The following is a 57671-nucleotide window of genomic DNA, read 5'->3' on the forward strand; positions in this document are numbered from 1 at the left end:
GGTGTACAGGAGCAACGTAATGAGTTTAGCCGTCAGGATTCGGTGTTCGTTGTTCGGTCGAAGCAGCCAGTCCGCTTTTTCAGACGCTGTATCGGCATCGATGTAGCCTATGATGAAGCTCAGGAACGCATCAATATCATCCATCCAGGGCACATTTACGGCGTTGGTTACGACTAGCAGGCTGAAGCAAACGATGGGCAGAGCAACCAGCGCAACCGCCCCCCAACCTGATTTAACCGACATAGACGTTCTATACGTGGGCGTCCTTAATGAATTCATAGGTTCCGGTACTTACGTTGAATTCGGTATAGTTCATACCACATTTTAAATACATAGGTAGAGCTCAGGCGCGAGTCGCTTTGCTCGATCCACTGCTGCAGGGGCCGCTCCGCCACGCGTTCCAGGATCGTAGGCCGGCCGTGCTGCTCAATCAGCCGGGCCAGCAGTTCCACGTCGAATAGCCAGGGGCTGATAAACGGCTCGTTGAACAACGACAGTACGACCCGGCGACGAAACAGTTTTGCCCCGCACTGGCTGTCGTAGACGGGCAGTTTAAGAATGGTACTGATAAACGTAGCGATTACCCGCCCGACGTAGTGCCGAAATGCATTCCGCTGAATGTCAGCGCCCATACGCTTGATCCGCGATCCCATCACCAGATCGAGGCTGACATTAGCGTCAAGAACGTCGGTAAGGTCCGTGATTGCACTGAGGGGGGTAGCCAGGTCGGCATCGAGAAAACCGACGTAATCAACGGATTTCCCGGCAGCATACTGCATACCCGCGCGTACGGCCCCACCTTTACCCTGGTTACGGGCTAGCTTCAGGGCATCGATACGTTCAGGATTTTGGTTCTTCAGTCGCTCCAGAACGGCGTACGTGTTGTCCGTGCTGCCATCGTCTACGAAGCAGAAATTCACATTCGGAACCTCCCGGATGTACGCCAGAAATAGATCAGCGGGCAGCCGGCTGGCTTCGTTATAACACGGAATAATAATACAGACAGAGGACATGTAGCGAATGATAGTTAACGGCGGGCAGTGGACGATTGAGCATCGAGTAACACGACTTTGTGGCCATAATAGCCAGCCTGGCAGCGATTCCACCAATGGTCACTGTTGGTATGGATGTCTTCGATAAACAAACTGCGTGGGTACACACTGATGGGGCTTAGCCGCAACGTATCGGAAGGCTGCAAAAGCTGCTGATGCCGCTCAGTCATCTCCCGGTCATAGGTTGCCGCGTTACCACTTAGGAGATCGCCATAAAGCTGCCGGATTGTCGGACTACCCCAGGCGCTGGCCAGTATCCATGCTCCCGCCAGCAAGAAAACGAAGGCCGGTAGCGGTTTGGGATTCGTCAGGAAGCGGCCGACCGAATTACCCCGACGTAACACCCAACCAATCAGAGTCGTTAACGTATAAAACCAGCCGACAATGAAAACCATGTAGACCAGATTTATCACCCGACTGGGCGGCACACCTAAACCATACGTAGAGGGAAATGTCAGGACGATCAACATACCGGCCAACACCACAAGCAGCAGCAACGTGGGCAGTTGAAATAAGAAACGTACCGAACTGGATCGGCTATTGAGCCGAACGGCAACGGGCAGCCAGAATACGGATAGGGGGATAATAGGTGTCTGCCAGAGCCAGGTGAACATGTATTTTGCCAGCCAGCGCAATGTAGCCACTAGTGATACGAGCACATTCCCCTGAATTTCGTTAGCGTTTAACCGAATTGAGTTACCGGGCGCACTGAACACCAACCAGGCCGACGCCACCGCTACAACCAGTAAATAGGCAAGAAAAAAGTCAACCGTTCGCTGAAAGAACAGCCGGTAAGCCGCCAGCCCTAGCAGCAGCATGGCCAGCAGCAGCAGGTTCGTTTCGCCCGATCCAACGATGGCGAACACCAGTACTCCCGCCCAGACGCTCGTCAACGTTTTGAACCAACCCGCTGGCAGGCGATACCAACGTAACAGCACGGCGACGAAATAAATCGTCAGGATAGTAGGCACGGTATAAGAGGCCACGGCCGCCGTCCAGAAGAAGGCTTCGGCAATACTTTGCAGCGCCAGAATAATGGCGAAAAACAGCAAAGCCGTAGCCGTAAGACGTCGTGTAATGGCCTGGTCGCGGAGAATTTCGCCCACGAAGGCGTACAACGCGGCAACTAATCCAGTTGCGGCTACCGCCGGAATGACCCGAAATCCATTGTACCAATTCCAGACCAACGGATTGCCGTGCACGAGCATATTGGAGAAATAGCGCCCGGTCCAGCCATCGTAGTAGTATTTCTGAGCTTGCCAGAAGCCATAACGCACGGCCGTGTCGGCAAAGCAATAATCATCGGCGGCCGAGGGATGATTGTGAACAGAGAGCACAACTAACGGTACGTACGCCACCAAAAACAAGATTCCGGCGATTACGGTCACCAGCCGGTCATCCAACATTTCTTTCATGCCAAATCACCAGCCCAGGGGCCGGCGTGAATGGTGTTAGTGCTTCAGGGAACAACAGAATCCCCTTTAGCTGTGGTTACGGCCGATTGCAGCCGCATCAGGAATGGGTAAGCCAGCACGGCCGCCAGAATCACGAGTGTTCCGGCGTAAAAGCCCGTTGTCATGCGTTCGGCATCGCCGAAGATCAGTACGGCCAGCAAAATTCCATACACTGGCTCCAAATTTACGGTTAAGATTGCCAGATACGGCGAAAATTTACGTAACAGGCGCACACCGACCGAATACGCATAGACCGTACAGACCAACGAAAGGATCAAAAGCCAGAACCACTGGATCGGTGTATTCGGTACGTATTGCACCACAGAATCAGCCGCTACGGAATCGGTAGCCTGCACCAGCAGCCACATCCCAAAAGCGCCTATCGACGCTCCCGCCATTTCATAAAACGAGATGACCAGGGCATCGTGCCGCTGGGTAAACCGGCTGTTAATAATGGTAAACAAAGATGATAGCATGGCCGAAAAGACCGCCATGGCTAGTCCGGCTACTTTGTCGAACTCAAACCGAAAGATCAGGTATAAGCCGCTCATCACGGCGACTCCCAGGAGTACCTCAATAAGCCGGATGCGCCGACGTAACAGAATGGGCTCCAGCACACTTGCCCAGAGCGAACTGGTCGCCATACCGGCGAGGCAAACCGATACGTTGGCGATACGGGCGGCTAAAAAAAACGTTACCCAATGCAGAGCGATGATCCCGCCGGTGGCGAGGAGTTTCCAGCGATCAACTGCAGGCACCGCAATCGTCTGCCTGCGAACCCTCAGCACAACGCCCATGCCCACAACCGCCAGCAGCGTACGAAACAGCACAACCGCCGAAGAGTCGAGCGGTTCGAGCAGTTTTCCCAGAATGGCCGTAAATCCCCAGATCAAGACGATAAAGTGAAGCTGGAGGTAATCGGTAAAGGCAGGCTTATTCATAAATAAAGAGCGAATCGGGTCGCCCTTTCGCTCATTAATTACCTCGGGATTGTATTGTACAACAAGACCCCGATGGCGGCAAAAATAGCGTTTGGTAACCAAACGGCCACAATTGGATTCAGATTACCGGACTCGGCGATTCCTTTGGCCAGCATAAAGAACAGCAGGTACGTAAACGCCAGAAAAAACCCAAGCGCCACCTGCCAGCCAACACCCCGCCGACTTTTCCGCGCCGACATAATTACGCCGATAATGGCGAGAATGACAATGGCGAAGGGGCGCGTATCCCGGCTGTATTTCTCCAGTAAATAGGTTTCGACACCATCGGCTCCGCGACTACGTAACAAATCGATGTGCTTATTTAGCTCGGGTAAAGTGAGCGTTTCGTACAGGTTAAAATTCGAGCTGAAATCGTCCGGTTTCAGGTTCAGCGTCGTGTCCAACCGGGTGCCGGGCGTCAGTGTTTCCTGTAGGCCGTTGATGTTCCGAATCCTGTAATCGTAAACCGCCCATTTCTTTTTCTTTGTGTCCCACTCGATCCGGTCGGCCGAGAGTTTTTGCTTGAGCTTGTTACCTTCAATACGTTCCAGAGTAAACTTATAGCCGGTGTTGCTCAGGTTGTTGTAGCTTTCCAGGTACGCATACGTATCGGGCGCAATTTTTATGTGTACGTTCCGGCCTGAATAGGTATAAGCCTCGTTGATATACTCCACCTCGAAGGCAATCCGGGTCTTATTGGCTTTGGGAATGATGTAATTGACCATGAAGTAGGTCAGCACGGCCAGCACCGAAGCCCCCATAAAATAGGGCAGCAGCAACCGCACAAAGCTCACTCCGCTGCTCAGAATGGCAATAATCTCGGTACGGGCCGCCAGCCGGGACGTCAGGAATACCGTGGCAATAAATACCATCAGCGGACTGATATAATTGGCCCAATACGGAATAAAATTCAGGTAGTAATCCCACAAGATCTTATTGGCGGGCGCATTGTGCTTATAGAAGTTGTCGACCTTTTCGGTGTAGTCGATCATCACAACAACCAGAACGATCACCAGCACCACAAAGACGTATGTCTGTAGGAACCGCTTCAGTATATACCAATCGAGTAATTTCATGTTAATGGTTTTGCGTACAGGTCACAGATGCAGCATGAGTTGCGCACCAGCTTTAGGGTCGTCGGGATACGCTGCTATCGTTACCGGTGCTTATTCACTCAGTTGACTAACAGATTTTTGGCTACTTCGTGACTAACAAACACCGCTCCGCCGTTTTCAATTTGCACGACTGCCGATTTGTCGAATGCATTAATTTGGGTCACCGTCACCGCACAGCCTAGCGTTAGGTTCGAGTGATCGAGGTGCTGAAGAAACTCCGTTGAGTGTTCCAGAACCGCCATCAGCCGCGCATTCTCGCCTTCCTGCATCTCTGATAACTTTCGATATCCGGTTTCGGGCATCAATCCCGCTGGCGTCGGTATTGGATCACCGTGCGGATCAAACTGCGGGTGGCCTAAAAACGTATCTAAGCGGGTAACCAACTCTTCCGAACGAATGTGTTCAAGTTCTTCCGCGATGGCGTGCACGGCATCCCACCCAAACCCGAGCTTTTCGACCAGAAAAACCTCCCAGAGTCGATGCCGCCGGATAATTTGCAGCGCCACCCGCTCACCTTCTTCCGTCAACCGAACCCCCTGGTACTTTTTGTAATGAATCAACTGTTTATCGGCCAGCTTCCGGAGCATATCCGTTACCGACGCGGCTTTGGTAGCCGTCATCTCGGCCAATGCATTCGTACTTACCTCGCCCGCCTGCCGCGTGGCCAGGTAATAAATGGTCTTTAGATAATTTTCCTCGGTGAACGAATGCATAGCTGGTTGCTGCTTACCGAAAACAGCAAAAAGAAGTCAAACAGTTTGCCAACAAAGGTAGTTTTTATGTTAAACTTTCTAAAAATTTAGACTAGTCTAAATTTTTATTTAAACATTCCTTACCTTTGGTTCGTTAATGGCCTAGTACGTATGGAAACAATGAATACAGCTATAAAAGGGTGGCGCCAGGAGAATCAATCAAAATCGTTGGGAGAGGTTCATGGTTCTGTCCACGTTCCCGCTAATAGTGGGTTTTTCAAAACCTTAATGGCCTATGTCGGGCCGGGCCTGATGGTTGCCGTAGGGTACATGGACCCCGGTAACTGGGCCACCGACATTGCCGGTGGGGCTCAATTTGGCTACCGACTTTTATCAGTCGTGCTAATTTCAAACCTGTTTGCCATTCTTCTTCAGCACTTGGCGTTAAAGCTCGGCATTGCCACCGGTCGCGATTTGGCCCAAGCCTGCCGCGATCATTTTAGCCGACCGGTGTCCATTATTTTTTGGCTGTTAGCCGAGATCGCCATTGCAGCTACCGATCTGGCCGAAGTTATTGGTTCAGCGATTGCCTTGAACCTGTTGTTCGGTTTGCCACTCACCGCGGGGATACTCATTACGGCCTTAGACGTCCTGCTCCTACTATACTTACAGAACAAAGGGTTTCGCGTGCTGGAACGTATCGTTGCCAGCCTGATCTTTCTGATTGTGGGTTGCTTCGGCTATGAACTACTGATTGCCAAACCAGCCCTCAATGACATTATAGATGGGTTACTACCACGTCAGGAAATCGTTACCAACCCAGGCATGCTGTACATCGCGATCGGCATTCTGGGCGCTACGGTGATGCCGCATAACCTATATCTTCATTCGAGCATCGTGCAGACTCGCAATTTCAGCCGCGACGATGCAGGTCGTCAATCAGCCATCAAGTTCGCCACGATCGACTCAACCATCTCTTTATTCCTGGCCTTTTTCATCAATGCCGCTATCCTGATGCTGGCAGCCGCTACGTTTCATACGTCAGGCAACCAAAACGTAGCGGACATTACCGACGCCCACCGCCTGCTCGATCCAATTTTGGGCGTCAAGCTGGCGGGAATTCTCTTTGCGGTAGCGTTGCTGGCCTCAGGACAGAACTCCACGCTCACAGGTACATTGGCCGGTCAGATTGTTATGGAAGGCTTTTTAAACTTACGGCTCAAACCCTGGCTACGTCGGCTCATCACGCGTCTGATCGCCATTGTCCCAGCGCTTGTTGTGGCCATCTTGTACGGCGAGAAAGGCACCAGCGATTTGTTGGTATTTAGTCAGGTGGTTCTTTCGCTACAGCTCAGTTTTGCCGTTGTACCGTTGGTTTCCTTCACCAGCGACAAACTAAAAATGGGGCGATTTGTCAACCCCACTTGGGTAAAGGCCATGGCCTGGACAGTAGCCGTCGTTATTATCGGCTTGAACACGTACCTGCTTTGGGATACCGTTCTTCATTAATACATTTATAAGGCATACAGAACAAAAGCGGGCGAGTCTACAGACTCGCCCGCTTTTGTTCTGTATGCCTTGTGCCAAGATAGTTTACGCAACGCATTATTAGCTTTTTCAAAGTATATCGAGTATATCTACTTTCAGAGTTAATAATTTAGTAATCAGACAGAACCAATTGAAAAACGAATAATAGTTCAATTTTCAATACATTAAATCCTTATTTCAAGATTAGATAAAAAATAGAAATTAGTACTATATCTATAATTTAAAAAGCTGTTTGTATTATTACGCCCGGCCAGTGTGCTCAACGGATTGAGTCCTTTTTTTCCCACACCCCGCACGTTAGTATACACTCCTTGTTCACTAGTAAACCATCTCATTATGCTTGATTTTCTACGCAGTTGGCGTCCGGATGAAGTTCGTCGCTGGGTGCTACTCAGCTTGCTTGTGCTTATAACTCCCCTGAGTTATGCACAGACCGTTATCACTGGTACAGTAACTGATGCCGCTAATGGTGATGCCCTGGCAGGAACAACCATCCAGGTAAAAGGAACCAATACCGGAGCAACGGCCGATGCCAATGGCCGCTATCAACTAACCGCACCAGTCGGCGAAAAAACGCTTGTCTTTTCCTTCATTGGTTACCAACCTCTCGAAGTAGCGGTTGGCAATCGTAGTGTAATTGATGTTCAGCTCACAGCCAACAACAACGCTTTAAGCGAGGTCGTCGTTGTTGGATATGGCGTACAGAACCGGCGCGACATTACTACGGCAATCGGCTCGGTCAAGGCGCGCGATCTGGCGAACCAGCCCGTTGCTAGTTTTGATCAGGCTCTGGCCGCCAAAATTGCCGGGGTGCAGGTGACCCAGACCTCCGGCGCTCCTGGGGCAGGCTTATCCGTCCGCGTTCGGGGAACCGGTTCAATCAGTGCTGGCAACGATCCGTTGTACGTAATTGATGGGATTCCGCTTTCGCGCGACACAAAATACGCGACCGGTAGCACCAACACACAATTTCCGGACAATCCGATCAACGTACTGAGCACAATCAATACAGACGATATTGAAAGTATTGAAGTATTAAAAGATGCGTCGGCGGCTGCCATTTATGGATCCCGAGGTTCCAATGGGGTCGTTCTGCTCACCACTAAACGCGGGAAAGAAGGCAAAACGACCATCAATTACGATTCGTTTGTAGGCGTTCAGAATGTTTCGAAGAAGATTGACATGATCAACGCGTACGAATACGCTCAGCTAAGCTACGAAGCGAAGAACAATGCGTATCTCGACCGAAACCCGACGGGTAAACCGACTGACTCGAATGACATTCGGAACAAAGGCGTTGGTGCACCGAGTACGCTGATTCAACCCGAAATCGTTCCTTACCTTTCAGGGCAGCCCGGCTTAACCAATACCGACTGGCAAGACGCTATTTTCAGGGCTGCTCCCATCCAAAACCATACGCTTTCGATCTCGGGCGGGAAAGATAACGTCAAATTTTACGTGTCAGGTAACTACCTGGATCAACGAGGAGTGGTTATCAATTCGGGCTTCAAACGCTACAGCGCCCGAGCGAATGTCGATGTGAAATCCGGTAGATTGACCGTCGGCGCTAACCTAAATCCTACCTACTCCTACCATGACCTGATTAAGGCTGAAGGACCTTATTTGGGCGAAGGCGTAGTTGGTTTAGCCCTTCAAATACCGCCTATCTTTCCGGTCTATAACGCCGACGGATCGTACAACTGGGGAGGCAATGCCTGGGGATACGGAGCTACCTCTATCCTGAACCCGGTCGCCATTGCCAATCAGGTGAGTGATAAGTTGAGTCAGTTACGTGTACTCGGTAATGCTTACGCGCAGTACGAGATTTTCAAAGGCTTATCGTACCGCCTAAACGTAGGGACCGACATCAATAGCTTTCAACGTGATTACTACCGACCGTCAACGCTCGAAATCAGAGATCGCAAAGGTCCTTCCGTGCCGACAGGCTTTTCGAGAGCGCAGAATTTTATAAACTGGTTGGTTGAAAATACCCTGAATTATAATCAATCGTTCGGCCCACACACGGTCGCGGCATTAGTAGGTTTCACCTCACAAAAAGACCGGCGGGTTGCTAATGAACTTACGGCGACCAACTTTCCCAATGACCTGGTGTACACGCTGAACGCGGGGCAGGTCTCTGCCGGGGCTTCTGATGTTCAGGAATGGTCGTTACTATCTTACCTAGGCCGAGTTCAATACGATTATAACGGAAAATACCTGCTCTCGGCCGCCATTCGGACGGATGGCTCCTCGCGCTTTGGCCGCGATAACCGTTGGGGTTACTTTCCATCGGTATCAGCGGGATGGAACCTGTCGCAGGAATCATTCTTAAAACCCGTTACGTGGTTAAGCGATTTGAAGCTACGCGCCAGCTATGGCTTAACCGGAAATTTCCAGATACCTAACTACGGATCAATCAGCTTATTAAACTATCAGAATTACATTTTAGGCCCCGAAACAGTTGTCAGTGGCCTGGCACCTGGCAATTCAGCCAATGATAGGTTAAGATGGGAGAAAACAGCCATGCTCGATGTCGGTTTCGACGTCAGTTTCTTTAGAAACAAGCTGAATTTCAGCGTCGATTATTATAATGCAAACACCTCTGACCTGCTCCTGAACGTACCGGTTCCGAGAACGTCAGGATTTAGCACGGAACTACAGAACATCGGGAAAGTAAACAACCAGGGTTTCGAGTTTACACTGGGTACCCGTCAGACGTTCGGCCGTTTCCGGTGGGACGCAAGCGCCAATATTGCGACGAACCGAAACAAAGTAATAGCCTTGGGGCCATCCGGTGATCCAATCATTGTAGCGGGTGGGGTCGCCGGTGCGCAGTTTATTACGCAGATTGGCCATCCGATTGGCGAATACTATACGATGATTTACGACGGTGTCTTTAAAAGCCAAGCCGAAATTGATGCTTATCCGCATACGTCGACAACCAAACCCGGCGATTTCCGATTCGTCGACAAGAATGGCGATGGTAAGATTGACTTCAGTAGCGACCGCACCGTAACGGGCAGCTACTTTCCAAAGTACACATTTGGGTTTACCAACAATTTCGCGTTCCGGGGTTTCGATCTGGGCATCGCTATTCAGGGCGTTCAGGGTCACAAAATTCTGAATCTGATCCGCCGGTATATTTATAACATGGAAGGAAACGGTAATCTGTTCCGGGGGGCCCTAGACCGCTGGCAATCGGCCGATAATCCGGGTAACGGATTCGTCAACCGCGCGAATCGACTCTCTACCGGATCGAACGGTGAAATTTCTACCTGGCATATTGAAGATGGCTCTTACGTACGTATTCGTACCCTTACGCTCGGCTATTCGTTGCCCAGCACATTACTACAACGGTTGCGTCTAACTCGCGCCCGCCTGTACGTTTCGGCTCAGAATCCGTTCACGTTCACCAAGTACCTCGGTTTCAATCCGGAAGTAAACAGCCGTCCTGACAGTGCCCTGTCTTCGGGCGAAGATTACGGAACCTATCCACTACCCCGTACCACTTCAGTTGGTATTAATCTTTCTTTTTAACCAGCCATGAAAAAGCTAGCTATAATTTCTGCACTGATCATCAGTCTATCGGCTTGCCAGAAAGGCTTTCTTGATTTGAAGCCCCTATCGCAACCAAACGTGGATAATTTTTATAAGACGGCTAACGATTTCGGGAATGCCGTCAACGGCGCTTATGATGCACTCCAAAGTCCAAATCAATACGGAGGGGATTACAATACGTTAGTGGAAGCCAGGGGCGATAACGTACTGGATAACGATCCGTCGTCCGGTTCGGGCTTGCGGTATAATATTGACCGGTTTATTGAACCGACGACGAATACATTACTACGCGACACCTGGGGGAGTTTGTATACAGGTATCAACCGGTGCAACCTTATTCTGGACAAGATTGACGCCGTATCGATGGATGCAACCTTGAAAGCTCGGTATAAAGGCGAAGCGCAGTTTATACGTGCCCTTTCCTATTTTAATCTAGTTCGGTTATGGGGCAAAGTGCCGCTCGTGCTGAAGGCAGGCACTACGTCAGATGCTCGCTCGTACGTCCGTAATGAAGTAACGGATATTTATGCTGCCATCGAAAACGACCTCATAGCCGCAGCGGCAGGTTTACCAGCCAGCTATACGGGTAACGACGTGGGCAGAGCTACTTCTGGCGCAGCCAAAGGACTATTGGGAAAAGTTTATGTGACGGAGAAGAAGTACGATCTGGCAGCACCTGTCCTGAGAGATCTCGTCAACGGAACTACGTATCAGTTACTTCCCAACATTGCCGATGTATTCGCCGTAACTAATAAAAATAACGCTGAACTTCTCTTCGCCGTCAAGTACAAGAAAGGCGGATCGCTTGGCGAAGGTCATGGCTCATGGTTTGGTACAAGCATTGGTGACATTATTGAACCCTCTCTACGGGCAGCGTATCCAGCAGGCGACAAACGGCTTCCTCTCACGGTGCAAGTACCGGTACCAAGCAGTATCAACGTAGTGCCCAGAAAATTCTATGATGAGCTATCAGGGACCAACGACGTAGGAAACGACTTTCCTGTATTACGCTTTGCAGACGTACTACTCTTATATGCAGAAGCATTAAACGAAGTAAATTACCAAGCTGATGGCGAAGCGTTTAAAAGCCTTAACCGCATACGGACTCGAGCAGGTGTCCCAGCCTACACAGCAGCACAACTTTCAACAAAAGAAGCGTTTCGTACGGCTGTCGTTAACGAACGACGTCTTGAACTAGCCCTGGAGAGCGATCGCTGGTTCGATCTCGTTCGAACAGGAACAGCTGTTGAGGCACTTAAAGTAACTGGCATCACTGTACCTGGTTATCGAGTGCTGTACCCGATTCCGCAGTCGGAGATTGACACGTATAATAACTCAACGAACTTCCCCCAGAATCAAGGGTATTAGCCGAGCCGGTTACACAATGAAGGACTACGTCTTAACAGCATTAAGACGTAGTCCTTTTGCGTTTGAAGCCATTTCACCTCTTTCTCCGTTCGTTCACTTCTTACCAAACCTAATTCTGGATGTGTAACTGCCTGTCAATCATGGATAGCTACATACGTAAGTAAAAGTCCCAAATTGGAAAATGCAGTCAATGGGTATGGCCTACTTAACTAACTTATGTAGATTCCATGCCATTGTTCCACTATGAGCCTTTTACCATTGCTCACTAACGATAATCGACTCAACAAACAAATAATAGTTAAGTCAGCTTTTTGGAAGTCAAAGAGACGCAGAATAGTAAGTAAATCTATACCATTTACCATTAGTCCGACCAGTAACTAAAGATGCAGTATCATAAAATAAAAAGTCATACTTAAGTTATACATATACAGCTTTCCTACATATATTCACACCATTAATTTCTGGATGTGAATTAGTATGGAACAGTCGGGCAGTGAATTCCTGCGGGGGACGTTAAAGACTATCGTTCTCAAGCTTTTAGCTGAGCAGGGACGGATGTATGGGTATGAGATTACACAATCGGTTAAAGAACGTACGCAGGGTGAGGTAACGCTGACCTTTGGTGCGTTGTACCCGGTTCTGCACAAACTTGAACAGGATGGGCTGCTAATAACCGAATCCGTTGAGGTCGACGGCCGCCTGCGTAAATATTATTCGCTCACCCCTACCGGTACCGCCACAGCCATCCGGAAAGTATCAGAATTCGAACGCTTTGTTGAGCATATGCGTAACCTTCTGCAATCCTCACCTGATGTAGCCCTCGGTAAATAACTCAACTCCATACTATCATGGAAAAGCTAAACCCGCAACAAGTAGCCCGGTTGTACGACCACCTGATCCAATTAGGTACCAGTGATTCCCTTATCAGCGAACTGCTCGATCACCTCGCCTGTGAAGTTGAGTATTACATGTGGATTGGTCTCCCGTTTGAGTCGGCTTTCGACAAGGCCTTACTCGAAGCGAACGCTGGAAGCCTGCATCAACTCCGCAAAACGTATCAGAAAGAGCTTACTCTTACCGAAACCCAACTTCGAGAGGCAACCCTGGATGACATTGTCTTTCAGTTTCGGAATAAGGCGTATGGCGCCTATGATCTACGACGTACTTACCGACAGACCTTACGAAACTCCATTATTATGACTCTGGGCATTTGCATGATGCTGATGGCCCTGGTTCACATGATTAGTCGAGGTACCTGGTCGTATTGGAGCAGTTGGGGCGCAATTTGGCTGGTTGGTTTGATCGCCGTTACGTTCGCGGGGTTCAGTTGGTATCTCCAGCATGAGCAGCAAAACGATTTTCCCGCCTATCAGTAAATACGTTTTCTTTTCAGGACTACGTTGGTAGCTATAGAATCACTTAGCTACCCGTACTACATACCAAAATCATATTGAAGTTTAGTACCAGCCAGCCGTTGGCTGAACCGAGGAATTGCGTTTCCCTCGTTCGGCCAACGGCTGTTACCTGCTTATAGGCTACTGGTAATACCGGAACTCCTGTTCCACAGACGGGACTATATGCAGGCCTGCCATACGTATTCAGGCTACTCCGCTACCCAGGTTACCCCCTCCCAAAAAACAGGCTTACTTTTTGCACGCGACGGGTATAAAAAAGAGACGACCCGTTCAAGGAACAAGCCGTCTGCTAACACACCTAATTAAACAAAACTTAGTAGGTGAGCTTGGTGGAATTATATGTACGAGTGTAAGGAGAATTTGGTTTGCTATAGAGGCATATCACGCATGAACATAGTTGTAGTGCTCCAACCACTAACCTATCATCAGGCCAACGTACTACGCCTTTTGGCAGATCATAGCTCCAACCAATTCCAGACAACCTGCTGATGCCTACGAACCAGAGTTGCAACGTCTAAAAAGCGTTCGGAATACGTAGCGTGAGATACAATCAGCACAGACCGGTATATCATTTTACCCCGTCTTTTTAAGACGTATTGTGGGTTTTGTAACTTTCCTGCAGAGCCACATCAAGGAATCTAAACATCGGCTATCTTTGCCCAGTTTTTACCCGCACGTGCAACAGTAAGGCGAAAGCCTATTATATGGAAGATAAGAAGCATTTAGACACCGTCACGGCTGCTGGCCTGCTGGTGGCAATGGGTATCATCTATGGCGATATTGGTACGTCGCCTTTATACGTGCTGAAGGCCGTCATCGGGCCTACCAAGCCTATTCAGGCAGACATGGTGCGGGGAGCGCTCTCCTGTATTTTCTGGACAATCACCCTCCAGACTACCATTAAATACGTCATCCTGGTTCTTCGGGCCGATAACAAGGGGGAAGGAGGTATTTTTTCGTTGTACGCGCTGGTACGTCGCCATGCCCGTTGGTTAACAATTCCGGCCATTATTGGAGGAAGTTCGCTGCTCGCGGATAGTATCATTACCCCACCAATTTCGGTATCTTCAGCGGTAGAAGGTCTACGAATTCTATACCCCAATATCGAGACGATTCCCATCGTTATTGCCATTCTATCGGTCCTGTTCCTGATTCAATCGTTTGGTACGGGCGTTGTCGGTACGGCGTTTGGGCCTATCATGCTCGTATGGTTTACGATGCTCGGCGTGCTGGGTATTGTCAACATTATCGGTGATTTGAGCATTCTGGCTTCCTTTAACCCTTATTATGCGTATAGTTTCCTGACTGATTATCCTGGCTCGTTCTGGTTACTAGGGGCTGTGTTCCTGTCCACAACCGGTGCCGAAGCGTTGTATTCGGATATGGGCCACTGCGGTCGGGGCAACATTCGCGCCAGCTGGGCATACGTCAAAACCTGCCTATTGTTAAACTACCTCGGTCAGGGTGCCTACGTTGAATCGCTGGCAGGTCAGGCGCTGGGTGAACGTAATCCGTTCTACGAACTGATGCCCGAATGGTTCCTGATCATTGGGATTGCCATTGCAACGGCGGCCACCATTATTGCCAGCCAGGCGATGCTGAGCGGAGCGTTTACACTCATCAGCGAAGCGATCCGGCTGAACTTCTGGCCCAAGGTCAGACTCCGCTACCCCAGCGTTCAGAAAGGTCAGCTCTACGTTCCTAGTATCAACTGGTTGCTCTTTTCGGGCTGCGTAGCCGTTGTACTGTATTTCCAGGAATCGTCGCGCATGGAAGCTGCCTATGGATTAGCGATTACGTTAACCATGCTCATGACTACGATTCTGTTCAGTTATTACATGTATTCTCACAAGTACAACGCCTGGTTAGTTTTCACCTTCCTTATTTTTTACTTAACTATAGAAGGCAGCTTCCTCGTTGCCAACCTGGTTAAGTTTCCAGTTGGTGGCTGGGTATCGGTATTGATCGCCGGACTGATGGCTGCCATTATGATTATCTGGCTACAGGCGTTCCAGATCAAACTTCGGCTGACTGAATACGTACGTATCGATCATTACATTCAGGCGATTAAAGAGCTTAGCCGCGACATCAGTATTCCGAAGTACGCTACGCACCTGGTGTTCATGAGCAACGCGGCCCGTCAGTCGGAAATCGAGTCGAAGATTATCTATTCTATCTTCCAGAAACGACCCAAACGCGCTGACATCTACTGGTTCGTCCACGTGGACACGACCGACGACCCGTATACGATGGAGTATAAGGTAAACACCATTGCTCCCGACGACGCCTATAAGGTGACCTTCAAGTTGGGCTTTCGGGTTGAGCAACGTATCAATCTGTTCTTCCGGAAGGTCATCGAAGACATGGTGAAAAATAAGGAAGTAGACATCACCAGCCGGTACGAATCGCTCAGCCGTCAGAATGTGATTGGTGACTTCCGGTTCGTGGTACTCGAAAAATTCCTGTCGTTCGAGAATGAGCTGCCGGTTCGCGAGCGGTTTATCATGAACATCTACTTCACGGTAAAAAGCTTTACGACGCCCGAAGACCGCTGGTTCGGCTTAGATAGCAGCTCGGTCAAGGTCGAAAAAGTACCGCTGGTCATTCGCCCGGTCGAAAACGTCAAACTCAAACGAATTGCCACCTAAAAGTAAGTTATACAGTTGTAGCGTTGTACAGTTATAAAGTTGGCTGCCGCGCGGAACTCTGCAACTTTATGACTATACAACTATATAACTATTATGAAATTACTTATCACCGGCGGTGCCGGATTTGTTGGCTCCTCGCTGGCCATTTCGCTTAAAAAGAACTACCCAAATTATAAGATTTTTGCGCTGGACAACCTCAAACGGCGCGGCTCTGAATTGAGTCTTTCGCGACTTAAAGCCGCGGGAATCGAGTTCCTGCACGGCGATATACGTAATAAAGAAGATTTTGATGCTCTACCCGCCGTTGATACAGTGATTGAAGCCTCCGCTGAACCTTCTGTGCTGGCTGGACTAGATGGTACGCCCGAATACCTGATTAATACAAACCTGTTCGGTACGGTAAATTGCCTGAACTATGCCTTAAAGCACAAGGCAAATTTCATTTTCCTCTCAACGAGTCGCGTTTATCCGATCAAGACGATTGAAACGCTGAACTTTGCCGAAGCTGACACCCGCTTTGTTTTAACCGACGATCAACCTGTACCGGGCGTATCCTCGAAAGGTATCGCCGAAAACTTCCCGCTAGATGGCGCTCGGTCACTTTATGGCACGACTAAACTAGCCTCGGAGCTGCTCATTCAGGAGTACAACGAGTTCTACGGTTTAAAAACGGTCATCAATCGCTGTGGTGTCATCACCGGTCCGTGGCAGATGGGTAAAGTCGATCAGGGGGTGATGGTCCTCTGGATTGCCAAACATTACTTTGAGCAGCAACTGGCATACATCGGCTACGGTGGCACCGGCAAACAAACCCGCGACATGCTCCATATCGATGATTTGTATCGTCTCATCGACTGGGAACTCCACAACCTGGATGCCGTTAACGGCGAGATTCTGAACGCAGGTGGCGGCAACGAAAGCAGTGCCTCCTTGCAGGAACTAACCAAAGTTTGTCAGGAAGTGACGGGCAAAACCATACCCATCAAAGAGGTAACCGAAAACCGTGCGGCCGACATCCGGCTTTACATCACTGACAACACCAAAGTCACTCTGCTTACCGGCTGGAAACCCGAACTCGGCATTCGCGAAATCGTGACCGACATTCACGAATGGCTTAATGAAAACCGAGCCGCCCTGGAGCCGATATTGAAATAGAAACCTCAATATGGCGCGTACTCAGGGATGAGTGCGCGCCGATTAGGTGACTGGAAAGCCAGCACGATGTCACTCTTTAGGACTCCTTCTTCAACCAGGCGTTCAGCAATTTTCAGATCTGTTCCATCATGTTGAATATGTACTTTGGCATCGGGGCGTACATCTAGATGCACAAATGGCACATACTCTCGGCGATTTTGTCCCCAACCAACCGAAAAAAGTAAATAATGCCCTCGCTCCTCGTCGATAATTACCTGAGTTTCCGAATGGGCGCTAGATGGTGTCATATTAGCGATTTCTTCAACTAACCGACGAACAAGCGCTTTATGTTGTGTTAGTCTATCCATTGAACGATGGTTTGCTGCTCTTCATCAAAAATAACCAATCTAACGTTATATCGTTTCAAAATGCCTGTAAAGAACGAATCGTCGAAAAAGTCCTCGTATACGCTAAGAGGCACTGCCAAATAAAGTTGACGATCCGGTTCATCAGCTTCTAATGCCACTTTATAAACCAAAAACTGACCTAACGCATCCTCAAATTCGTCTAAGGTTGAGGCTCCTAGAAATTTTTGATTTCAACAGCGATCTTTTGCATGCCACGCTGAGCTGCAATTAACTTCTCCGCTCCTAAATCAACGTAGCCTTTCCTACGACCTAATACGACTCGAAGCGGATCATGGGTTATCTGCCAGGAATCTTTTTCGAGAGCAGTGCGAACAACTTGATGATAAACGTCTTTGGCGGGCATACCAGATTCAGAAATTTTCCTCTAAAGTAGCTGATTTCTAATCGGCTCAATAGCTTAACTACTTTTCCTAATCATCCGCGAAATCGTCAGCAACATTCACGCGTGGCTCAATGAGAACCGAGTCGCCCTGGAGCCGATATTGAAGTAGAAACCAGACGCCGATTGCAAAGATGTAGTCGGCGTCTGGTTTCTACTTCTCTTACCAACATACTCTTTTTTACGGCCTACATTTGGTCTAAAGCAGCAAGAAGAGCTACTTATTAAAAAATTTGCAAAAACCGGGTAAAAAGATTTGGCTGAGTTCTTTTGTAAGATAAACTAGTTTGATCCTTGATACATGAATCAGTCAGATAACTCAATGTCAAATCCGAAACCGGGCGACGGCGCAACTACTTCTCGTCGGCAGTTTCTGCAAACCGGCGCTTTGGCAGCAACCAGTTTCCTTATCGTACCACGTCACGTATTGGGTGGTAAAGGGTTTATTGCCCCAAGTGATAAGCTCAACATCGCGGGCGTAGGCGTAGCCGGTAAAGGTTTTTCGGATACCAATAACGCCTTCAATAAAGGCGCCAATAACATGGTAGCCCTGTGCGATGTGGATTGGGGACGCGATCAGGTGAAGAAAAACTTTGAGCAGCATCCGAACGCGAAGCGCTACAAAGACTTCCGCGAGATGCTCGATAAGGAAGGCAAAAACATTGATGCTGTCACCGTATCGACCGCCGATCATACGCACGCGGTTGTTGCGATGGCTGCCATGCAGCGGGGCAAACACGTGTACGTGCAGAAGCCGTTGACCCATAACATCTACGAAGCCCGGATGCTGACCGAAGCAGCCCGTAAATACAAAGTGGTAACCCAGATGGGTAACCAGGGTTCGTCGAACCCGCAGCAGAAGCAAATGGTCGAATGGTTCGACAAAGGACTGGTCGGCAATGTGCATACCGTTTATCTGTGGACCAACCGTCCTGTATGGCCACAAGGTATTCCGGTACCTCAGCCAGTAGCCGAAGTACCGGCTGATCTGGATTGGGATCTGTGGCTTGGGCCCGCTCAAAAGGTAGGCTACACCCCTCAATATCACCCGTTCAAATGGCGAGGCTGGTGGAACTTTGGTGCCGGTGCGCTGGGTGATATCGGTTGCCACATCATGGACGTACCGTTCCGCGTATTAGGTCTGGGCTACCCAACCGAAGTCGAAACGAGCATCGGTCAGGTGTTCCTGAAGGACTGGACACCCGAATACATTCCGGAAGGCTGCCCACCGTCGTCACATGTGGAACTGAAATTCCCTGCGTCAGCGAAGAACAAGTCAGAGCTTAAGATGGTGTGGATGGACGGCGGTCTTCGCCCCTTCCGGCCCGATATGCTGCCTGCCAACGAACCATTCCCCGAAAACGGCGAGAACGGCGTATTCCTGGTTGGTGACAAAGGGTTGATTGCCTGTGGTATGTACGGTGATGACCCAAAACTGTACACGAAAAGCGGACAGAAAATGGAAGCCGCGCCAAAGCCGAAGAGTGACGTGCCCGAGAATGGCCACCAGGTTCTCTGGACAGAAGCCTGCAAAGCCGGATTTAACAGCAAAGAACATAAGGCACTTACGTCGTCGTTTGACTTTGCGGGTCCGCTCACCGAGTCTGTGCTGATGGGTAACCTTGCCATTCGCAGTTATACGCTACGTACGCCTAAAGCCGATGGACGTGGCTTCAACTACCCCGGTCGTAAGAAGCTGACTTGGGATGGTAAAAACATGAAAATCACGAACTTCGACGAAGCTAACCAATTCGTGTCACGTAAGTACCGCGAAGGCTGGTCGTTAACGGCGTAGTTTGCTAACTCTAATCTGTAGCTCCGACACCGCAACGGCAGACCGTTCCTGTCGGAGCTACGCAAGAAACCGCTCGAAAGGGCGGTTTCTTGTTTTCTGCCTACTTGATAACTAGAATAAACAACGGTAACGCCACCTGGTTCTGTCTGCATACTTAACAAATTGGCAGGATGAAGCGGATAATGAGTTGGCTGGGGCTGGCTGGAATTGTGTTAGCCTGCGGGGGTGAAAATACGTCGTCGAATGTACAAGCACCCGGTAGCGAAAAGTCGGGCAAAACGAAAGTGCTGGAGGCTGGCGCAGCGGCCATTCAGGATAAAACACCCATTGGTAAACTAAATATCTACCTCAACGGCTTTCACTTTTACAACGGCCAACTGAACGGCCAAATGGAAGCCCATCATTATTGCGCCAAACTCAATGAGGACGTAACGCAGTGCGTGATTTATGACGGCAACGGCGACAGCGCCAAAATCATGGGCGTTGAGTACATCATCTCCGAAAAGCTATTTAAGACCTTACCCGCCGATGAGAAAAAGCTATGGCACAGCCATCGGTACGAAGTAAAAAGCGGTGAGTTGATTGCGCCCGGCCTGCCCAAAGTGGCCGAACATGAATTGATGGAGCAGGTTGTCTCGACCTATGGTAAAACCTGGCACACCTGGCATACTGACCAGGATATTGAACTACCGTTTGGTAACCCTGCGCTGATGATGGGATTTACCAAAGACGGTCAGCTCAACCCCAAGCTCGTCCAGGATCGTGACAAGCGGTTTAACGTATCAACCGAAGAAAACCGAAAAAATAGAGCTGACATACCCGATCCGGTCCACCAGCTAGGTGCCGACTCCTGGGAAACGGGCGAAATTATTCAGCTTCCTGCGCTAACCGGCCATAAGCACAAGCACGTCAAACAAAGCAGCTTTAAAGACGAAAAGCCTCTGAAGTAGATGGCAATTGTAGTAAATAAAACAAGTGGAGTCTGTTACGTTCATCATGTAACAGACTCCACTTGTTTTATTTACTACTCCTATACTGCTGAATACATGAACTAGGCCCTTCTCACAAATAAGGAGCGAGCGATAGTGCGTAGCCGTTCGTGGGCAACATAGGCCCAGATCAGCAGCATGTACATCGAAAAGTCCTGATACGACACGGGCAGGGCCATGTTGTTGATGTAGTACTGAGTAGCGGTGAAGTCGAGCGTTGGGGTGAAGCCAACCAGATTTTCGTAGCCAAGCATGAGCGTCAAACCCAGGGCGTAGAATAAGTACTTCGGCTTCCGAAATGCCCACAGAATACCGGCTAGGGCCGTAGCGCCGAAACCAGCGTAGTGCTGCCAGGTTAATGTCAAGTTGGTGGTAGACGCCATGTAAATCGAATAGGTTTGAACGGCGGCTAGAACGCCGAGAATGAGTCCATACCCGTAAAACTCTTTTAACTGAGCACGCTGCATAAACGAATTGATTGAGTGAAGAGGATATTACGAATTATAAAAATACGTTTAAAACGCCTAGAAAGATCGGCTATGTAGGATTATTTTTTCGTCGTGCCTTCATTAAAAAATACCACCAGACCATCTTTGCCAGCCACCACCAGGTCTTTACGGCCGGTTTTGTGCAAATCAGCCACGGCGAAGTAAATCCCGGTTCCCTTACCCACACCCGCAGGTCCGTACGTAATATCGTGCTTTGTAAACTGCTTACGCGTGCTGTCCCAGGTGAAATAATACAGTCCAACTGGGTCGGCGGCACCGGGATCGTTCCCATTGTGCGCCCGAAAACGCTTGCCTGTAATCAACTCAGGACGGCCATCGCCGGTAATATCTACCCACTCCAGGCAATGGTATTGCGAGTTCTTGTCGTCGATCAGGTGCTTTGTCCAGCCACGCTGCCCGCTGGCGGCTCGGGTTTGCTCGTACCAGTGCAGGCCATAGCCGTGCCCCTGTCCAACAATAAGATCGTTTAGCCGATCGCCATTGACATCCGCGACAATAATAGGAACGCTGGCCGTTCCCAGCGCAAACTCTTTGTGTAATGTCCATGGACCGGCCGCACGATCGGCGGGGGCTTCGAGCCAGCCGTCACTGACGATAAAATCGCCACGCCCATCCGCGTTGATATCGCCAAAGCCTAAACCATGCCCCTGCGTCGGCGCTACGTTGACAGTCTGAAATTGGTTAGGGCCCGTTAGTTTTAGGTACTTCAACGGATGATTCGGGTTGTTCGGCACGATCTCTACGACACCGTCACCGTCGACATCCCAGGCGCGCGTGGTTTCGACATTGCCCACTTTTGCGATATCGTGCGAGGGCCAAATGCCTTTCTTACCCGGATTTTCGACCCAGCGTAACGTAGCGTTAAACCAGCCACCCGTTACGAAATCCATCCGGCCGTCGGCGTTTACATCGAGGGGAATTGTCGAAAAATCGTCGTAGTACTGATCCTGCCGAGCCTGATCGCCAATCAACTGCCGGTCCCAGAAACGAGGGCCTTTGTACCAGAAATCGCCCGAAACAATATCCAACGTATCGTCTTTATCTATGTCCATCACCCCGACCGACTCAAAGCTCTCAGCGGCAACAAACTGACGGGTAAACCGAACGGCTGGCTCCGGAGCAGGCGGAGTGAACATGGTAAATGAGTACAGAATGGTCAGGCAACCGATTCGCTGGGCTACGTTCATGGGTTAAGGGGTTAAACGTCGGTCTTATTCAGACTAGACGTTGTCGTGGGTTTCGTTCTACCAAAAATGATAAATCAACAATCAGCTACTTTCCTACTCTTTCATGGCGACTAACCAAGTGCAGACTTGGTTAACTTCTCAAAATAACACCCATGCCTATAATTCAAAAAGCTACTTCACTTCGATCTGGTCAAAGCCAGGAAATTTTACATCAACTGTTGGGCTTTCGCTGCCACAATCAAACCTCGAAAAACGATCCGTCGACGTGGTTTAACCGCCTAACGCCTTGCGGTACGCGCTCGGCGTTTGTCCGGTAACCGCCCGGAAGGTTTTATTGAAATGCGACAAGTTGTTGAACCCAACCGTAAACCCAACGTCGGCGACCGTGCGTGACGATTGCAGCAGCCGCCGGGCCTGATTGACGCGGTATTCGTTGACAAAATCCGTAAATGTGAAGTGCGTCATGCGTTTGAAGTACCGACAGAAGGCCGGAAGGGTCATACTGGCCAGATCAGCCACCGCCTGAACGTTCACCGGTTCGGCGTAGTGCTGCTCAACGTATTGACAAACTCGGTTGATACGTTCCTGCTCTTTCGGATTTAGATCAAACCAAACCCCGTCGGCATGTAATGGTTCAGCATCCGGTGCATTAGCTAGCTGCTGTAAAATTTGGAGCAACGTTAAAAACCGCTCAAAAGGTGGCTGATTGGGCAATTGCGTTAGCCAGGCACCAACCCGTTGTTTGGTTTCCGGCCCGAAGACGAGTCCTCGATGCGCCCGCTCGAACAGCCGCTGAACCGCTGCTAATTCCGGTTTTTGCAGAAATCCATCGCCCATAAAGTCCTCCCGCATCTGCACGACAATTTCTTCATATTGCCCTTCTTTACCGTAGCTAAAATTCAAGTGCGGCAAATTTGGTCCGATGAAAGCCAGTTCGCCCAATTCATAGCGCGATACGTTAGTACCCACCCGGCGCCGACCGTCTCCGACGGGTATGTAAACAATCTCGTATTCAGGATGATAGTGCCAGTACACCCCACAGGTTTCTACCTCCGTGTGATGGATAACCCGAAACGAGCTGCCAGCTTCCGGTTCTATTTTTTCGAATTGCAACTTCATAGGCGTAATCCGGACGTAATCATCCGGTTATGAATACCATTTTAGGCAATCTGAACTTGTCTATTCGGCTTGTAGTCTTGAAACCGATCTTTGTTTTTAAACGTTTATATGATATCAACTTGCTTCACATTCTGGCATGAAACGAATTCATTTATATGTACTTAGCCTGCTCCTGCTGGCTGGTTGCGTTCAGGGTCAGTCGAACGACTACGCGTTTGCCAAACTTCCGGCGTTGAAACCCGGTGAGGCCGTGGCCACTTTTGCGGGCGGCTGCTTCTGGGCGCTGGAAGAAGGCATGAACCAGCTTAAAGGCGTCCGCGAGGTTGTTTCCGGTTATGCCGGCGGCAATGTCAAAAACCCAACCTACGAGCAGGTGGGCACTGACCAGACCGGCCACGCTGAATCGGTTCAGGTTTACTACGATCCGAAAGTCATTACGTATGCGCAACTGCTCGATGCTTTTTTTGCGGGCCATGATCCCACGACCTTAAACCGCCAGGGTCCTGACGTTGGCCGTGATTACCGCTCGGTTGCCTTTTACCGGACCCCGGCCGAGAAAGCCGAGATCCTGGCCGCTATTAAGCGTACAAATGAATCAAAGCACTACGCGAATCCGGTTGTAACGGAGGTTTTGCCGTTAACTGCTTTCTACCCTGCCGAGAATTACCACCAGAATTACTTCGCCCTGCACCCCGACCAGCCTTACATCCAGCGTGTGTCGCTACCCAAGGTAGAAAAGCTGCGTAAAGCTATGGCAGGACATTTGAAAAATAATACGTCGTTAACAATGAAATAATAGTTCTAATACCATAACAGGTAATAGAGCATCAGAAAAGGCTAATAGATTAGAAAAATAGCCGGTACGTACCGGCTATTTTTGTGCCATGAATACAACCGTTTTATTTAACCGACCACGCCGAAGTTTATTCATACGTAACCTGCTGACCATCTTCCTGAACCCACAGGCGCTGGCAGTCGGCCTGGTGTTTGCCTCAGATAGTATTTTGCTGGGTAGCTGGGTCGCCCACATTCCATACGTAAAAGACAAGCTGCACCTCTCCGACGCGCAACTGGGTTTGCTACTGTTTGCAATGCCGGTAGGTCTGCTGATTATGAATCCGTTTACGGGCTGGATCATTGCCCGCCTTGGCGAAGCGCGTTCCTGTTTCTGGTCGGCAATCGCGTTAACGTTTGCGGTTTGTATTCCCTTGAATGCACCAAATGCGATAATAATGGCCGTTGGGTTATTCCTGATGGGTGTAAGCGCGGCCCTGATTAACGTAGCCATGAACACCAGCGCGACCAATCTGGAGCGGGCTCAGGGGATTGCTATTATGTCGTCCTGTCACGGCATGTGGAGTCTGGGCGGACTGATCGGTTCGGGTATTGCCGGTGCCGTGATTGCGCTGCACGTGTCTCCACAGATACATATTATGGTGATGGCGGCCCTGATTTTAGGTTTAACATTCTTGTTGCAGCCGCAACTAGCCAAGATTCCGTCGAGCAGTCGATCAGAATCGGGCGAGAAAACAGGGTCATCCTTTGTGAAACCAAATCTTGATCTCCTACTGATGATCCTGATTGGATTAGCCATTGCGATGGGCGAAGGCGTCGCGTTAGACTGGAGTGCTGTTTATTTACGTCAGACGCTCGGAGCCAGCAGTCAAATTGCCGCTTTGGGCTTCGCCAGCTTTTCGTTGACAATGACCAGTTTTCGCCTGTTTGGCGATGCGATTATCCCTAAAATTGGAGGCAAACGCTGGCTGTTTTTCGGTGGCCTATTAGGTGCAGTCGGTTTGGTGGTAGCGATTGCGTTCCCTTACCCTGCAACCGCCTTACTTGGGTTTGCCTTGTTGGGGGCAGGTTGTTCGCTTGGCGCACCCATTCTGTACGGAGCGTCTATGCGGATTCCGGGTATTCCGCCAGCCGCTGGATTGGCTACGTTCGCTACGTTTAGCTTTATTGGCTTTTTGGCTGGACCTCCGGTCATTGGTTTCGTCGCTGAAGCGTTTGGCCTGTATTACGGACTGGCGTTTGTCGCACTCATCCTCCTTATCTCCGCAGGACTCGCTCGACTTGTCAGCTTGTTTTAATGTGACTCGCAGTTAGAAAGCTGCCGCGTAGTCCTACCACGGTAGCTTAGATGAGTGTAAGTCAACTGACCTATGCCAATTTAGCATTCAGATTAGTTTAAAACTTGATTATTCGTTATTAACTGCCAAGGCCATTAAGTACCACGCTGCGTGTGGTAGCCATTGTTCAGCCCACCGCCAGTCAGCGTCCTTTCCCGTCATTTTATACGACAGGTTGAAATCAATGTCATCTTCGTCGTTTATTCCCGACGTAACGCCGTTGACAATACCGCCTGGCGCATTCGTGTACTCAAACGTACCAAAGAATCCATAAGACGGGTTGTTATGACCGCTACCCTGCAGCATACAGGCATCGTACGGATTTAATCCCAGAATCCAGTTTAATTGATTAAGGGCGAAGTCTTCGAGTTTTGCCTGAAACGCCTTATCGTCACTGAACAGCGGAGCGCTCAAACGGGCGGCTGTGGCCATAGACGCAATACGGGCATTTTCACCCTGCCACCAGGGCGAGGCTTCGCTGCCGTGCGGAAAGAAAAACGTAGTACGTCGGTTGCCAAGTGTATCCTGCACCAACTGCCGACTGTAGCCAAACGGGTTTTTAACTTCCTGCGTCACTGCCAGTTCATACGTCATGGATTGCCGGATGGCTTGTTTAATCGCCTTTTGTCTATCGGCGGATGCCAGTGGGTAATACTCCATTAAACTGGTCACAGGCAAACCAGCGTCGGACGGATGAAAGAAGGGCCGATCCTGATCATCAGCCCGCCAATAGTTTCGATACGTTTTCCAAGACGCCAGCCGATTCAATACATTCTGAGCACGTTTGTCAGCCGCTTTCCGGTACGTATCCTGCTGGGTAGCCCTGTATAGTTCCGTGGCAGCGGTCAGTGCGCAGTAATCATCCACGATGTTTTCCTTACCATCGTTAGTCATTGCGAGGTTTTCCTTCTCTAAGAACGCAAACGCCCGCTCGGCGGCTCGACGGTAATCAGCGGGCCCGAAATCCCCGGTCTGATCCGGCGCATACGTAGCGGCCATCGCCAGAGCCGCAATTGCCATGCCCCCACCCGACCGGTAGCTCACCTGATACCGACGCCAGTTCGTTTCATCCGCTGTAGTAGCTAATGTCTGGTCTTTCGACTGCTTAATCCGGTACGCCTTGTCTTCCGCCTGAATGACCCGATCTTTTGCTAGTTTACCCGGCCCCGGCGCTTTCACGGAGCGGTAAAAGGAGCCGTCTTTGGCATGCACCCGTACCAGATAATCAGCGCCATACATTGCCTCGTCCAGTAGTCGGCGGTTAAACTGCCGAAAGTCAGCGCCTTTGCGCTTTGTCAGTTGCGCGTAGCTTTTCAGTAAACTGTAAGCCGTCAGCGTAATTTGCTGCGGATTGAAGTAAGACGAAAACGTGAGGTGCGAAAGATGCTTCCCATAATCGCCCGTGGCATCATACCAGCCGCCGTGTACGTCGAGCGTATCGGATGCTTTGCCCGCCAGCACCAATTTCTGGTCCGCTTTATCCAACAGTCCGGAGCTTCGCTGGCCTTTAAAGTAATAGATTACGTCCGACAGTGTGTATTGCTCCAGTACGTTCCTGCCAATCACGAACGGATAAGACGATACGTTTTTACCCGACGTTGTAATTTGTACCTGATACGTCCCCTCAGTAGTGTATGCGCTGAAATCGACCGTCCAGAACAGCCAGTTTTTCCACTTACTGACCGGTCCGTTAAAGACCGGTTTGCCTGAGTAAACGACTTTGCCCGTTCCCGTATTGATGAGCTGAAACGTTGGAATCGAAACCTGGCGATCCGCCATAACCATCGCCCGTTTGGCTTTTGCCGGTTCATACCCCACCTGGTTCGTCAGCACGTTAACGTCCTGAGCCCGAAGCAGGAACGAAGCCAGAATAAACCCGATCAGGCTAACTACTTTGAGCAGTTTTTTAAGCATCGAACAATATGGATAACGCCTGAATCGGAATGACATTGGCGTTCCGGTTTAATCAGTAAATCAGTTGCCAGCGCCCCAAAATATGGCATTCCGGAAGATTTTCACGAACGCGTCGTTCCTGAACAGATTGGGGTCATGGCCCATAAAAATATATACGTTACGAGCTTTCATGCGCTCGTTGGACCAGATCACCGGATGATCACCCCCCATTTTTATGGTTGACTCGGGTACATACGTAGTCTCATCTACGGTAGCCAGTACGTTTACATTGGCGCGAGGGCTCTTATCGTAGGTATACCACTCTTCTTTCTCAACTACAAACGTAGCTGGTAGGCCCTTCATCACGGGATGGCTTTTCGCTTCGACCTGTACCGTTGCTTTGGCGAACGTAGCGATGTAGTTTTTGTACCGGATACCGCCCATAAATTCCGAAAACCAGGGCCACATCGCGTAGCCATCGAATTCACCCAGCAACGTAGCGTGATGAAAACCAACCCAACCGCCCCCTTTTCCGTCTGCAATGTATTTTCGGAAGGCTTCTTTAGCCGTATCTGTCCACATATACGGTGGATAATTCAATTGGATAAATAGCTGATACCTCGCCAGAAACGCATCGTTGATCGGTTCCGTATTCTCGATATACTCAACAGTAAAATTATTCTCCGACGCTACCTGTGCCAGCCATTTTTTAGCCTCTGCAACGAAAGGAGCATGAACACCCCCACCCTTTTCGGCAAGGGCCACCACCTTAAATTGAGGCTTTTGCCCAACTACTGCGGACGTAAAGCCAACTAGAAATAAGAAGAGTAAGTAGTAGATCCGGCGCGGAACGGCCGCTCGATTTTGTGTGGTGTTTTCCAATGTGCAGCGTACCTGTTTAGAGCGGTAAAAGTAAACAAGGAATAGCAGTTCGGTAAACTTGAAAATAACGAATTGAACGCTGATGTACTCTCTTCAGAGAAGGTTATGATTAATACGTAAAATTCCAGCTGACGGAAGGGATGATCGAGCCAAACACCGAGAGTTGGTAGCTCCGGGTAGTGGTATTGACACGCTGAAAGTAAACCGAGTACGGATTTTTGCGAGCGTACACGTTATAAAATGATACCGACCAGTTGCTATACCGACGCTGGCCGGGCGTTCGTCGACCGTCTTTCGTAAACGCCACATCCAACCGGTGATAGTCGGCGATACGGTCAGCGTTACGTTGTGAATAGTCGAGCACCTTAGTTCCATTAAGCCGGTAACTGCCATCGGGGTACGTAGTCGGCCGACCGGAAGTATAGACGAAGTTAGTACCGAACGTCCAGCCGCGTCGCCACTTCCACTGCGTAGCGATGGTCAGGTTATGGGGGCGATCGAACGTAGAGGGATACCAATCGCCCTTATTGATCAGATCACGGACAAACGAAGTTGGTACCCGAGCCAGCGTTCGGGAATATGTATACGCCAAAAGGCCCGTTAGCAGGCCGCGCGTTTTCTGAATACTCACTTCTACCCCATAGGCGCGTCCCTGAGCCCGTAACAAATCGGCATCCAATGTCGGATTCAACAGCAAGGTAGCTCCGTTCCGGTATTCGATCAGATTCGTCATGTCTTTGTGATAGACCTCCACGGACGTTTCATACTGATTGTCCCGAAAATTCTGAAAGTAGCCTACCGCCCACTGATTTGCTACCTGCGGGGGCACCAGCGCATCGCTTACTTTCCAGAAATCAACCGGTGAAATAGCGGTCGTATTTGAGATCAGGTGCAGATATTGCCGGGTCCGGTTATAGCTGATCTTCAATGAGCTGACTGGCGTTATATTTACCCGAATCGTCAGGCGGGGTTCCCAGCCGCCATACTGTGCCAGCGGCTGACCAGCGCCAAACGGCAACGTATCCGTAATGGTTTCGCGGCTACGGGCCTGTCCTTCGGCATACTGGTACGTAACACCCGGCCCTACATTCGTAAACTGCGCATAACGAATACCAGCCTGCACTGACAGCCACCGAATCGGAGAAAATTCTTCCGATACGTACCCCGCCCACTCGCGAGCCTGCTCAGCAGGTAACGTTTGTGCATTAACGTTCGTACGCTCGCCCGTGGGCGCAATAGCTCCCGGCAGCAGACTATAGCCCGTCAGCGAACCGCCGAACTCCAGCCGATATTTTGAGCGATTTTTTCCGGAAGGCGGAGTCCAGAGCATATCCAGCCGGGCTTCGCGCTGGCGCAGGGTTGAGCGGTATCGATACGTGTTTGTCGTGTTCTGACCATCCAGGAATAACCGATAATCGCTTTGTGTGGCGGTCGCATTCAGTGAAAGATTTGGATTCAGACGCTGGCTGTAGCGGGCCGTGATCAGTGTCGATTGGGTAGTATAAAGGGTATCCTGCGGAAATTTGAACGTATCGAACGATCGATACACCGTGGCAGTCAACTGGCTACCGGCACTAAATCGATACGTCAGTCGTCCGTTCAGGTCATAAAACGAAGCCCGGTTCCGGTTGGTTGGCGCTGGAAACAGACCGAGCAGCAGAGACGGGTACGCGATGCGGCCACCCGCCAGAAACGTTAATTTCCTGTTCCTGGTCAACGGTCCCTGCACCAGCAGCCGACTCGTGATTAGGCCAATGCCACCATTTACACTGATCCGCTCGGTTTCGCCCGATTTAGTGTTCATCAGCAACAGGCTGGACAGCCGCCCACCATAAGCCGCTGGAATGCCGCCCTTATAGAGCGTAACATCCTGTATAGCATCAGCATTGAGATTACTCAGCAAGCCCAGCAGGTGACTTGTGTTGAACAAGGGGGCGCCATCTAACAACACCAGGTTCTGGTCGGTGCGGCCACCCCGGACGTTAAAACCGCCTGCTCCTTCGCCAACCGTGCTGACACCGGGTTGCAGGGTAAGGGCTTTCAGTACGTCCACTTCACCGAAAACGACCGGAATATTGCGCAGGTTTTTCATATCGAGCTTGACAATGCTCATCTGAGCTGCTGATACGTTAGCATCGGGTGCCCGACCGGTTACGTTCACCTCCTCTAATTGCCGAACGTCGGGGTTCATCTGGACATCGACCACCTCATCGGCCCGACTAAGGTCTGCGTATCGGTTGCGGCTATAATACCCCACTGCCGAAAAGGTCAAATTGTAAAGACCGGGTAACACCGTTAGTCGGTAGGCACCCGTGCTATCAGTGGTCGTGCCAGCGCCCTGCTTTTTGTCGGTAATAGATACGCCCGCCAACCCACGCCCCGACGTACCGTCGGTTACCCGCCCCCGGATGACGTAACGTGTCTGAGCCAGCAACGGCAACGACAGGATAGACCCCAAGAAAACGACAAGCAGACGTTGATACATACAAACACAAGGTAAAGGCTATTTCCCGTACGTAAGCCAGTTGGTGGGACCGGCTGGTTGACTTTGATCTTGCGCCAGGCCCGGAACCACGGGTGGCGTGTTGCTAAACAGAATCGGCCCGTATCGGGTCACGAACTTGGCGTAATTCAACGTGTCAGTGTACATAACGATGCGCTGGCGACTAACAGCCGACGCGCCAAAGTAACCCAATGCCAGCTTATTCGTATCCGCCACCGACCTGACGTTACCTTCAATGCTGGCGGGCTGCGGGTCGAAAATCGTTCCGCTACGGGAGAGTTGTTCCTGGTACAGGAGCCAGTACTGATAAGCCTCCCGCGAGAGCGAATACTGCCTGACTTCGGCGTATTGCGTGCCCAGTGCCACCAGCGGTGGCACCAGGACCAGCTGCCCCTCAATTCGGTTGCCATTGATGAGTTGATCACTCAAGACGTTGGTGAGCGTACCATAGAATGGAGCGTACCTTCCCGGAGCGGATACATTATTATAAAAACCTAACGGGTCGCTGCCCCCCCAGATGGGCATATAACACATGGCCTGCCAGCGGTAGAAGTTGCCGGAAGTGGCTGGATCACGGGTGTCAATTTTTACTTGAAACGTATTGAATTGTATCGTGTTCGGGTCCGACTCCTGGTACTCGGCATACAGTCGTTCGATGGGAGGCACGGGAGCCATTAATTCAGGTCGGGAGACGTATTGACTTCCGTCGGGCAACGTAACGCGTAGGGTGTATAAACGACCCGGTACGCCCCGCAGCCGTTCATCGCGTAGCCAGTAAAAGGCAGGGGTCAGCGGATCCTGCAGCAGTTGGGCCTGGTTGCCGAGGTTATCCTCTACCGTAACGGAAGCGCCGTTAATAACCAGTTCGTCTGGAATCAGCAGCGACCGGCTTAAATTTCCCGAATACGTCAGCTTTATGGGATAAGGCGGAGCTTCGTCGGTAATCAGCCCATCAACTACCAGGCGTCGTTCAGTTTGGCGAATGGGTAAGTCCACCTGATCAACGCAGCTCCACAAGACATACGCCAGCAGGCATCCGGCCGCTCCTTGTTGAAGCAGATAGCGAAAGATGTGTCTATATATCATCATACTATCAAAACGCATATAGCTAAGATCAACTCTGTAGGCTCAGAGGCCAGATTCATGGTGTTAACTCCCACCAGTCGGTGCAGCCTACGGTGCGGTTAAGCCCCGTACTAATCCGTTGCGCTTCGTAACCCCATCCCAGGTAGGCCCGTTCGGGCTTGGCTCCATCGGGAGTACTAAAAACGGCCAGCAACTGGTTACCCTGCCCCGGATAGTCGGTTACGTATTGCCAACGGTCTGCTACAGGGTCGTACTGCCAGATATCACGCAAACCCCGGCCATCCAGGGTCAGTCCTAGTCCGAAATAACCCTGGCGAGCCAGCGCAAAGCCGGTTCCCCGCTGTCGGGCGGGGCCAGGGAAGTCGGCGCGTCGGGTCCACGTATCGGTTGTTGGATCATAGGCCCAGAGTCGAATTGGCTCGCCCGGCCGCTGGTTCACCACATAGCCAATGTTGCGAATGGAAAAGGTAGCGAGCTTGCCGGGTGGCTCGGGCAAGGGGGCACGTACCGTCTGGGTGAATATGGCGTGGATGCTGCGCATAGCCGGTGAACCATTCTGAGTTAGAAAATAAGCTTCGTCCGTGGTGGTGAAAAAAGCTAGTTCACCATCTTCACCGCCATACAGCGGTAAAACAGGGCTACCCCCTACCGGAAAAACGGCCGACATATCGCGGTAATAGAAGTACTTGCTGGGAGCTCGCTCCTCGGTAACAAAGCCCAATCCGCTGAATAGGTACCGGTCTACACCCTGGAAAAACAGGTTGTATTGTATCATACCGTGGCGAGGTATTCGGTTGTCAACCGGATAGTAAGGCCAGCTATCGGTAGCTCGATCGTAGAATTTCACATCTGAGTAGTTAGTCTCCTGCGGACCAGGGTAACGTAACAACTTCACCTGCTTGCCCACATAGGCGCCGATACTCGGGTTACCACAGCCGTTGTCGGGATTAGGACCGCAGATGCCATCCATTGCCACCGGGTAACCGGTATAGTCGCCCCCACTGAACGATGGGTGAGCCAGTCGGGTCCAATGAAGAGCGGTGTTCAGCTTGTGCGTATACGTCCGCACCGCCGTGATCGAGTCCTGATCAGCAAAGCGAAAGGCCAGCCGGAGTTGATAAGTTTGCCCGCTGCTGAGGCCACTCATTTTCAAGGTTGTCAGACTGAAGTCCTTCAGAGCTTTGGTTTCACCAGGCGTTATGGTGACGTTACTACCCTTCTCGCCTGGATCGACCGTGATGCGCCAGTCGGACGCTTCAAGCCGTATGTCTTTCACAATGATCTCGGCCGAGTTGGCATCTATAGGCTGAATACTTACCAGAGATGCCTGAGAGGCCGTAACTGGATCGAGTGGGCTAATGGGCGCTACTACGTCGGTGGTACGACAACTCAGCATTCCGAACAGCATACCGAAACCAGCACACCATCGAAAGACCCAGACTAACCAGCAGTAGCGATTTCCCATAAACGCTTCACAACAGGTAACAACTTAGTAAATACTGCATTTAACTTAGTGAAAATAATCCAATTAAAGGATTTACGGGCTATTGACCTCTCGCCAATGTATACTGGTATGTTAACTTCTGGTCGTTACGTTCATCAACTATTTACTTTCAACTGATTCAGGTACGCCTATTACAGACAGCGGCATTTATCAGGGGTTAGATGATCTTCGTTTGAGTCAGGCAGCACTACTTCTAACTGCTGATTAAACTTACTTGGCTGTTCAGCGAGGTAGAACTACCCCAGTCAGGCGTTTTCAATAAAAATCCTTGTTCAACACAAAACCAGACCGTTAATTAGTCTGGTTTTGTGTTGAACAAGGATCAATTAGCGGATCAGCCCAGGTAGCTAAGGCTTGATTACTTTCAGGTTCTGCCGCTGAGCCTGAACTCCATTGCCAGCTTCACTCACCACCTGCAAGAGATAAACGCCCGAATTTTGCGACTGCATATCCCATTCTACGAGCTGTACAGCCTCTGCCTGATTCCAGTGCTGGCGACGAATCGGCTTACCGCTTAGATCAACCAGTTCAACTTGTAACGAGCGTCCCTCAGCACCGCGAACAACGGCCCGTAGTTTATCCTGCTGGATGGGGTTAGGCGCTAATTCCACTTGCAACGGTATCTCGAATTCGGCCGCTTCCCGAGCCCGGCAGTTAGCGTCAACCGCTAACCGATACGGACCATAGACCTTCACCGTGCCTGAGCGGTCGGAGACTTTGAGATAGAAGTTGCCCTGGGTGTTGCTCTGCGCGTTGATTAAGGTCAGGCTCGAGGTAGCCGTACCCCGGAAAAGCTGGGGCGTCTCCATCAGCTTAGGGCTCGTCAGGCTGTTCTTGTACCATTCATACTTCACTGGATCTCCATCGACTACTACGTTAATTACGGTTGTCGCTCCCCGGCAGGCGGTGGGGTTATTGCCCCCCAGCACCGTCGTGGAAGCCGTAGCCGTACAACCATTGTCTAAGCGGATAACGGTTACGGAATAGACGCCCGTAGTGGTTACTTTAGCCGTGTTGCCACCCTCCTGCTGAGCAGCGCCAGTACTGAAGACATAACTGTAGTTGGGGCTGGACGTTGCCATTAACGTAACGAAAGTGTTGGTAAAGGATAAGGGACCACTGTTGGTCAGATCGACCGTAGCTGCATTTACATTAATACCAACTGTGGTAACGGCCGATGCTGAGCAGCCATTATCTCCCGTGACCGTCACAGTATAAGTACCCGGCTCGGTTGTCGTAGCCTTAGCGGAACCCGTTTGAGAGATTGGCGTAGACCCGGCAAAACTGTAACTCAGTGAGCCCGTAGTACTGCTGGCAGCGATAAGCTGAGCAGAACGCTTCGCGCAGGTAATCGCTCCATCATTACTTAAGGTTACCTCTTGAGGAGCCGTCGTGTTACGTTCTACCGTCGCTGTTGTCGCAGCGGAGCAGCCATTAGCGCCCGTGACTGTAACCGTGTACGTACCACCTTCGGTGACGGAAGTTATGGCATTGGTACCGCTCTGGTTGAGGCCCGGCCCGAAGAAGGTGTAGTTGCTCTGATCCAATGGCTGCGCGGCCAGTGTGACCGTAGGATTCGCACAAGTGATTGTGCCAGAACTAACCAGGCTGGCGTTGGGGGCAATCGTATTACTCTCAACCGTCGTAATTGCGGTGCTTAGACAACTATTGGCACCCATAACGGTCACGGTGTAAGTACCCGGCTGGCTTATCTGCACAATAGGCCCGGTGGCGCTAATGGCCTCTGGTCCGGAATAACTGTACGTAACATTTTCTGTGCTGCTACCAGCCGTCAGGCTGACGCTGGTTTGGGCACAAGTCAGCGTACCACTATTACCAAGAGTCACGTTTTGGGGAACCACTGTGTTGCTCAGAACCTCCGTAGTTGCGGTAGCCGTGCAACCAGTAGCGTTGGTCACTGTAACCGAATACGTACCGCTTGCCGTGACCGAAACGGCTGGACTAGTCCCGCTCTGGCTAAATCCTGGTCCGGAGAAAGCATAGCTACTCTGCCCTGATGGACGGGCCGTTAACGTAACGGTAGGATTAGCGCAGGTGATGGTGCCCGAGCTGGCCAAACTGGTAGTCAACGCTTCCGGCTCACTGATGGTGAACTGGCGGTTCATCTGGCAACCGTTAGCATCTTCCACCGTGACAGTGTACGTACCGGCTGACAGCCCGGAGACTGTGTTCCCTTTCTCCCCCGAAGATGACCAGTTGTAGGTATAGCTAGGTGTACCACCCATAGCCGTTACCGTAGCGGAGCCATTGGTGCCCCCAAAGCAAGTGACATCCTGTTGAGAGCCGCCAATTTGCAGCAAAGGTGGTTGGCTGACCGTAACCTGTTGGGTGAGTGTACAGCTGTTAGCATCGGTCACCGTCACGCTATAAACACCAGCGGTTAGGCCCGTAGCAGTAGGCTGGTTACTCTCCGAAGATGACCAGCGGTAAGCGTACGGTGCTGTCCCCCCGCTGACATTGACCGTAGCACTACCATTACTTCCTCCAAAGCAGGATACATCCACACCAGATGCGGTAGCCTCTAAGGGTTCGGGCCGTGACACAGTCGTAGTTGCCGTTGAAGAGCAGCCGTTGGCTCCTGTCACTGCTACGGAGTAAGTGCCGCTTGCCGTGACTGATACGGTTGGGCTGCTCCCGCTCTGATTGAGTCCCGATCCGGAGAAGGCATAGTTGCTCTGACCGAATGGGCTGGCCGACAACGTAACGCTGGTCTTGTTGCACGTTAACGGCCCGTTGTTCGTTAACGTCACGTTTTGGGGAGCTGTCGTGTTCTGTTCAACAAGTATGGTTGCGGTTGCCGTGCAGCCCGTAGCGTTGGTCAGCGTGACCGAATACGTACCGCTTGCCGTGACCGAAACGGTGGGACTGGCTCCGCTTTGGCTGAAGCCTGGTCCGGAGAAAGCGTAATTGTCTTGGCCTGATGGGCTGGCCGTCAACGTAACGGTAGGATTAGCGCAGGTGATGGTGCCCGAGCTGGCCAAACTGGTAGTCAACGCTTCAGGTTCACTAATGGTAAACTGGCGGGTGGCCTGGCAATTATTGGCATCCGTAACGGTGACTGTATACGTATCGGCACGCAGGTTGGCAACGCTGGGCTGGCTACCTCCCGTCGGTGACCAACTATATCTATAGCCGGATGTGCCACCAGAAACACTGACGGTTGCCGAACCATTGCTGCCGCCGTTGCAACTCACGTCAGTCACGGAGCCGGTAAGAGCTAAGGTGGTTACCGTTAAAGGCGTAACAGCAGTACTGATCTGGTTGTTGGCAGCCACGGTTAGCGTATAGATCTGACTTTCTGAACCGCTCGCTACGAGGGTCTGGCTGAAGGGACTGCCGTTGGCGGTGCCATCGATCGAGCTGGTGCCATTCGTGAGCGTATAGGCGTAGTTGCCCGTTACGTTACCCACCGTGGCGGTGAAGCTAACCACATTGCCCGAACAGACGGTACCCGAACTGGCGGCAAAGCCACTAATAGCAGGCAAAGCAGCCGTGACCGTCACCGGTACAGTGGCTGGCTGGCTACAGGTCCCTCCATGGCTTACTACCACGGTGAAGGTCTTGACGCCCGTCGTAGTCAGCGTAGCCGATACCACAGCGCCGGTAGTGCTGCTCAGTTGGGCACCTATTGGAGTCATCCATTGGTAGCTGCTACCTCCGGCTGTACTCAAACTAACAACACTACCTACGGCAGCCGTCGATAAACTGGTGGTTGCGGTGGCAACAAAAGCATCCCCCCCCTGCCCTGTAGAACAGAAAAGGCTAAACGCAGCGGCACTACCCTCACCGGGCAAGCCCGCATTATTACTAAAATCTTTGTTCACAACCCTACAGAAAGTCGTCAGGCTGGGTGGGTAACAACCACTCAACTGATTTTGGTAGAGGTATAGAAATTGAATATTGATCAGACTGCCCAGACTCGAAGGAAGGCTACCACTCAACTGGTTGTTGTGGAGGGCTAAATTTCTCAGATTGGTCAGGTTGCCCAGGCTCACAGGAATACTTCCACTCAACTGGTTGTTCTGGAGGGCTAGGATTCGCAGGTTAGTCAGATTACCTAGACTTGCAGGAATACTTCCACTTAACTGATTATCGCCCAGAGTTAGATTTTGCAGGTTGGTTAGACTACCCAGGCTCACAGGAATACTTCCACTCAACTGATTGGTGGAGAGAAGTAGAGTTTGCAGATTAGCCAGACTACCCAGGCTCGCAGGAATACTCCCACTCAACTGATTGTTGCCGAGGGCTAAAGTTTGCAAGTTGGTCAGACTACCCAGGCTCGAAGGGAGGCTACCATTCAACTGGTTGTATGGCAAATCTAAACGAGTCACTCGTCCGCCTGAGCAGGTTACCCCATACCACCCACAAGGGTTACAGTTAGTGAGCCAGCCCGTCTTGTTAGCCCAGCCTGCGCCATTGGTGCTGTTATACAAATCCACCAGGGGCTGGTAGTCAGGGTGGCTGTCCACCGTCAGGTTGGTGCTGGCCTGAGCCACCTGCCCGTTGTTACTTACCGTCAGCGAGAAGCTTTGACTACCTGCCCCACTGGCTAGCAGCGTCTGACTAAAGGGATTGCTGCTGGCGGTGCCATTGACCGAGTTAGTGCCGTTCGTGAGTGTATAGGTATAGCTGCCTGTTACGTTGCTCAAGGTAGCTGTAAATTGTGCCGTCTGACCGGCGCAAACAGAGTTGGCACTAGCCGCGAATTCAGTAATAGTAGGTGTAGAGACGCCCAATTTGACGATCCAATAGTCAATTGTACCCTGATTTTCGGTCACATCACCATCATTGGAGGCTGTATAGCCTGCGGCTACATACTCTCCATTTGAGGTTGGCACAATGCCGGCTGCCAGCTCCGCCTGTGAGCCACCAAGCGACTTTTGCCAGACTAGATTGCCCGATTCGTTTAACTTCAACACCCATAGGTCAAAGTAGCCACGCGGATTAGTTATATCGCCATTGGAAGAATTAGTCGTACCGATTACAACGAAGCCGCCATCTGGGGTAACTTTTATATCTTTAGCACTATCGCTGTCGTCTCCACCGTACGTTTTCTGCCAGACCAAGTTGCCCGCACTGTTCAGTTTCACAATCCAATAATCAGCTCCCCACCTCTTACCTAGTAAATCACCGTCCTCAGATGCCGAATAGCCAGCAATGACAATGCCGCCATCTGAGGTAACCACCAGGCTATTTCCTTCTTCGAAGTGGGTGCCTCCTAACGACTTCTGCCAGACCAGATTACCCGACGCGTTCAGTTTGGCAACCCATAAATCATCGAGCCCATGATTGCCGGTTACCTGACCGTCGTCGGAGTCAGAGCTACCAGTCACGACAAGACCTCCATCAGCGGTAGCCGTTATGGCATAAGCTCGATCATAACCACTTCCCCCCAGTGCTTTCTGCCAGATCAGATTACCCGCGCTGTTCAGCTTGAGTACCCAAAAGTCAATGTATCCGTGATTATCCGTTACATCCCCATCAAAGGACATAGACGACCCAACAACTGCGAAGCCGCCATCTGGCGTGGAAACTATATCCTGGGCTACGTCATTTAAGGAACCACCAAAGGTTTTTTGCCAGACCAGACCACCGGTGCTATTTAACTTAACTATCCAATAATCGGTTGTCGAATGATCGCCCGTTACGTCGCCGTCGCTGGAGGAAGTTCCACCTGCAATCACAAAACCACCGTCCGACGTAGTAGTCACCGCATACGCGTCGTCACCGTTGCTGCCCCCCAACGCTTTTTGCCAGACCAGATCACCCGCGCTATTCACTTTAACGACCCAGACATCAGCCCGCCCATGATTACCGGTGACATTGCCATCTGTAGATTGTGCCCGTCCTACCGCTACATAGCCTCCATCCGGTGTAGCAACAATATCATTTGGAATATCAAGAGCTGATCCTCCCAACGCCTTCTGCCATATTATCGAAGGAGCTTGAGCAATCCCCAATAATGGTAAGCTGAGAAAAAGTATAGTCAACAAAAGGCCAAGTGCGTATCGGACTGACAATGTCAGAGAAATACGGATGGGTTTAAGTCGCTGATTCATTAACAGGAAAGTTGAGAAGTAACGCTGATCGGAAAGAGAGTAAAAACAAATCATCTATGCGTTGAATTGGATTTTAAAATGTTAGGTATTATAGCGGCCATTAGGGTATAGATGCGTTTGAGGAAGCGCTCATATACCAAGTCAGGGATCTAAACACGTAGTAGGACGATTCATAGTAGGCAAAAATGAGCTAAAGCCGCTCGTGGGAACGGTCAAAGAAGAGTTAGAAGTTACTACCATTGGGAACGAACTGCCGTGTTGAAAAAGAGGATGAAAACGGCGCTGTAAGTTTATTGGACAAAAAATCAACCGGGGTGGACTTCCCTTCGAAAAAGGTGGACTATTGTTCAGATGGGGCGGAGAAGCGGAAAACGAGCGGCTAAAACGGTGAATCAGACTAAAAATCGACGCTATAGAGCAATAACGAGTTGTCACCAATCGGCCGACCATTCAATTATAGAAGTAACGACTGAGCGGTCGGCCGATTGATTACGCCTGCTGGGGTAGCAGGATGGTCATGCCATGTTCGGCAAAGATCTGGATGATTCTGACCATGTCGGGTTCACCGGGTGGCAGGGCCGCCAGCTTTTCGAAAAACTCTTCGAAGCTGCCCCCTGGCACTACCGTGAAGATAGCCTTAACGGCTTTGCTGCCCGCGTTCTGGAAGCCGTGGGGTACAAACCGGGGAAAGAAGATACGGTCCCCCGCCTGAGCTACAAACTGCTGATCTCCTATCATAACTTCCAGCTCACCCTCCAGTACATAGATCAGTTCGTCTTCCCGTTCGTGAACGTGGGGCGGTAAGCTCAGACCGGGTGGGGTGATAAGCTCAAAGACGTAGTAGTTTCCGTCGGTAGTGTGTTGAGTAAAGAGAGCGGTGATGGCATGACCCAGCACGTTAAATTGTTTGCCTTCGCCCTGGCGGACGACCCCGCCGGTAGTAGTTAATGACTGCATAATTTTGGTTGAAAAGAGGAAGCGGTGTTTGCTTTCAGGACAAAACTACCTGGGGTTCTAGCCGCAAAACGTTCACCTATGTTAAGAAATCAGGGCAGGCCCCATGATTTTCTTGCGGATTCGGCTCAACGATTGGGGCTTGATGCCAAAATAAGAAGCGATGTAGTGCTGAGGAATGCGCTGTACGATATCGGGGGCGTCTTCATGCAATCTGAGGTACTTTTCTTCGGCCGATAGCGTTTGCCACTCAATGAGCTTGCGCTGGGCTGCTTCGAGTGTTCGGCGGGAGTGAAGCCGGTACCAGGCCTCAAGCGCCGGAATGAGTTCCATGGCTTCTTCCCAGCCATCTTTTTCGAAATACACGATTTCTGAATCTTCCAGCGCATGAATACTATAACTGGAAGGTCGATTGGAGTACAGGCTGGTTTTATCACCTGCCCACATACCGGGAAAGGCAAAAAACACGGTGAATTCGTCCCCCACATCGTTGGTATGAAAGGCCCGCAAACAGCCTTGATTGACGTAAGCAACAAAACGGGCGTGCTCGTTTTGCAGATTAAAAAACTCTTTTTTTCTTAACTTTTTTACTTCTAGATAACCCGCCAGTTGCTCAAACTCGGCGTCGGTAAAAATATGATTACCCGTCGTGTCCAGCGTACGACGCAGAGAAAGAAATTTATTAAGCTTTGTCATATGTATAGACAGTTGAAGAGAGAAAACGTTGGGTTACGTAAGGCCAGTTACTGAGCCTTAACTCTCTTCACAAGTCTACTAGGATGCCGCCACAAACAGGTGGATTCTTCTTCGGAAAAGGTGGACTATTGTTCAGATCAGCCAGAAAACCAGGCTTTGGTGGGCGAAATACCTATTCTTCTGAAAACATCTGGTAGAATGCCTCCAGTGATGAGCAATAAAAAAGCCCCCCTGGGTATATAGTTGGTCATCAACATCCCAGGGGGGCTATGCTATGGCTACGTAGCGATACGCTAGTTTGTTGCCTGTAATTTTGTAATCAAACCCGGGCCGTAATACAATACGTAATACGTATCCCGATTCGCATTGCTCAACAGAATATCGACGGGGGTGATGGCAGGAGTGAACAAACTCATTGTGGCATCATCGCCACTGGCAACACGTCCGGGTGTCGAAAAGCCGAACTCCGTCACCAGAATTTTGCCGCTAGGAGCCAATAAAATATCGGTTAAACCTGAGAAGCCATCTTTGTGGACGGTTACCGTGCCGGTTGCACTCACTTTATAAATTTTTGAAAGTCCCGTTGGAAATGGGAAGCCGGTCAGCGTGCTGACTAAAAAGTTGGTTCCATCGTACACAATACCCGTAGGCACAGCATCGATCGTCGGCGGTCCCACCGTTGGAAAACTAGGATTGGGAACATCGGGGAACGTAGCGAAAATACTCAGACTTCCGTCGGTTTTCTTCCGACGCACAATCGCATTCCCGCCCGCGTCGACAATGAATAAGTCACCATCGGGACCAAATGTCAGATTGTATGGATTTGAGTCGGGGGTGTCGGGCGCATTCGGGTGCTTAGCTTTCACAAAGCTGCCAATGTCTTCACTTTTCAGGGTGCTGAAGTCTACGGCTGGCGTTACACCGGGCACAAACCCCGCTACGTTGGCTATGTATAATTTATCTTCCGTGGCGTGCAGGATGTATAATGTCCCATTGTCATATAACAAATGGTTCAGCCCTTCGGGAGAGTTCTCGGGGCTCAGGGCCGACGGGAAACCGGTGATAACTGGATAGGTCGAACCCGATGGCGTGATTACAGTAACCTGCCCGTTGTTTACGGTTCCACTACCGGCTTCGGTTACCCACACATTGCCTTTCGGATCTTCAGCTAATCCAAGCGGAGACTTGAGTCCGGTTGCCAGTGGGGGCCCTTGTACGGCTACTAACCGGGTAGGTGCTGGAAACTGATGGTCAAGGATAGCACAACCGGCCAAACCAAACAGGAAAAGACTGGTCAGCGCAAACGGCTGAAATAAACGAGAAACGTAACGGTTTTTGATCATAATTGTACGAGTTGAAACTTAGTGTAGGAAAGATTCAAAAATAAGGTGTGGCCATATCTGTTTCATAGTCAATACAGAACTATTATCGTTTTTTTTATTATACAACAAATGACGTACTACTCACTTACAATGGCAGTGTAAATTTTTATCGCAAATTTGGTAACATATATGTTTGCTTGACGGTCTTACTCTTGAGGTTACAAATTGCACCGCAAGATTACGAGAGCCTCAGCAGAATCAGGTGGAGAATTATTCGAAAAAGGTGGACTATTGTTCAGATTGAACCGAAAGGCGGAACTTGGCGGGCGAAACGCCAAATTCTTCTGAAAACACCCGGCTGAAATACTTAGGATCCTCAAAGCCCACTGTATAGGCAACCTGAGAAATGTTCAGATCCGAAGTGACAAGTAGTTCCCTGGCCTTAGTCAGCCGCAGTGCTCGCACATAGCGCGTGATGGACATCCCCGTCAGGGCGACCAGCTTCGAATGGAGTGTAGTGCGGCTCATCCCCATCTGCTGGCAAAGCTCGTCAATCGACAAATCGGTATTGGTCAGTTGTTCATCCAGCGCTGACCGCAGCTTCAGCAAAAATTCAGCTTCGGATGAAGCCGTTTCCTCCGGAAGCGGCAGTTCAGGCGGGACGCTGTCCAGGGCCAATTGGCTGTAGTGCTGCTGAAGCAAACGCCGGGAGTGAAGCAAGTTACTGAGCACCACCTGCAACTCCTCCTGGTGGAAGGGCTTGGTCAGGTAAGCATCGGCTCCGCGTCGGAGCCCGACAATGCGGTCGCTGGCTGCGGCTTTGGCTGTCAGCAGCACAATGGGGATATGACTGGTACGTGGGTCGTTTTTTAGTTCGTCGCACAATTGAAACCCGTCTTTGAGCGGCATCATTACGTCGCTCAGAATCAGGTCCGGTATATTGTTGACAGCCAGCTCAACGCCAACCTGTCCGTCTTCGGCGCGGATAACCTGGTACTCGGCTTGAATGCAGGCGAGAATATAAGCAGCTACGTCTTCATTATCTTCTACTAGCAACAGTACCGGTTTTTCGCCCGCAGCATCAACTGTAGGTTCAGCCTCTTTTAACGTATTCACATACGGTCTAACAGACTCGGCAACGGGTACTACTGCCACCGGGGCCTGCTGGGTATGTCGTAACAAGATAACGAACTCAGCCCCCTCGCCCGGCCTGCTCCAAACAGCAAGGCCGCCCTGCATCAGAGAAACGAGTTCGCGCACTAGCGAGAGTCCAATACCCGTTCCGCCAGTTTCAGAGACTGGATGTGTACTGGCAGCATCGGCAGACCGCTGATAAAATCGATCGAAAATTCGCGGCAGGTCGTGAGCGTCGATACCAGCTCCGGTATTACGTACCCCTATAGAAATCCATGGCTCGTTGCGGTGTTGTGTCGGGGTGATCGCTTTATGATAGCCTTCGGGCAATGGAAGCCATTTCTCGTGGGTGCTTACTTGTAAGGAAACGCGGCCGTCGGCGGGGGTGAACTTGATGGCGTTGGTGAGCAGGTTGGACAGAATATCCTGTAGCTTATCCTTATCGAAATCAGCATCGAGAGTTTCCCTATCCGCTTGGAAATGCAGATGAACTCCTTTTGCAGCCGCTATCGTATGGAACGACTCGGCAACGTACCGGGTGAACCCGATCAGGTCGGCCCGAATGGGCTGCAAATACATCTCTCCCGCTTCGAGTTTGGAGAGATCCAAAATCTGGTTGATGAGCCGCAAGAGGTTGCGCCCGTTACGTTCGATCAGTTCTGATGACCGCTGAATCCGTTGCGTCAGTTCCACCGGATTATAGCGTTTCAACTCTGAAGTCATGCCTAAGATAACCGTCAGCGGAGTGCGAAACTCATGCGAAATGTTGGCAAAAAATCGCGATTTCGTTTCGTTGAGTTGATGAAGCAGTTGAGCTTGTTGCTCGATGAGTGCTTTGTCTTCCTCAATTTGAGCGGTAGCCTGACGAATTTCCGTTTGGAGCCGCACTTCTACCCGCTGATGCGACCAGATGCGCCACTGCATCCAGGCCCAGATGCCACCCATCAATGCCAGAGCTGCCAACAGCAAGAACCAAATTTGCAGGTAAAAAGGCCGTTGAACCTCAACCTGAATGGTCAGTGTGTTGGCCGACCATTGGCCGTTGGCAGCCTGCCCTCTAATCAGGAGTTGATGTGTACCATAAGGCAGATTACTCAGCCGCAGCGATGATTCGGTCTGTTGCGTCCACGACTCGTCCAGGTCTTTGAACTTATAGGCATAAACGTTTTTTTCAGCGTCGGTATAGTTCAACAGTACAAAATCCAGCACCGCTGTCTGGTCGTCAGGCCGAATCGTGATCGATTGTGTTTTGGCTACGTCCCCAGTTTTGTCAACAAGCTGCCGAAGCCCCTGATCGAACTGCCGAAACGAAACCAGACGCATCAGCAGCGGAGCGGGTGTTTTTTCCGTCTCAAAATTGCGGGGATCGAAGGCCGTAATGCCGTTCAGTCCGCCGAAGTAAAGCTTGCCGTCCTTGTCCTGAGCATGCGAAATTCGATTGAACTCGTTATGCGTAATGCCATCCTGCACAAAATAAGTCTGAGTCGTTTGCCGGACCGGATTGAACCGCATAATTCCGTAGTCGCTGCTCATCCAGAGGTTGCCGCGCCGGTCGGGGTAAACGGCGTAAATGTTGTCGTTCGACAACCCCTCGCTACGTCGGAACTGACGATATAGATTTTGCTGGCGATCCCAGCGGATCAGACCGGCATTAGCCGTCGCCAGCCAGTAGATGCCCTTTGAGTCCTGATAAAAATGCTGATAACTGTCGGCGGGCAGGTGAAACCCACCCAGGCCGCCCGTCCAGTAGCGAGCCGTAATGCCTTTTTGCGGATCGAGCGTATACAAACCGGTGTCTGAGCAGATCCAGATGGTTCCTGTACGGTCGGCCCCGATATGCAGGACGTGCGACTGAGCCAGCTCCGTAAACTGATTGTACTGGGTGAACAGAGTAATCTGTCCCGTTGCAGACCGAACGTACCATAGCCCCATACGACCTCCAGCGATCAGCTGGGTTTGGCTATATGGAGCCATCGTCCAGACCGTTTCGTTGGTCACTGGATTTTTAGGTAGGGAATCTATCAGCCTATTGGGCGCAGTGCGGCTTGGTAAAATAGATTGGTTGTACTTTCCTGTTTTAAGATCATACAGGAGCAACTCACCTTTAAGACTAACATACAGTTTTCCTGCACCATCCGCCCGCAAGCCGGCCATCCCGGCAAACGCCGACTTTCCGTACAACTTTTTTGGTGCCCCCCCTACTTGGTTGCTAGTGTAAAGCCCAAATTTCTCCAGATTAGCGAAAACCTGGTTGTTAGTTACCGCGATACCACGGATGGCAGCTACCGTTTCACCCGAATTTGATTCCGTATAAAAAAGCCGTCGAAAATGGTTTCTGGCCACTTTTACCTGATAAACTCCAAAACTGGTGCCTAGCCACATCCAGCCATTTCGGTCACTGAGGAAGCTTCGGTTGGTGATTGCCTCACCTGACAACTGATCGGTAACGTCCAGCACGACCGCTCCGGCTGAATTCCGCAGTTGTGTCCCCTCCCATATCAGACCCGTTGTGTCAACTAAGTAGCGAACCGGGAACAGGAGTTGTTGATTTGATTGCGACTCCGGAAACGCCATTCGATGCTGATTGCCGAACTCATCTATTCGAAAGAATATCCTATCATTTGTAACCAGATTAGTTGTAAAAAAGAAAAGCTCAGTACCAGCATTTCGCTGACCGAAACACGATTCAACAGTAGCCCCCTGATGTTGATACTCTTTAAGAATACGCCCTTCTATACTTATTTCAACTAGATGCTTCGTATCAGCGATGGCCCAAACCGTATTGCGGGCAGTAACCTGAATGACTGACAGTCTCTTAAATTGAGGTAATGAAGCATACCGCAGCCCGGTTTTTGGGTGGTAAGTAATAAGGCAAGCGGGTTGACAACTCGCCAAGAAAATAGTGCCGTCTTCGCTATTCAGAACGCGCAGGGGTGGGTTTATGCAATTAGCTACCAGTTTCTGGTTGAATTTTTTCTCAAATGAAACAGCAGTATTCGTCAGCGGATTGAAGAGTGTAATTTGTGATTTCCCGTGCGGCCCCATCAGCCATAAGTTTCCGTCGGCATCCTGAGCAATGGATTGAATGTCATCAAAATCAAGCCCGTTACGCTCTTTGGTGAAGGCGGTAAATGTCTTACCGTCGAAGCGGTTCAGGCCGAACTTGGTACCGAACCACATGAACCCCTGCCGATCCTGAAAAATGGCGTTGATCTCCCGGTGCGACAAGCCGTTTTCGGTTCCATAATGTTTTACCCAGGCTACACACGGCTGCGCCATGACTTGCGGCAGGAAACACAACCAAAGGAATGTAGCTACTAGAACACGTACAGATTTCACAACGATTGAGTCAGATCGGCGAAGCGAAAAACAGACTTTCATTACATTTAAACGAACCCAGCTACTAATCAGACTGCTCTCTGAATGGATACGTTACGTTTGTAAATATACCCCATAAATGAATCAATGCGGGTACTTCATTAAGTTCATGTTTATTCGTATTAGCTAAGCCACCTAACAGATTGCGTTCATTCAAAGCTGTCTGCGCAAATCTTATAAAAAAGCCGGATGCGTTACCGATGCAATGAATATGAAGGAAAGGAGAATGGGATTAGCTGTCGAAACTTTATCGCCCTGAATGCTTCGCTAGACTCACCTGACTAACAATAGATTATCCTACCAGGAATTCATTACCTCCCAGTCCAGTCAAATAGAGAAACTTAACTTTTATATAAACTACCGGGCAGGATCGAACCGGGCGGCATCGATAATTGACCACAGGTGGATAATCCATCCCATTAGGATAAACCACAGGACGCCCGCCAGGACAAACTGAACAATGGCCATGAGCAGCCGTCCTTGTAAGAGCTGACCTAACCCCGGAATGAAGAAACTGCAAAGAGCTGCTAGTACGTTACCACCTGATCCCTGACCCGCCATTGTGCTGTTTGTTTTTCAATAAAATTGGCTTTCCCTGATCAGTTTACCAATCAATTTTTGATATATGCCGGTCTGAGCGTACTAACGGTCAAAATAATTGATAGCAGTCGATAACATGATTCATTTCCTATAAATCTGACGTACTGAACCGCTATTTAGAGGCCTGGCGTTTACAAACACACGTAATTGAAAAAGCTCCGGCACTTATTTAGTAGACCGGAGCTTTTTATCAGTTGGCGGTGCTGTCGATTACAAGCCTAATACTTTCTTGTTGAAGCTTTCATCGGCACCGGTTCCGGCGAAGTCGTCGAACGCGCGTTCGGTAACACGAATGATGTGCTGTTCGATGAATGGTGCTCCTTCAGCAGCTCCCTGCTCCGGGTGCTTCATGGCGCATTCCCACTCCAACACGGCCCAGCGGTCGTAGTCGTACTGAGCCAGTTTGGAGAAAATACCCGAGAAGTCAACCTGACCATCACCCAGCGAACGGAAGCGGCCCGCGCGCTCAACCCAGCCCTGATAACCACCGTACACACCTTGTTTACCGGTTGGATTAAACTCAGCGTCTTTCACGTGGTAGGCGTAGATCCGCTCGTGGTAGAAGTCAATGAATTGCAGATAATCCAGTTGCTGCAATACGAAGTGACTCGGATCGTAGTTAATACCCGCCCGTGGGTGGTTGTTCGTGTGCTCCAGGAACATCTCGAACGTAATACCGTCGTGTAGATCCTCACCGGGATGCAACTCATACGCCAGATCAATGCCCGCTTCGTCGTAAGCATTCAGAATAGGTAACCAGCGGTCGGCTAGTTCTTTGAATCCCGTTTCGACCAGACCCGCCGGACGTTGCGGCCAGGGATAAATGAACGGCCACAGCAAGGCGCCCGAAAACGTAGGGCTAGCCTGTAAGCCAAGGTTTTTGCTGGCTTTGGCGGTCATGATCAATTGGTCGGTAGCCCACGCCTGCTGCTCTTTTGGCTTACCCGCCAGTTCTGCCGGGCCGAAGCCATCGAACATCGAACCGTAAGCCGGGTGAACGGCCACTAGCTGCCCTTGCAGGTGTGTAGCTAGCTCGGTAATTTCCACGCCGATGTCGGCCAGTTTGCCTTTGAACTCATCGCAGTACGTCTGACTCTCCGAAGCTTGCTTCAGGTCAATCATACGCGGGTCCCAGGTTGGAATCTGGATGCCTTTATAGCCGAGGTCGGCCATGTACTTGGCAATTGTATCAAGCGAATTGAAAGGGGCTTGGTCACCCAAAAACTGCGCCAAAAATATGGCCGGGCCTTTCATTGTTTTCATAGTTCTGTAGTTGGGTCTGAAGGAGCGAAGCCGGAATAGACCAGCAGACACCCTTTTTTATCATTTGCAACAAAAGCGATGATATCATTAGCGTGATCGACAAAGAGAGATACAACCGCTTGGTTGCTCAAATTGCCCGTACGTAGCCAAATGATCTTGGGCGGGAATCCTTTTACAGAACCAATGGCTGGAATGTCTTTGTCGAAGGTAACAACCGTATACTTGTTCTGTAAAGCGTATTCCCAAATCTGGTAGTCGTCGGCGTTGTAAAGTCCGCATTCTCGAACACCTATAACTTCCGGGAACATGGACTTCAACTGTTTTACCACACGAAAGGAGATATTTTGATCAAGCAACAGTCGCATCACGCAGCCATCAGCAGTGTGCCGTTATCACGATCGGCAGCAAAGAGTAGCGCAGCTTGAATATCCTCACGGGTAAGCTCAGGAAAATCATCAATAATTTCTTCTACTGTTCTCCCTGCTCCTAACCATCCTAAGACATCGCCAACGGTAATCCGCATTCCCCGAATACAGGGCTTACCACCGCGCTTGCCAGGTTCAATTGTAATAATGTTGTTGTACTTGGCTTGATACTGCATGACTTACAATAGATTAACCGTCCTTATCAAATAACACGTTTACACTTCTACCCACGCCTGCTTGCGGTTGCTTTCGAGAATTTTCTCGCAGATAAGCAGCTCGCGGTAGCCATCAGCGAAGGTTGGGAAGGTTGGATTTTCGGGCTGTTTGCCGGCCGCGATGGCGTCGTACACTTCCTTGAACAGCTGCTTCGACGTATCCGGAAAACCTTCGTTGTGACCACCAGGAAACGAAATGACCGAACGAGCTTCGGGATGAACCAGGGCTGGGTCGCGCATGAACGATTCGTTGGCACCGTCGCGGTTACCGATCCACATTTCGTTGGGTGCTTCCGAATTCCAGGCAAACGTTTTCTTCGAACCGGCAATTTCCAGTTTCATCTGGTTCTTTCGTCCGGCCGACACCTGCGATACCGTAATCACACCCCGGTTGCCATTATCGAACTTGAGTAGTACGTTGGCGTGGTCTTCGGTATTGATAGGCACATCGGCATAGTCTTCTGGCTGCAACATCTTGCCCGAATAGGTTTCAACGGGCTTCAATGGCTTCTTCCGCACTTTGTGAATCGTGTTGAAGTCGGCCATAACGGCTACTGTCTTCAAGCCTGTGATGTATTCCAGGCTATCCATCAGGTGCGAACCAATGTCGGCAATAGCCCTTGAATCACCTGACTTGTCGGGCTCCAGACGCCAGTTGTAATCGGTGTCGTAGAACAACCAATCCTGCAGATACGAACCAATTACGGAATATACCTCGCCCAGATCGTCTTTCTCCCGCATAGCTTTCATCTGACGAACCAGCGGATAGTAACGCAGGTTGAAATGCACCGCGTTGACCAGGCCGGTCTGAGCCGCTAGTTCAACCAACTCTTTGGCTTCGTGGAGGTCTTTGGCCAGCGGTTTTTCGCAGACGACGTGCTTACCCGCCAGTAAAGCCGCTTTGGACTGTTCGTAATGCAGGAAGTTAGGCGTACAAATGTGGACAACCTGAATGTCGTCCTGCTTAAGCAGCTCATCAAACGTATACGACCGTTCAATACCAAGCTGATCGGCTTTCTGACGGGCCAGTTCTGCCGTCACTTCGCAGAGCGCGACTACGTTCGTATTGGGCAAGCGACGGAGGGCTTCAATATGCGCAGGTCCGATGAATCCGGTGCCAACAACACCGACATTGATTTTTTGCATTGGGTTTGCGTTAGTAGCTCAGACGGCCACGTCCGGGCAAGAGGATAGGATTACTAGTAGACCCGGACGTGGCCGTCCGGATAATCACTATTCAACAAATTTAGTCCACTTGGTTGAGTCGTTCTGGCTTGAGGCAATCACGGTCTCGATGAACGCTAAGCCACGAACGCCGTCCTTTGCCGTCGGGAAGTCATAGACAGGATCGGGTTCCTGACCATTTGCCCGGGCACGTATCGCAAAGGCGAAATTGCGATAGATGTTCGCGAAGGCTTCAAAGAATCCCTCGGGGTGGCCAGATGGAAGGCGAATGTGGGCCTTGGCCGCAGCAGAATTTTCGCCAACGTTCGGCCGGATAATCCGTTGACCCTCCTGGGTTTTATACTTCAGCGTATTTGGCTCCATCTGATGCCACTCCAGACCACCGAGTTCGCCGTAGACAAATATTTTCAGGGCGTTTTCTTCACCGTTGCTGATCTGGCTGGCGTGCAGTACGCCTTTAGCTCCGCCTTCGAACCGAAGTAATACGTTCCCATCGTCGTCGAGCTGGCGACCCGGCACGAACGTACTTAAATCGGCACAAAGTTCTTCAATCTTAAGACCCGTAACGTACTCAGCCAGGTTTTCGGCGTGGGTACCAATATCGCCCATGCAGCCAGCAGCGCCCGATTTCGCCGGATCAGTCCGCCAGATAGCCTGTTTGTAGTTGTTATCCTCTTCTTTTTTGGAAAGCCAGCCCTGCGGGTATTCAACGACCACTTTCCGAATGGTTCCCAGCTTGCCGTTACGTACCATGTCGCGCGCTTCTTTTACCATTGGGTAGCCCGTATAGTTGTGGGTCAGCGCAAACACCAGTCCCGATTTTTCGACGATTTCAGCCAGCTCTTTTGCCTCCTGCAGATTCAGCGTCATTGGCTTGTCGCAGATGACGTGAAAGCCGTTTTCGAGTGCCATTTTGGCCGGTGGAAAGTGCAGGTGATTAGGCGTAACAATCGATACAAAATCCATACGCTCGCCTTCAGGCAGGGCCTTCTCCCGCTCAATCATCTCTTCAAACGACGTGTACACGCGGTCTTCCGGCAGATAAAGGCTATGGCCGGTAGCTTTCGATTTTTCGGGCGACGAGCTAAAAACACCACAGATCAGTTCGATTTCACCATCAAAATTTGCGGCCCGGCGGTGAACTGCCCCAATAAACGCTTCGAGGCTTCCCCCTACCTGGCCCATTCGCAATTTTCTATGCATTGTGCTTTGAGTTGAGTGTTTGTTAACGATACTTACAATTGATTATGAACGACTTGGTACTACAGAAACTGAACCAGCGCTGCCTCAAGGCAAATTTGATGTAGCAACTCCAGAAAAGCTGACCGGCTAGACGCCCTAATGTCAAGAACAATGCTGGCGGAACCTACTCTAAATTTTGCGGCCGGAAATTAGCGGTTTTACTTTTTTTTCGGAAATTTCGCACAAATACGACGTATAAACGGGGAGTTTTAGACCGCCTGTTGTCTTTTGTTCGTTGAACTAACTATAACCACTAAATCCCTTTTGCAGACATGAATCAAACCCTTAACCAGCCGATAAGCTCAGCGGTCAATCCTTCTCGACTGTTCTTGGCTAGCTGTCTTGCCCTTATCACAACGGCCTTTTCATTTAGCATCCGGGCCGGCATCCTGCCTCAGTTAGGCACGGAACTCAATCTTTCTGCCGAACAGTTAGGTTTTATTAATTCAATGTGGTTTTTGGGCTTTCCTATTTCAATGATTGTTGGCGGGCTGGTGTATAACTCCATTGGGCCGAAGGTAATTATGCAAGTGGCCTTTTTCTGCCACATGGCCGGTATTTTATTAACGATTTATGCAGGTGGGTATGGTACGCTTCTTATCTCTACGTTGCTGATTGGAATTGCCAATGGCTGTACAGAAGCAGCCTGTAATCCAATGATTGCCGATATGTATACAGGCAGTCAGATGAATAAAATGCTTAACCGATTCCACATGTGGTTCCCCGGTGGCATTGTAGTCGGTAGCCTGATTTCGCTGGTTATGGGACCAGCAAATTTAAATTTATCGTGGCAGGCCCAAGTTTGGGTCATCATCATTCCAGCAATCACCTACGCCTTCCTGTTCTTCGGTCAGGCGTTCCCAAAATCTAGCAATGAAGCGTCCACTCAAGGACTAAGAACATCACCAATTGCCCGTGGTGCTCTGATTCTTGCAGCCGTGTGCTTTATGCTCAAACTGGCAATTGATTTTGATTGGCTTGCGGTTTCTGACAGCATTCGTGTCACGATCAATGTTATTGCCTTACTGTCGGCTATGATTGGCATTTACTTGTTTTTCGGTGGTTTGTTCTTATTTATGTTCTGCTGTATGGCCTTGACGGCTATCTCGGAATTTGGACCCCAGCAGTGGGTCGGCATTATTATGAGCAAATCAGGTGCCCAACCATTGATCATTCTGGCATTGACAACTGGGATTATGGCCGTTGGTCGGTATTTCGGCGGCCCTATTATTCACCGGATTGACCATACAGGTGTGTTGTTGGGTGGCTCTATTTTCGCCACTATCGGCATCTACCTATTCAGTACGCAAACGGGCGCAATGGCATATGTAGCGGCTATTTTCTTCGCCGTTGGCGTTTGTTATTTCTGGCCAACTATGATTGGCTTCATTGCTGAGCGCATTCCTCAAAGTGGCGCGTTAGGCATGTCGATTGTGGGTGGCGTTGGTATGTTTTCGACCTCGATTTTCCAGCCCATCATTGGCCGCTGGATTGACGCAGAGCGGGCAGTGCAAGCTACCACTGGTAAAGTTGGCAACGAGTTGGAGTTGGCGGCTGGGCAGGCTACGTTGACTAAAATGACTACATTCCCGATTATTCTAATCGTTGCGTTCATCATTCTGTTCTTCTGGATGCGAAACCGCAAGGCTGGTCACGTTGATGAAAGTGTTGTGCTGGAACAGCCTCAACTCTAGCTCCTTACGACCAATATCTTTGAAAACGAAATGCCCTGAACTCGGCCGAGTTCAGGGCATTTCGTTTTAGAGCTTCTCTAACTGAGACTATCCGCCTTTTCAGGTTGACTTGCAACTGTAAGAGCAGGAATGGAATCCGTTCCAGTAAAAATCGCAGTGTCTTTGACAGCGTTACCAGCGGGGTCTATCTGGTATGGCGATTAATGAAGATACCGCTAGCGTATACGCCACCCTACAAACTCTTCAGGCAGGTAAAGGCGTAATGTATCTGAATGTCGTTAATAACGTATTTGCGGATCTTATTGAACGAGCAACTGCCTTTGTACCACACCATTCTGGGAATCAGAATCCAGGGACCGACACCGGTGTGCAGAATTTCCAAAGTGAGAACCTACTTTTCTCAGAATGGTCGCCGGTCGATGGACGGCCGTGGCAATTCCAGATTCGGCTCAAAAACTGTTTGGATGTAAACAGCTCGTCCAATACGCGACAATTAAGGTCAACTCTTTTTGCAAGGCGTCAAAGCTCTTTCCTTTTCGGTGATAGCCCTGAATAGTCCGCTGATAAGCTTGCTTAATCAGGGCTTTGTTGGCCCAGGTCGAGAAGTAAACAAAAGGGACTGCTTTTGCTTTAAGCTCCTCGTCAGCTTCAATCTGATCCCGAATCTCAAAGCCGTCCATACCAGGCATTCTGACATCACACAGGATAACTAAGGGCTGCTCGGCAGTCGTTCGTAGATAAGCCAGCAATTGCGGGCCATCCGTAAAGAAACGCACGGGATTAGCAATCGACGCAGCCTGTAAAGCCCGATGCACTAAGTGCTGATCATCAGGATCGTCTTCAATATAGATGATGGGCATTTGCGTGATCATAGCGTAGTGGTATGGGTTAGTAGCGGGAGACGTATATACTACCAAACGCGCTTACTCCCAATAGGTTTATCTGAACCTGCGAAATGCGCAGACGATACTAGTTGCCGGGAAAGCGTTGATTTCTTTGTCAGACCCATTCTATACCACCAGGATCACTAGCTCAAGCCGGTAAATACACCCTGAACGTAGCGCCCTGACCCGGCTGACTGCTGGCGGTAATCGCTCCGCCGTGGTTCGTCACGACCTTTTCACAAATGGCCAATCCAATGCCCGTGCCCTCATACGCACTTCGGCCGTGTAACCGCTGAAACACCTCAAACATGCGGTCGAGGTACTTCTCATGGAAACCGATGCCGTTATCGGCCACTTCAATTAAATGATACCGACTTGCTTTCCGGAAGGGTTTAATGCCCACAGGCAGGTCTTCAGCCGTCAGTTGTTTAGCACTTACCTCAATCAGAGGAGGCACTCCCTCCCGCCGGAACTTCAAGGCATTACTCAGCAAATTCTGAAATAGCTGCCCCAGTTGCAGGCTGTCCCCCATCACCGTCGGCAGGGACTCAACGACGACCTGGGCTCCGGTTTCTTCGATGATCAAATCCAGATCGCCCAGAACCATTCGCACGATTTGCTCCAGCGAGACCAGTTCACGGCTCTCCTGCTGCGTCGAGATGCGGGAGTAGTTAAGCAAATCTTTGATCAACGTCGACATGCGACTGGCCGCCGACTGCATCCGCTCCAGATAGTCGATGTTCTCGTCAACTACGTCGCTATGCCGTTTCTTCAGCAGATCACCAAAGGATTGAATTTTACGTAACGGCTCTTGTAGATCATGCGACGCTACGTAAGCAAAGCGCTGCAGGTTTTCGTTCGAGCGCTGCAAGAGTTCGTTGGATTCGGAAAGCTCTTCTAACGTAGCGGCCAGTTCTTCATTAATAGCGGCATACTCCTCATTAGCCGACATAAGTTCCTCGTTTATGACCGCCAGCTCCTGCGTACGCTCCTGAACCTGACGTTCAAGCTCCCGCTGCAACTGCCGTTGGTGGGTAACGTCCTGAGCCGTTCCTACCAGCTTATAGACCTCCTCCTCCTCGTTAATGAGAACTTTTCCACGGGCGTGAACCACTCGCTCCTCGCCCGTAACATACGCAACGAGTCTGTATTCTGCGTCATAGATCCCTTCCGAGCCGGGCCGCAGCGCTTCCTGAATGGCCGCTATTACCGTTTGCTGATCATCGGGGTGAATGGGAGTAAGCAATTGGGAATAGTCAACCGACAACTGATCATAGCCCAGCCAGGCTTTGATGGTATCCGAGTAATGAAACTGGCCCGTCGCTACGTCCAGTTCCCAGGTACCCAGCTGAGCCAACTCGATGGCCCCCTGCAGGTTAGCCTGCGCTTCTTCCAGCTGCTGGCGAGCTACCACCTGCGCGGTCACTTCGCTCGCCGTTACAATAACCCCGTACCGTTCACCGGCGGGATTGCTTAGAGCTTTGTATATGTATTGAAAATAACCTGTGTAGGGCTCGCCAAACCGGACCAGGTTGAATTTTTCTTCAGGCTGCGTAAACGTCTCTCCGGTACTAAGCACATGGCGCAGGCGATCCATGAGTGGGGTGTCGAGCAGTTCAGGTATCGCTTCCATAAATGGTTTACCCATGATAGACGCATCACGACCCAGTATGTGCAGCATGTTCAGATTGATCCGCTCAATGACCATGTCCTCACCCACAAACACCACTTTTGCGATGGGTGAATGGTCAATGATGCTGCGGGAAAACCACTCACTTTCTTCCAGTTGCTGGTGCGCCTTGACCTGACCGGTAACATCGACAGCCATATCGAGAATGGCGTACACTTCCCCGTCTTCGTTACGTAACGGCTTATAGGTAAAGTCAAAGTAATACGTATCCAGCACGCCGTCCACGACCAGATCAGCGCGCATACCCTGCGCGCTATAGGCTTCACCAGTGGTAAACACCTGATCCAGAATATCAAAAAAAGGCTGGTCGGCGAGTTCGGGTAAGGCCTCAGCCAGGGGCTTGCCAACGACCGATGGTCCTTTACCCCACAGGTCGATCATCACCTCATTCGCCAGTTCGATGCGCAGCTCACGACCCACAAATAAGCCCGTAGCCACGGGAGCTTCCTCAACTAGCGAACGGAACCGGGCCTCACTCTGGCGCACAGTCTTTTCGGCTAGACTGCGCTGGGTAATATCCTGCAAGGTGCCATTGAAGCGGTACGCCCGCTGCTCCTCCGTAAACCAGGCCCGGCCTTTAGCCCGAACTCGTCGTGGCTGGCGCGTGTGAGGGTGAATAATGGTGTACTCGGTATCATAACGTCCGCCCGATGCGTAGTCAAGCGCCTGCTCAATTAAGGCGGCCACCCGTTGCTGATCTTCGGCGGCTATTACGTTCATAGCCTGGGAAAGCAATACCTCGTCGTCAGGTTTTAAGCCAAACCACTCTTTCAGGCGAGCGTTAGCCCTGAATTTACCCGAACTGGGATTCAAATCCCAGGTACCCAGTTCAGTAGCTTCAATGGCAAAGGCGAGCTCCTCGTTGCTTTCAGCTAATTGTTTCTGGCTTTCAACCGCCTGGGTAGTCTCGGTACAGGTTACTAAAACACCTTGTATTGCCCCCTTATCGTCGGTGAGCGAACTAAAGCTATACGTCCAATAGGCATATCCCATCTGACCATCCCGGTAGATGGGTAACTTCTGATCTTCAAACCAGACAGCTTCTCCGCCCGCCAGAATGCTATTAATCATTGGTCCGATGACTGGCCAGGATTCGGCCCAGCTTTGGTGCCCAGGCTGCCCTAAAGAAGAGGGGTGTTTACCGTTACTGCCCAGACTGGGCCGAAAGGCATCATTGTAGAAGGTAATCAGATCCGCTCCCCAGAAAACGACCATGGGAAAGCGGGACCTGAGCATCATACTGATCACCGTACGCAGACTCTGAGACCATTCCTCAAAGCCGCCAAGAGCGGTTGCAGACCAGTCGTAATGGCGGGTTAGCTCGCCCATCTCTCCTCCTCCGTTCAGGAAGGACATGTTAGTGGTATCAGTAGGTTTCAAGCAATTGGTTACGTAAGATGAGTGCAAGTTATAGATAAACAAAACAAGGAGCTTTTCGGATGCACGGGGACTTCTTTTATACGTACTGCTACCGAACCTTACCCGCTCATAGACCTGCTATCCTACACTCGTTCATAAGATCTAGGTTCGATTAACAGC

The 57671-nt window shown here is 50.5% G+C and carries 40 protein-coding genes and 1 pseudogene (1 of these 41 only partly in view); 12 read left to right on the forward strand and 29 right to left on the reverse strand.

All coding sequences use genetic code 11. The features are described from left to right. From ACYVIY_RS09125 to ACYVIY_RS09150, 6 genes are all read right to left on the reverse strand, one after another. A protein-coding gene (locus ACYVIY_RS09125; RefSeq protein WP_460976017.1) for a hypothetical protein crosses the window boundary here: on the reverse strand, positions 1-279 show its beginning. Its footprint begins 1464 nt before the window's first position; the window shows 279 of its 1743 coding nt (coding positions 1-279); the start codon lies at positions 277-279; its stop codon lies off the left edge, out of view. Further along, positions 276-1013 carry a dolichyl-phosphate beta-glucosyltransferase gene (locus ACYVIY_RS09130; RefSeq protein ID WP_460976018.1) on the reverse strand — a complete coding sequence of 246 codons (738 nt, stop codon included), beginning with the start codon at positions 1011-1013 and terminating at the stop codon, positions 276-278. Before ACYVIY_RS09130 ends, ACYVIY_RS09125 begins: the two co-directional genes overlap by 4 nt. Before the next feature lie 14 nt (positions 1014-1027). Continuing rightward, the gene (locus ACYVIY_RS09135; protein WP_460976019.1) at positions 1028-2467 is read right to left on the reverse strand and encodes a DUF6056 family protein; all 1440 of its coding nucleotides are present in this window, start codon (positions 2465-2467) and stop codon (positions 1028-1030) included. Positions 2468-2511: 44 nt separating this feature from the next. Beyond that, the gene (locus tag ACYVIY_RS09140; protein ID WP_460976020.1) at positions 2512-3447 is read right to left on the reverse strand and encodes a DMT family transporter; all 936 of its coding nucleotides are present in this window, start codon (positions 3445-3447) and stop codon (positions 2512-2514) included. A gap of 38 nt (positions 3448-3485) precedes the next feature. Next, a complete protein-coding gene (locus ACYVIY_RS09145; RefSeq protein ID WP_460976021.1) occupies positions 3486-4562 on the reverse strand; it encodes an LptF/LptG family permease in 1077 nt (358 codons plus the stop codon). A 98-nt stretch (positions 4563-4660) separates the two neighbouring features. Next, complete coding sequence (locus ACYVIY_RS09150) at positions 4661-5314, reverse strand: metal-dependent transcriptional regulator (RefSeq protein ID WP_460976022.1); 654 nt, start codon at positions 5312-5314, stop codon at positions 4661-4663. Between the two features lie 150 nt (positions 5315-5464). On the opposite strand from ACYVIY_RS09150, the gene ACYVIY_RS09155 reads away from it, so the two are divergent. The 7 genes from ACYVIY_RS09155 (at position 5465) to ACYVIY_RS09185 (ending at position 16985) form a co-directional block, all read left to right on the forward strand. Then, entirely contained in the window at positions 5465-6802 is a 1338-nt protein-coding gene (locus ACYVIY_RS09155; RefSeq protein WP_460976023.1) for an Nramp family divalent metal transporter, read from the forward strand. A gap of 375 nt (positions 6803-7177) precedes the next feature. Next, positions 7178-10378, forward strand: coding sequence for a SusC/RagA family TonB-linked outer membrane protein (locus tag ACYVIY_RS09160; protein WP_460976024.1), 3201 nt, complete (start codon positions 7178-7180; stop codon positions 10376-10378). 6 nt (positions 10379-10384) lie between these two features. Next, positions 10385-11767, forward strand: a complete 1383-nt coding sequence (locus ACYVIY_RS09165; protein WP_460976025.1) for a RagB/SusD family nutrient uptake outer membrane protein — start codon at positions 10385-10387, stop codon at positions 11765-11767. Between the two features lie 477 nt (positions 11768-12244). Further along, the gene (locus tag ACYVIY_RS09170) at positions 12245-12598 is read left to right on the forward strand and encodes a PadR family transcriptional regulator (RefSeq protein ID WP_460976026.1); all 354 of its coding nucleotides are present in this window, start codon (positions 12245-12247) and stop codon (positions 12596-12598) included. Positions 12599-12615: 17 nt separating this feature from the next. Beyond that, positions 12616-13143, forward strand: a complete 528-nt coding sequence (locus ACYVIY_RS09175; RefSeq protein WP_460976027.1) for a hypothetical protein — start codon at positions 12616-12618, stop codon at positions 13141-13143. A gap of 743 nt (positions 13144-13886) precedes the next feature. Then, positions 13887-15830, forward strand: coding sequence for a KUP/HAK/KT family potassium transporter (locus ACYVIY_RS09180; RefSeq protein WP_460976028.1), 1944 nt, complete (start codon positions 13887-13889; stop codon positions 15828-15830). A 93-nt stretch (positions 15831-15923) separates the two neighbouring features. Continuing rightward, positions 15924-16985, forward strand: a complete 1062-nt coding sequence (locus tag ACYVIY_RS09185) for an NAD-dependent epimerase/dehydratase family protein (RefSeq protein WP_460976029.1) — start codon at positions 15924-15926, stop codon at positions 16983-16985. 5 nt (positions 16986-16990) lie between these two features. Here ACYVIY_RS09185 and ACYVIY_RS09190 read toward each other — a convergent pair whose 3' ends face one another. Continuing rightward, entirely contained in the window at positions 16991-17332 is a 342-nt protein-coding gene (locus ACYVIY_RS09190; RefSeq protein WP_460976030.1) for a XisI protein, read from the reverse strand. Next, positions 17320-17735 (reverse strand): annotated as a pseudogene (locus tag ACYVIY_RS09195) (element excision factor XisH family protein). The gene ACYVIY_RS09190 and the pseudogene ACYVIY_RS09195 overlap by 13 nt, the downstream one beginning before the upstream one ends. A gap of 337 nt (positions 17736-18072) precedes the next feature. On the opposite strand from ACYVIY_RS09195, the gene ACYVIY_RS09200 reads away from it, so the two are divergent. Together ACYVIY_RS09200 and ACYVIY_RS09205 are read left to right on the forward strand one after the other, a co-directional pair. After that, on the forward strand, positions 18073-19566 hold the full coding sequence (locus ACYVIY_RS09200) for a Gfo/Idh/MocA family protein (protein WP_460976031.1): 1494 nt from the start codon (positions 18073-18075) through the stop codon (positions 19564-19566). 170 nt (positions 19567-19736) lie between these two features. Then, a complete protein-coding gene (locus tag ACYVIY_RS09205; RefSeq protein WP_460976032.1) occupies positions 19737-20516 on the forward strand; it encodes an OBAP family protein in 780 nt (259 codons plus the stop codon). A 101-nt stretch (positions 20517-20617) separates the two neighbouring features. Here ACYVIY_RS09205 and ACYVIY_RS09210 read toward each other — a convergent pair whose 3' ends face one another. From ACYVIY_RS09210 to ACYVIY_RS09220, 3 genes are all read right to left on the reverse strand, one after another. Continuing rightward, on the reverse strand, positions 20618-21022 hold the full coding sequence (locus ACYVIY_RS09210; RefSeq protein ID WP_460976033.1) for a hypothetical protein: 405 nt from the start codon (positions 21020-21022) through the stop codon (positions 20618-20620). Between the two features lie 80 nt (positions 21023-21102). After that, positions 21103-22200 (reverse strand): FG-GAP repeat domain-containing protein, encoded by a 1098-nt coding sequence (locus ACYVIY_RS09215; protein ID WP_460976313.1) that lies wholly within the window; start codon positions 22198-22200, stop codon positions 21103-21105. A gap of 321 nt (positions 22201-22521) precedes the next feature. Next, positions 22522-23370 carry a helix-turn-helix domain-containing protein gene (locus ACYVIY_RS09220; RefSeq protein ID WP_460976034.1) on the reverse strand — a complete coding sequence of 283 codons (849 nt, stop codon included), beginning with the start codon at positions 23368-23370 and terminating at the stop codon, positions 22522-22524. 136 nt (positions 23371-23506) lie between these two features. On the opposite strand from ACYVIY_RS09220, the gene msrA reads away from it, so the two are divergent. Together msrA and ACYVIY_RS09230 are read left to right on the forward strand one after the other, a co-directional pair. Then, positions 23507-24166 (forward strand): peptide-methionine (S)-S-oxide reductase MsrA, encoded by a 660-nt coding sequence (gene msrA, locus ACYVIY_RS09225; RefSeq protein ID WP_460976035.1) that lies wholly within the window; start codon positions 23507-23509, stop codon positions 24164-24166. 88 nt (positions 24167-24254) lie between these two features. Then, positions 24255-25463, forward strand: a complete 1209-nt coding sequence (locus ACYVIY_RS09230) for an MFS transporter (RefSeq protein WP_460976036.1) — start codon at positions 24255-24257, stop codon at positions 25461-25463. A gap of 108 nt (positions 25464-25571) precedes the next feature. Here ACYVIY_RS09230 and ACYVIY_RS09235 read toward each other — a convergent pair whose 3' ends face one another. The 16 genes from ACYVIY_RS09235 to ACYVIY_RS09310 all read right to left on the reverse strand — a co-directional run bounded on the left by ACYVIY_RS09235 (position 25572) and on the right by ACYVIY_RS09310 (position 51807). Further along, positions 25572-27416, reverse strand: a complete 1845-nt coding sequence (locus ACYVIY_RS09235) for a glycoside hydrolase family 9 protein (RefSeq protein WP_460976037.1) — start codon at positions 27414-27416, stop codon at positions 25572-25574. A 60-nt stretch (positions 27417-27476) separates the two neighbouring features. Next, positions 27477-28277: a ThuA domain-containing protein gene (locus ACYVIY_RS09240; RefSeq protein ID WP_460976038.1), complete on the reverse strand. Its 801-nt coding sequence runs from the start codon at positions 28275-28277 to the stop codon at positions 27477-27479. Positions 28278-28386: 109 nt separating this feature from the next. Beyond that, positions 28387-30762: a TonB-dependent receptor gene (locus ACYVIY_RS09245; protein ID WP_460976039.1), complete on the reverse strand. Its 2376-nt coding sequence runs from the start codon at positions 30760-30762 to the stop codon at positions 28387-28389. A gap of 18 nt (positions 30763-30780) precedes the next feature. Further along, on the reverse strand, positions 30781-31869 hold the full coding sequence (locus ACYVIY_RS09250; protein ID WP_460976040.1) for a DUF4249 domain-containing protein: 1089 nt from the start codon (positions 31867-31869) through the stop codon (positions 30781-30783). A gap of 52 nt (positions 31870-31921) precedes the next feature. Next, on the reverse strand, positions 31922-33331 hold the full coding sequence (locus tag ACYVIY_RS09255) for a Kelch repeat-containing protein (protein ID WP_460976041.1): 1410 nt from the start codon (positions 33329-33331) through the stop codon (positions 31922-31924). A 386-nt stretch (positions 33332-33717) separates the two neighbouring features. After that, complete coding sequence (locus ACYVIY_RS09260) at positions 33718-39450, reverse strand: leucine-rich repeat domain-containing protein (protein WP_460976042.1); 5733 nt, start codon at positions 39448-39450, stop codon at positions 33718-33720. A gap of 489 nt (positions 39451-39939) precedes the next feature. Then, on the reverse strand, positions 39940-40407 hold the full coding sequence (locus ACYVIY_RS09265; RefSeq protein ID WP_460976043.1) for a cupin domain-containing protein: 468 nt from the start codon (positions 40405-40407) through the stop codon (positions 39940-39942). A gap of 81 nt (positions 40408-40488) precedes the next feature. Further along, entirely contained in the window at positions 40489-41100 is a 612-nt protein-coding gene (locus ACYVIY_RS09270; RefSeq protein WP_460976044.1) for a Crp/Fnr family transcriptional regulator, read from the reverse strand. 293 nt (positions 41101-41393) lie between these two features. Further along, positions 41394-42443, reverse strand: a complete 1050-nt coding sequence (locus ACYVIY_RS09275) for a ScyD/ScyE family protein (RefSeq protein ID WP_460976045.1) — start codon at positions 42441-42443, stop codon at positions 41394-41396. Positions 42444-42710: 267 nt separating this feature from the next. Beyond that, on the reverse strand, positions 42711-46835 hold the full coding sequence (locus ACYVIY_RS09280) for a hybrid sensor histidine kinase/response regulator transcription factor (protein WP_460976046.1): 4125 nt from the start codon (positions 46833-46835) through the stop codon (positions 42711-42713). A 456-nt stretch (positions 46836-47291) separates the two neighbouring features. After that, positions 47292-47495 carry a hypothetical protein gene (locus ACYVIY_RS09285; protein ID WP_460976047.1) on the reverse strand — a complete coding sequence of 68 codons (204 nt, stop codon included), beginning with the start codon at positions 47493-47495 and terminating at the stop codon, positions 47292-47294. Positions 47496-47744: 249 nt separating this feature from the next. Next, a complete protein-coding gene (locus ACYVIY_RS09290; protein WP_460976048.1) occupies positions 47745-48797 on the reverse strand; it encodes a sugar phosphate isomerase/epimerase family protein in 1053 nt (350 codons plus the stop codon). Continuing rightward, positions 48794-49162 (reverse strand): DUF5615 family PIN-like protein, encoded by a 369-nt coding sequence (locus tag ACYVIY_RS09295; protein ID WP_460976049.1) that lies wholly within the window; start codon positions 49160-49162, stop codon positions 48794-48796. The genes ACYVIY_RS09290 and ACYVIY_RS09295 overlap by 4 nt, the downstream gene beginning before the upstream one ends. Beyond that, positions 49162-49398: a DUF433 domain-containing protein gene (locus ACYVIY_RS09300; RefSeq protein ID WP_460976050.1), complete on the reverse strand. Its 237-nt coding sequence runs from the start codon at positions 49396-49398 to the stop codon at positions 49162-49164. Before ACYVIY_RS09300 ends, ACYVIY_RS09295 begins: the two co-directional genes overlap by 1 nt. A gap of 39 nt (positions 49399-49437) precedes the next feature. Continuing rightward, entirely contained in the window at positions 49438-50583 is a 1146-nt protein-coding gene (locus ACYVIY_RS09305; RefSeq protein WP_460976051.1) for a Gfo/Idh/MocA family protein, read from the reverse strand. 87 nt (positions 50584-50670) lie between these two features. Beyond that, positions 50671-51807, reverse strand: a complete 1137-nt coding sequence (locus ACYVIY_RS09310) for a Gfo/Idh/MocA family protein (RefSeq protein WP_460976314.1) — start codon at positions 51805-51807, stop codon at positions 50671-50673. Between the two features lie 353 nt (positions 51808-52160). Here ACYVIY_RS09310 and ACYVIY_RS09315 point away from each other — a divergent pair, with 353 nt between their 5' ends. Then, positions 52161-53558 carry an MFS transporter gene (locus ACYVIY_RS09315; protein WP_460976315.1) on the forward strand — a complete coding sequence of 466 codons (1398 nt, stop codon included), beginning with the start codon at positions 52161-52163 and terminating at the stop codon, positions 53556-53558. 449 nt (positions 53559-54007) lie between these two features. Here ACYVIY_RS09315 and ACYVIY_RS09320 read toward each other — a convergent pair whose 3' ends face one another. After that, positions 54008-54430, reverse strand: coding sequence for a response regulator (locus ACYVIY_RS09320; RefSeq protein ID WP_460976052.1), 423 nt, complete (start codon positions 54428-54430; stop codon positions 54008-54010). Between the two features lie 160 nt (positions 54431-54590). Next, positions 54591-57488 carry a PAS domain-containing sensor histidine kinase gene (locus tag ACYVIY_RS09325; protein WP_460976053.1) on the reverse strand — a complete coding sequence of 966 codons (2898 nt, stop codon included), beginning with the start codon at positions 57486-57488 and terminating at the stop codon, positions 54591-54593. Between the last annotated feature and the right edge of the window lie 183 nt (positions 57489-57671).

It is taken from the genome of Spirosoma knui (assembly GCF_054780635.1).

Coding starts and splice junctions, on each gene's coding strand:
- ACYVIY_RS09130 (WP_460976018.1), bottom strand. CDS start 1,013: ATGTCCTCTGTCTGTATTATTATTCCGTGTTATAACGAAGCCAGCCGG.
- ACYVIY_RS09135 (WP_460976019.1), bottom strand. CDS start 2,467: ATGAAAGAAATGTTGGATGACCGGCTGGTGACCGTAATCGCCGGAATC.
- ACYVIY_RS09140 (WP_460976020.1), bottom strand. CDS start 3,447: ATGAATAAGCCTGCCTTTACCGATTACCTCCAGCTTCACTTTATCGTC.
- ACYVIY_RS09145 (WP_460976021.1), bottom strand. CDS start 4,562: ATGAAATTACTCGATTGGTATATACTGAAGCGGTTCCTACAGACATAC.
- ACYVIY_RS09150 (WP_460976022.1), bottom strand. CDS start 5,314: ATGCATTCGTTCACCGAGGAAAATTATCTAAAGACCATTTATTACCTG.
- ACYVIY_RS09155 (WP_460976023.1), top strand. CDS start 5,465: ATGGAAACAATGAATACAGCTATAAAAGGGTGGCGCCAGGAGAATCAA.
- ACYVIY_RS09160 (WP_460976024.1), top strand. CDS start 7,178: ATGCTTGATTTTCTACGCAGTTGGCGTCCGGATGAAGTTCGTCGCTGG.
- ACYVIY_RS09165 (WP_460976025.1), top strand. CDS start 10,385: ATGAAAAAGCTAGCTATAATTTCTGCACTGATCATCAGTCTATCGGCT.
- ACYVIY_RS09170 (WP_460976026.1), top strand. CDS start 12,245: ATGGAACAGTCGGGCAGTGAATTCCTGCGGGGGACGTTAAAGACTATC.
- ACYVIY_RS09175 (WP_460976027.1), top strand. CDS start 12,616: ATGGAAAAGCTAAACCCGCAACAAGTAGCCCGGTTGTACGACCACCTG.
- ACYVIY_RS09180 (WP_460976028.1), top strand. CDS start 13,887: ATGGAAGATAAGAAGCATTTAGACACCGTCACGGCTGCTGGCCTGCTG.
- ACYVIY_RS09185 (WP_460976029.1), top strand. CDS start 15,924: ATGAAATTACTTATCACCGGCGGTGCCGGATTTGTTGGCTCCTCGCTG.
- ACYVIY_RS09190 (WP_460976030.1), bottom strand. CDS start 17,332: ATGGATAGACTAACACAACATAAAGCGCTTGTTCGTCGGTTAGTTGAA.
- ACYVIY_RS09200 (WP_460976031.1), top strand. CDS start 18,073: ATGAATCAGTCAGATAACTCAATGTCAAATCCGAAACCGGGCGACGGC.
- ACYVIY_RS09205 (WP_460976032.1), top strand. CDS start 19,737: ATGAAGCGGATAATGAGTTGGCTGGGGCTGGCTGGAATTGTGTTAGCC.
- ACYVIY_RS09210 (WP_460976033.1), bottom strand. CDS start 21,022: ATGCAGCGTGCTCAGTTAAAAGAGTTTTACGGGTATGGACTCATTCTC.
- ACYVIY_RS09215 (WP_460976313.1), bottom strand. CDS start 22,200: ATGTTCACTCCGCCTGCTCCGGAGCCAGCCGTTCGGTTTACCCGTCAG.
- ACYVIY_RS09220 (WP_460976034.1), bottom strand. CDS start 23,370: ATGAAGTTGCAATTCGAAAAAATAGAACCGGAAGCTGGCAGCTCGTTT.
- msrA (WP_460976035.1), top strand. CDS start 23,507: ATGAAACGAATTCATTTATATGTACTTAGCCTGCTCCTGCTGGCTGGT.
- ACYVIY_RS09230 (WP_460976036.1), top strand. CDS start 24,255: ATGAATACAACCGTTTTATTTAACCGACCACGCCGAAGTTTATTCATA.
- ACYVIY_RS09235 (WP_460976037.1), bottom strand. CDS start 27,416: ATGCTTAAAAAACTGCTCAAAGTAGTTAGCCTGATCGGGTTTATTCTG.
- ACYVIY_RS09245 (WP_460976039.1), bottom strand. CDS start 30,762: ATGTATCAACGTCTGCTTGTCGTTTTCTTGGGGTCTATCCTGTCGTTG.
- ACYVIY_RS09250 (WP_460976040.1), bottom strand. CDS start 31,869: ATGATGATATATAGACACATCTTTCGCTATCTGCTTCAACAAGGAGCG.
- ACYVIY_RS09255 (WP_460976041.1), bottom strand. CDS start 33,331: ATGGGAAATCGCTACTGCTGGTTAGTCTGGGTCTTTCGATGGTGTGCT.
- ACYVIY_RS09260 (WP_460976042.1), bottom strand. CDS start 39,450: ATGAATCAGCGACTTAAACCCATCCGTATTTCTCTGACATTGTCAGTC.
- ACYVIY_RS09265 (WP_460976043.1), bottom strand. CDS start 40,407: ATGCAGTCATTAACTACTACCGGCGGGGTCGTCCGCCAGGGCGAAGGC.
- ACYVIY_RS09270 (WP_460976044.1), bottom strand. CDS start 41,100: ATGACAAAGCTTAATAAATTTCTTTCTCTGCGTCGTACGCTGGACACG.
- ACYVIY_RS09275 (WP_460976045.1), bottom strand. CDS start 42,443: ATGATCAAAAACCGTTACGTTTCTCGTTTATTTCAGCCGTTTGCGCTG.
- ACYVIY_RS09280 (WP_460976046.1), bottom strand. CDS start 46,835: ATGGCGCAGCCGTGTGTAGCCTGGGTAAAACATTATGGAACCGAAAAC.
- ACYVIY_RS09285 (WP_460976047.1), bottom strand. CDS start 47,495: ATGGCGGGTCAGGGATCAGGTGGTAACGTACTAGCAGCTCTTTGCAGT.
- ACYVIY_RS09290 (WP_460976048.1), bottom strand. CDS start 48,797: ATGAAAACAATGAAAGGCCCGGCCATATTTTTGGCGCAGTTTTTGGGT.
- ACYVIY_RS09295 (WP_460976049.1), bottom strand. CDS start 49,162: ATGCGACTGTTGCTTGATCAAAATATCTCCTTTCGTGTGGTAAAACAG.
- ACYVIY_RS09300 (WP_460976050.1), bottom strand. CDS start 49,398: ATGCAGTATCAAGCCAAGTACAACAACATTATTACAATTGAACCTGGC.
- ACYVIY_RS09305 (WP_460976051.1), bottom strand. CDS start 50,583: ATGCAAAAAATCAATGTCGGTGTTGTTGGCACCGGATTCATCGGACCT.
- ACYVIY_RS09310 (WP_460976314.1), bottom strand. CDS start 51,807: ATGGGCCAGGTAGGGGGAAGCCTCGAAGCGTTTATTGGGGCAGTTCAC.
- ACYVIY_RS09320 (WP_460976052.1), bottom strand. CDS start 54,430: ATGATCACGCAAATGCCCATCATCTATATTGAAGACGATCCTGATGAT.
- ACYVIY_RS09325 (WP_460976053.1), bottom strand. CDS start 57,488: ATGTCCTTCCTGAACGGAGGAGGAGAGATGGGCGAGCTAACCCGCCAT.